General features: G+C 70.9%; 43 protein-coding genes, 1 tRNA gene and 1 riboswitch. Of the genes, 27 read left to right on the forward strand and 17 right to left on the reverse strand.

From position 1 onward, the window contains the following. Nucleotides 1–267: 267 nt before the first annotated feature. On the reverse strand, nucleotides 268–1,800 hold the full coding sequence (locus ACWCPF_RS08440; RefSeq protein WP_451044185.1) for an MFS transporter: 1,533 nt from the start codon (nucleotides 1,798–1,800) through the stop codon (nucleotides 268–270). A gap of 496 nt (nucleotides 1,801–2,296) precedes the next feature. Here ACWCPF_RS08440 and ACWCPF_RS08445 point away from each other — a divergent pair, with 496 nt between their 5' ends. From ACWCPF_RS08445 to mfd, 3 genes are all read left to right on the forward strand, one after another. After that, complete coding sequence (locus ACWCPF_RS08445) at nucleotides 2,297–3,085, forward strand: ABC transporter ATP-binding protein (RefSeq protein ID WP_451044186.1); 789 nt, start codon at nucleotides 2,297–2,299, stop codon at nucleotides 3,083–3,085. Then, nucleotides 3,082–5,661, forward strand: a complete 2,580-nt coding sequence (locus ACWCPF_RS08450; RefSeq protein ID WP_451044187.1) for an ABC transporter permease — start codon at nucleotides 3,082–3,084, stop codon at nucleotides 5,659–5,661. The genes ACWCPF_RS08445 and ACWCPF_RS08450 overlap by 4 nt, the downstream gene beginning before the upstream one ends. A gap of 242 nt (nucleotides 5,662–5,903) precedes the next feature. Then, the gene (gene mfd, locus ACWCPF_RS08455) at nucleotides 5,904–9,437 is read left to right on the forward strand and encodes a transcription-repair coupling factor (protein ID WP_451044188.1); all 3,534 of its coding nucleotides are present in this window, start codon (nucleotides 5,904–5,906) and stop codon (nucleotides 9,435–9,437) included. Between the two features lie 325 nt (nucleotides 9,438–9,762). Here mfd and ACWCPF_RS08460 read toward each other — a convergent pair whose 3' ends face one another. Next, nucleotides 9,763–10,326: a TetR/AcrR family transcriptional regulator gene (locus ACWCPF_RS08460; RefSeq protein WP_451044189.1), complete on the reverse strand. Its 564-nt coding sequence runs from the start codon at nucleotides 10,324–10,326 to the stop codon at nucleotides 9,763–9,765. Between the two features lie 106 nt (nucleotides 10,327–10,432). On the opposite strand from ACWCPF_RS08460, the gene ACWCPF_RS08465 reads away from it, so the two are divergent. Next, on the forward strand, nucleotides 10,433–11,368 hold the full coding sequence (locus tag ACWCPF_RS08465; protein WP_451044190.1) for an SCO6745 family protein: 936 nt from the start codon (nucleotides 10,433–10,435) through the stop codon (nucleotides 11,366–11,368). Nucleotides 11,369–11,497: 129 nt separating this feature from the next. Here the strand turns inward: ACWCPF_RS08465 and ACWCPF_RS08470 are convergent, their stop codons facing one another. Further along, the gene (locus tag ACWCPF_RS08470; RefSeq protein WP_451044191.1) at nucleotides 11,498–11,683 is read right to left on the reverse strand and encodes an antitoxin; all 186 of its coding nucleotides are present in this window, start codon (nucleotides 11,681–11,683) and stop codon (nucleotides 11,498–11,500) included. Between the two features lie 234 nt (nucleotides 11,684–11,917). Between ACWCPF_RS08470 and ACWCPF_RS08475 the strand changes: the two genes are divergently transcribed. After that, nucleotides 11,918–12,676, forward strand: coding sequence for an HNH endonuclease family protein (locus ACWCPF_RS08475; protein WP_451044244.1), 759 nt, complete (start codon nucleotides 11,918–11,920; stop codon nucleotides 12,674–12,676). Here ACWCPF_RS08475 and ACWCPF_RS08480 read toward each other — a convergent pair. Next, nucleotides 12,627–13,874 carry an MFS transporter gene (locus ACWCPF_RS08480; protein ID WP_451044245.1) on the reverse strand — a complete coding sequence of 416 codons (1,248 nt, stop codon included), beginning with the start codon at nucleotides 13,872–13,874 and terminating at the stop codon, nucleotides 12,627–12,629. The two genes, ACWCPF_RS08475 and ACWCPF_RS08480, sit on opposite strands and share 50 nt — an antisense overlap. A gap of 123 nt (nucleotides 13,875–13,997) precedes the next feature. Between ACWCPF_RS08480 and ACWCPF_RS08485 the strand changes: the two genes are divergently transcribed. Beyond that, complete coding sequence (locus ACWCPF_RS08485; protein ID WP_451044192.1) at nucleotides 13,998–15,002, forward strand: ArsR family transcriptional regulator; 1,005 nt, start codon at nucleotides 13,998–14,000, stop codon at nucleotides 15,000–15,002. Between the two features lie 70 nt (nucleotides 15,003–15,072). Here ACWCPF_RS08485 and ACWCPF_RS08490 read toward each other — a convergent pair whose 3' ends face one another. After that, nucleotides 15,073–15,495, reverse strand: coding sequence for a hypothetical protein (locus tag ACWCPF_RS08490; protein ID WP_451044193.1), 423 nt, complete (start codon nucleotides 15,493–15,495; stop codon nucleotides 15,073–15,075). Between the two features lie 305 nt (nucleotides 15,496–15,800). Between ACWCPF_RS08490 and ACWCPF_RS08495 the strand changes: the two genes are divergently transcribed. From ACWCPF_RS08495 to ACWCPF_RS08540, 10 genes are all read left to right on the forward strand, one after another. After that, nucleotides 15,801–16,631: a glycoside hydrolase domain-containing protein gene (locus ACWCPF_RS08495; RefSeq protein WP_451044194.1), complete on the forward strand. Its 831-nt coding sequence runs from the start codon at nucleotides 15,801–15,803 to the stop codon at nucleotides 16,629–16,631. A 142-nt stretch (nucleotides 16,632–16,773) separates the two neighbouring features. Further along, nucleotides 16,774–17,421, forward strand: a complete 648-nt coding sequence (locus ACWCPF_RS08500) for a SurA N-terminal domain-containing protein (protein WP_451044195.1) — start codon at nucleotides 16,774–16,776, stop codon at nucleotides 17,419–17,421. A gap of 113 nt (nucleotides 17,422–17,534) precedes the next feature. Continuing rightward, nucleotides 17,535–18,518 carry a nucleoside triphosphate pyrophosphohydrolase gene (locus ACWCPF_RS08505; protein WP_451044196.1) on the forward strand — a complete coding sequence of 328 codons (984 nt, stop codon included), beginning with the start codon at nucleotides 17,535–17,537 and terminating at the stop codon, nucleotides 18,516–18,518. A gap of 155 nt (nucleotides 18,519–18,673) precedes the next feature. Beyond that, on the forward strand, nucleotides 18,674–19,999 hold the full coding sequence (locus tag ACWCPF_RS08510; protein WP_451044197.1) for a cytochrome P450 family protein: 1,326 nt from the start codon (nucleotides 18,674–18,676) through the stop codon (nucleotides 19,997–19,999). Nucleotides 20,000–20,188: 189 nt separating this feature from the next. After that, nucleotides 20,189–21,256 carry a LysM peptidoglycan-binding domain-containing protein gene (locus tag ACWCPF_RS08515; RefSeq protein ID WP_451044198.1) on the forward strand — a complete coding sequence of 356 codons (1,068 nt, stop codon included), beginning with the start codon at nucleotides 20,189–20,191 and terminating at the stop codon, nucleotides 21,254–21,256. Between the two features lie 206 nt (nucleotides 21,257–21,462). Then, nucleotides 21,463–21,632, forward strand: a riboswitch (cyclic di-AMP (ydaO/yuaA leader). 3 nt (nucleotides 21,633–21,635) lie between these two features. Then, nucleotides 21,636–22,334, forward strand: coding sequence for a transglycosylase family protein (locus ACWCPF_RS08520; RefSeq protein WP_451044199.1), 699 nt, complete (start codon nucleotides 21,636–21,638; stop codon nucleotides 22,332–22,334). A gap of 404 nt (nucleotides 22,335–22,738) precedes the next feature. Beyond that, nucleotides 22,739–24,025, forward strand: coding sequence for a phosphopyruvate hydratase (gene eno / locus ACWCPF_RS08525; protein ID WP_451044200.1), 1,287 nt, complete (start codon nucleotides 22,739–22,741; stop codon nucleotides 24,023–24,025). A gap of 116 nt (nucleotides 24,026–24,141) precedes the next feature. Next, nucleotides 24,142–24,618, forward strand: a complete 477-nt coding sequence (locus ACWCPF_RS08530; protein ID WP_451044201.1) for an FtsB family cell division protein — start codon at nucleotides 24,142–24,144, stop codon at nucleotides 24,616–24,618. 89 nt (nucleotides 24,619–24,707) lie between these two features. Next, on the forward strand, nucleotides 24,708–25,232 hold the full coding sequence (locus ACWCPF_RS08535; protein WP_451044202.1) for a DUF501 domain-containing protein: 525 nt from the start codon (nucleotides 24,708–24,710) through the stop codon (nucleotides 25,230–25,232). Nucleotides 25,233–25,359: 127 nt separating this feature from the next. Continuing rightward, the gene (locus ACWCPF_RS08540) at nucleotides 25,360–26,310 is read left to right on the forward strand and encodes a Ppx/GppA phosphatase family protein (RefSeq protein WP_451044203.1); all 951 of its coding nucleotides are present in this window, start codon (nucleotides 25,360–25,362) and stop codon (nucleotides 26,308–26,310) included. A 157-nt stretch (nucleotides 26,311–26,467) separates the two neighbouring features. Here the strand turns inward: ACWCPF_RS08540 and ACWCPF_RS08545 are convergent, their stop codons facing one another. Further along, nucleotides 26,468–27,130 (reverse strand): hypothetical protein, encoded by a 663-nt coding sequence (locus ACWCPF_RS08545; RefSeq protein ID WP_451044204.1) that lies wholly within the window; start codon nucleotides 27,128–27,130, stop codon nucleotides 26,468–26,470. A gap of 563 nt (nucleotides 27,131–27,693) precedes the next feature. Here ACWCPF_RS08545 and ACWCPF_RS08550 point away from each other — a divergent pair. Next, complete coding sequence (locus tag ACWCPF_RS08550) at nucleotides 27,694–29,094, forward strand: NAD(P)/FAD-dependent oxidoreductase (RefSeq protein WP_451044205.1); 1,401 nt, start codon at nucleotides 27,694–27,696, stop codon at nucleotides 29,092–29,094. A 217-nt stretch (nucleotides 29,095–29,311) separates the two neighbouring features. Next, nucleotides 29,312–30,601, forward strand: a complete 1,290-nt coding sequence (locus ACWCPF_RS08555; protein WP_451044206.1) for a class I SAM-dependent methyltransferase — start codon at nucleotides 29,312–29,314, stop codon at nucleotides 30,599–30,601. Nucleotides 30,602–30,695: 94 nt separating this feature from the next. On the opposite strand, the gene ACWCPF_RS08560 is transcribed toward ACWCPF_RS08555, so the two are convergent. Together ACWCPF_RS08560 and ACWCPF_RS08565 are read right to left on the reverse strand one after the other, a co-directional pair. Continuing rightward, nucleotides 30,696–33,224, reverse strand: coding sequence for an ABC transporter permease (locus ACWCPF_RS08560; RefSeq protein ID WP_451044207.1), 2,529 nt, complete (start codon nucleotides 33,222–33,224; stop codon nucleotides 30,696–30,698). Nucleotides 33,225–33,309: 85 nt separating this feature from the next. Continuing rightward, nucleotides 33,310–34,080 (reverse strand): ABC transporter ATP-binding protein, encoded by a 771-nt coding sequence (locus tag ACWCPF_RS08565; RefSeq protein WP_451044208.1) that lies wholly within the window; start codon nucleotides 34,078–34,080, stop codon nucleotides 33,310–33,312. Between the two features lie 448 nt (nucleotides 34,081–34,528). Here ACWCPF_RS08565 and ACWCPF_RS08570 point away from each other — a divergent pair. The 3 genes from ACWCPF_RS08570 (at nucleotide 34,529) to ACWCPF_RS08580 (ending at nucleotide 37,052) form a co-directional block, all read left to right on the forward strand. Further along, a tRNA-Leu gene (locus ACWCPF_RS08570) sits at nucleotides 34,529–34,612 on the forward strand. Nucleotides 34,613–34,771: 159 nt separating this feature from the next. Then, nucleotides 34,772–35,947 carry a 4-hydroxybenzoate 3-monooxygenase gene (locus ACWCPF_RS08575; RefSeq protein WP_451044209.1) on the forward strand — a complete coding sequence of 392 codons (1,176 nt, stop codon included), beginning with the start codon at nucleotides 34,772–34,774 and terminating at the stop codon, nucleotides 35,945–35,947. A 211-nt stretch (nucleotides 35,948–36,158) separates the two neighbouring features. Beyond that, nucleotides 36,159–37,052 carry a Bax inhibitor-1/YccA family protein gene (locus tag ACWCPF_RS08580; protein ID WP_451044210.1) on the forward strand — a complete coding sequence of 298 codons (894 nt, stop codon included), beginning with the start codon at nucleotides 36,159–36,161 and terminating at the stop codon, nucleotides 37,050–37,052. A 102-nt stretch (nucleotides 37,053–37,154) separates the two neighbouring features. On the opposite strand, the gene ACWCPF_RS08585 is transcribed toward ACWCPF_RS08580, so the two are convergent. Beyond that, complete coding sequence (locus tag ACWCPF_RS08585; RefSeq protein ID WP_020128488.1) at nucleotides 37,155–37,382, reverse strand: DUF4287 domain-containing protein; 228 nt, start codon at nucleotides 37,380–37,382, stop codon at nucleotides 37,155–37,157. Nucleotides 37,383–37,486: 104 nt separating this feature from the next. Here ACWCPF_RS08585 and ACWCPF_RS08590 point away from each other — a divergent pair, with 104 nt between their 5' ends. After that, the gene (locus tag ACWCPF_RS08590; protein WP_451044211.1) at nucleotides 37,487–37,798 is read left to right on the forward strand and encodes a hypothetical protein; all 312 of its coding nucleotides are present in this window, start codon (nucleotides 37,487–37,489) and stop codon (nucleotides 37,796–37,798) included. Between the two features lie 26 nt (nucleotides 37,799–37,824). Here the strand turns inward: ACWCPF_RS08590 and ACWCPF_RS08595 are convergent, their stop codons facing one another. The 3 genes from ACWCPF_RS08595 to ACWCPF_RS08605 form a co-directional block, all read right to left on the reverse strand. Continuing rightward, on the reverse strand, nucleotides 37,825–38,625 hold the full coding sequence (locus ACWCPF_RS08595; RefSeq protein WP_451044212.1) for a hypothetical protein: 801 nt from the start codon (nucleotides 38,623–38,625) through the stop codon (nucleotides 37,825–37,827). A gap of 296 nt (nucleotides 38,626–38,921) precedes the next feature. Then, on the reverse strand, nucleotides 38,922–40,142 hold the full coding sequence (locus ACWCPF_RS08600) for an acetyl-CoA C-acetyltransferase (protein WP_451044213.1): 1,221 nt from the start codon (nucleotides 40,140–40,142) through the stop codon (nucleotides 38,922–38,924). A gap of 324 nt (nucleotides 40,143–40,466) precedes the next feature. After that, the gene (locus ACWCPF_RS08605; protein WP_451044214.1) at nucleotides 40,467–41,519 is read right to left on the reverse strand and encodes an SGNH/GDSL hydrolase family protein; all 1,053 of its coding nucleotides are present in this window, start codon (nucleotides 41,517–41,519) and stop codon (nucleotides 40,467–40,469) included. Nucleotides 41,520–41,681: 162 nt separating this feature from the next. Here ACWCPF_RS08605 and ACWCPF_RS08610 point away from each other — a divergent pair, with 162 nt between their 5' ends. Both ACWCPF_RS08610 and ACWCPF_RS08615 read left to right on the forward strand, forming a co-directional pair. Beyond that, complete coding sequence (locus tag ACWCPF_RS08610; protein ID WP_451044215.1) at nucleotides 41,682–43,070, forward strand: cystathionine beta-synthase; 1,389 nt, start codon at nucleotides 41,682–41,684, stop codon at nucleotides 43,068–43,070. A gap of 420 nt (nucleotides 43,071–43,490) precedes the next feature. After that, on the forward strand, nucleotides 43,491–44,006 hold the full coding sequence (locus ACWCPF_RS08615) for a DUF6924 domain-containing protein (protein WP_451044216.1): 516 nt from the start codon (nucleotides 43,491–43,493) through the stop codon (nucleotides 44,004–44,006). A 17-nt stretch (nucleotides 44,007–44,023) separates the two neighbouring features. Here the strand turns inward: ACWCPF_RS08615 and ACWCPF_RS08620 are convergent, their stop codons facing one another. The 5 genes from ACWCPF_RS08620 to ACWCPF_RS08640 all read right to left on the reverse strand — a co-directional run bounded on the left by ACWCPF_RS08620 (nucleotide 44,024) and on the right by ACWCPF_RS08640 (nucleotide 47,870). Next, nucleotides 44,024–44,449: a hypothetical protein gene (locus tag ACWCPF_RS08620; protein WP_451044246.1), complete on the reverse strand. Its 426-nt coding sequence runs from the start codon at nucleotides 44,447–44,449 to the stop codon at nucleotides 44,024–44,026. Between the two features lie 126 nt (nucleotides 44,450–44,575). Then, on the reverse strand, nucleotides 44,576–45,511 hold the full coding sequence (locus ACWCPF_RS08625) for an ABC transporter substrate-binding protein (RefSeq protein WP_451044217.1): 936 nt from the start codon (nucleotides 45,509–45,511) through the stop codon (nucleotides 44,576–44,578). A gap of 12 nt (nucleotides 45,512–45,523) precedes the next feature. Beyond that, nucleotides 45,524–46,195 (reverse strand): ABC transporter permease, encoded by a 672-nt coding sequence (locus tag ACWCPF_RS08630; RefSeq protein WP_451044247.1) that lies wholly within the window; start codon nucleotides 46,193–46,195, stop codon nucleotides 45,524–45,526. Then, entirely contained in the window at nucleotides 46,195–46,836 is a 642-nt protein-coding gene (locus ACWCPF_RS08635; protein ID WP_451044218.1) for an ABC transporter permease, read from the reverse strand. Before ACWCPF_RS08635 ends, ACWCPF_RS08630 begins: the two co-directional genes overlap by 1 nt. Continuing rightward, complete coding sequence (locus ACWCPF_RS08640) at nucleotides 46,833–47,870, reverse strand: ABC transporter ATP-binding protein (RefSeq protein WP_451044219.1); 1,038 nt, start codon at nucleotides 47,868–47,870, stop codon at nucleotides 46,833–46,835. Before ACWCPF_RS08640 ends, ACWCPF_RS08635 begins: the two co-directional genes overlap by 4 nt. Nucleotides 47,871–48,012: 142 nt before the next feature. On the opposite strand from ACWCPF_RS08640, the gene ACWCPF_RS08645 reads away from it, so the two are divergent. The 3 genes from ACWCPF_RS08645 to ACWCPF_RS08655 all read left to right on the forward strand — a co-directional run bounded on the left by ACWCPF_RS08645 (nucleotide 48,013) and on the right by ACWCPF_RS08655 (nucleotide 51,193). Further along, entirely contained in the window at nucleotides 48,013–49,521 is a 1,509-nt protein-coding gene (locus tag ACWCPF_RS08645; protein WP_451044220.1) for an aromatic amino acid ammonia-lyase, read from the forward strand. Then, nucleotides 49,518–50,480: a MurR/RpiR family transcriptional regulator gene (locus ACWCPF_RS08650; protein ID WP_451044221.1), complete on the forward strand. Its 963-nt coding sequence runs from the start codon at nucleotides 49,518–49,520 to the stop codon at nucleotides 50,478–50,480. Before ACWCPF_RS08645 ends, ACWCPF_RS08650 begins: the two co-directional genes overlap by 4 nt. Before the next feature lie 128 nt (nucleotides 50,481–50,608). Then, nucleotides 50,609–51,193, forward strand: coding sequence for a hypothetical protein (locus ACWCPF_RS08655; RefSeq protein ID WP_451044222.1), 585 nt, complete (start codon nucleotides 50,609–50,611; stop codon nucleotides 51,191–51,193). Nucleotides 51,194–51,354: the final 161 nt, after the last annotated feature.

Below are 51,354 nucleotides of genomic sequence, written 5' to 3' on the forward strand. Positions count from 1 at the left end.
GGCGGGCCCGGTGGCTCGGTATCCCGGCAGGCTCGGTGCTCGCGGCGGTCCCCGGCCGTTCCGGCCGTTCTGGTATCCCGGCGGTCCTGCTTCAGCCCGGCGATCCGGTGCTCCCGGCGGTCTCAGCCGTTCTGGCGGTCCCGGTGCTCTTGGCGGTCCTGGTGGGCCCAGTTGTCCTGGCGCTGCCCACGTCCCGGTCCCCGCCCTCTCTGCCGGCCCGGCGGTCCCGGTGCCCGGTGTCTCTGCCGTTCCCGTCGGCCCGTCGGGTTACTCCGTTTGTACCGGGAAGCGGCGGGGGGCCAGGGTCAGGAGTAGGGCGAAGGCCGCCGCTGCCGCGCAGGACGCGCCCAGGTACACCGCGTGGACGGCGTCGGCGACCGCGTGGCGGGTCGCCTCGGTGGCGGCGCCGGTGTTCAGGTCGCGGGCGAGCGAGTCCAGGTCGCCCGCGCCGCCCAGGCGGGCGGCCAGCACGCCGTTGGCGACCGCGCCGAACACCGACGCGCCGATCGTCTGGCCGGTCTGCCGGCAGAACAGCACGGACGCGGTCGTCGTCCCGCGTTCCGACCAGCCGACCGTCGACTGCACGCCGATGAGCAGCGGGAGTTGGAAGAGGCCCAGCGCGGCGCCGAGCAGCAGCATCAGCAGGGTCGGCTGCCAGGCCTGGCCGGGGTAGGGAAGGAACGGGAACGCGAGCAGGATCAGCGTCGCCGTGCCGATGCCGAGCAGCGCGGTGTCGCGGAAGCCGATGCGCCGGTAGACGTGCTGGCTGAGGGCGGCGGAGAGCGGCCAGCTCAGCGTCCACACGGACAGGACGAAGCCGGCGGCCACCGGCCCCAGACCCAGCACCGCCTGGGCGTAGGTCGGCAGGAACACCGTCGGGGCCACCATCAGCAGGCCCAGCGCGCCGAGCGCGAGGTTGACCGCGGCGATCGTCCGGCGCCGCCACACCCAGCCGGGGATGATCGGCTCCGCGGCCCGGCGTTCGATGACGACGACGAGGCCGACCAGCGCCAGGCCCGCGGCGAACAGCGCGAGCGAGGGTCCCGACAGCCACGGCCAGGCCACCCCGCCCTGCACCAGCGCGGTCAACAGCACCCCGCCGCACGCGAACACCGCCAGCGCGCCCGCCCAGTCGACACGCGCGCGTGGAGACGATTTCTGCCGCGTCTCCCGTGGCTCCCGCGTCTGCCGTGTCTCCCTTTGCGGCTCGTGCAGATGACGGACGATCAGCCACAACGCGACCGCCCCGATGGGCAGGTTGACGAGGAAGATCCAGCGCCAGTCCGCGTAGGCGGCCATCACCCCGCCCAGCCCGGGCCCGGCGACCGCGGACAGCGCCCACACCGTGGACAGCTTCGCCTGGATCTTCGGGCGCTCCTTGAGCGGGTACAGGTCGGCGGCGAGCGTCTGCACGGTGCCCTGCAGCGCCCCGCCGCCCAGGCCCTGCACGATGCGGAACGCGATGAGCGCCCCCATGTTCCAGGCGAGCGCGCACAGCAGCGAGCCGAGCAGGAACAGGACGGCGCCGGCGACCAGCACCGGCTTGCGGCCGAAGGTGTCGGAGAGCTTGCCGTACACCGGCAGGGTGACGGTGACGGCGAGCAGGTAGCCGGAGAACAGCCAGGAGAAGACGGAGAACCCGCCCAGGTCGCCGACGATCTGCGGGACGGCCGTGGAGACGATGGTGGAGTCGAGCGCGGCCAGCGCCATGGCCAGCATGAGCGCGGCGACGACCGCTCCCCGCCGATGCGTCCGCGTCGGCTGCGCGGTCTCGCGTATCGCCGGTCTGGTGTCCCCCACGGATGTCCCTCCCCGTATTTTCCATGCCCCTTGCATCCAACTGCCGGAACACAGCTTCCCACTTGGCCCTCCCGTCGCCCGACCGCCACCCCTCAACGACGCGCTTCGCGCGACACCTGCTGAATTGTCGCGGGAGGGTGCAGCCTGACCGGGTCGAAGGGTGGACGGAACCCCGAGAGCGCGTCCACCCGACGGTGGACGGCCCCTAGGGGTCTCTCCGCACTACGGCTGGGGGAGGGTTCGTACCGTCGGAGGAGGAGAACGGCCCAGGTCGGTCCTTAACCTGGCTTTATGCCGCTGGGGGGCGGCACGCACACCGGCGGGGGGTGGGGTTAACCCCCCTGGAAGACGGGCCCGAGCACCAGCGCGCGGGACCCCCTCCCGCCGACAGACTCTTCGGCGTAGCGCTTCTCGCAACGCAGCTTCTCGCAACGCGGTTTCTCGCTACGCAGCATCTCGCACTGCAGCTTCTGACCTTCTACTGAGGAGACTTACCGTGACTTCGGCTGTGACCATTCCCAGGCACGAGGGCTCTGGAGGGCGTACGGCCGTCGCCGCGCGGGCGCGGCAGGTCGTCAAGGCGTACGGGTCCGGCGAGACCCGCGTCGTCGCCCTCGACCACGTCGACGTGGACATCGCCCGTGGCCAATTCACCGCGATCATGGGCCCCTCGGGGTCCGGCAAGTCCACCCTGATGCACTGCCTCGCCGGCCTCGACACCGTCACGTCGGGAGCGATTTACCTCGACGAGACCGAGATCACCGGGCTGAAGGACAAGAAGCTCACGAAGCTGCGCCGGGACCGGATCGGCTTCATCTTCCAGGCGTTCAACCTGCTGCCCACGCTGAACGCGATAGAGAACATCACGCTGCCCATGGACATCGCCGGCCGCAAGCCGGACAAGGGCTGGCTGGACCAGGTCGTGGAGACCGTCGGGCTCAGCGACCGGCTCAAGCACCGGCCCACCCAGCTCTCGGGCGGTCAGCAGCAGCGCGTCGCCGTGGCCAGGGCCCTCGCCGCCCGCCCGGAGATCATCTTCGGGGACGAGCCGACCGGAAACCTCGACTCGCGCGCGGGCGCCGAGGTACTGGGCTTCCTGCGCCGCTCGGTGGACGACCTGGGCCAGACCATCGTCATGGTCACGCACGACCCGGTGGCGGCCTCCTACGCGGACCGCGTGCTGTATCTCGCGGACGGCCGGATCGTCGACGAGATGTTCAAGCCGACCGCCGAGACCGTCCTCGACCGGATGAAGGACTTCGACGCGCGGGGGCGTACGTCATGACTGTCATGAAGACCTCGATGCGCAACTTCTTCGCGCACAAGGGACGGATGGCCCTGTCGGCCGTGGCGGTCCTGCTGTCGGTGGCGTTCGTGTGCGGGACGCTGGTGTTCACCGACACGATGAACACGACGTTCGACAAGCTCTTCGCCGCCACCTCCTCCGATGTGACGGTGAGCGCGAAGGGCGCCTCGGACACCGGTGAGACGACCTCGGAGAACGGCAAGCCGCCGGTCATGCAGGCCTCGGTGCTCGACGAGGTGCGCAAGGCGCAAGGGGTGAAGTCGGCGGAGGGGACCGTCTTCTCGACCTCCGTGACGGTCGTCGACGCCGACAAGGACAGCCTGTCGCCGTCCAGCGGCGCGCCCACCATCGTCGGCAGCTGGAACGGCAACGACGCCCGCACCATGAAGATCACCGAGGGCGCGGCCCCCAAGGGCGCCGACCAGATCATGGTGGACGAGGACACCGCCGACAAGCATCACCTCAAGCTCGGCGACGAGATCGGCGTGATCAGCGCGATCGGCACGCACACCGCGAAGATCTCCGGCATCGCCGCCTTCCAGGTCACCAACCCCGGTGCCGCGATCTTCTACCTGGACACCAGGACCGCCCAGGAGGCACTGGTCGGCCGGCCGGACGTCTTCACGAACGTGAACGTCACGGCGGCGGCCGGGCTGAGCGACGCGCAGCTGAAGAACAACGTCGTGGCCGCGATCGGCGCCGACTACAAGGTGCAGACCGCCAAGGAGACCGCCGACGCCAACGCCGCGGACGTGGGCGGCTTCCTGGACGTGATGAAGTACGCGATGCTCGGCTTCGCCGGGATCGCCTTCCTCGTCGGCATCTTCCTGATCATCAACACCTTCTCGATGCTGGTCGCCCAGCGCACCCGTGAGATCGGTCTGATGCGGGCCATCGGCTCCAGCCGCAAACAGGTCAACCGGTCGGTTCTCGCGGAGGCCCTGCTCCTCGGCGTGGTCGGCTCGCTCCTCGGCGTCGGCGCCGGCGTCGGCATCGCGATCGGCCTGATGAAGCTCATGAGCCTGACCGGCATGAACCTCTCCACGGACGATCTGACGGTCGCCTGGACCACCCCGGTGATCGGCATCGTCCTCGGCGTCGTCGTCACCGTACTCGCGGCCTACCTCCCGGCCCGCCGCGCCGGCAAGGTCTCCCCGATGGCCGCGCTGCGCGACGCGGGCGCCCCGGCCGACGCCAAGGCGGGCGCCGTACGGGCCGCCATCGGCCTGCTGCTGACCGGCGGCGGCGTCCTCGGCCTCTACCTCGCCAGCGCCGCCGACAAGGCCGCACAGGGCTCGCTCTGGCTCGGCCTGGGCGTGGTGCTCACCCTGCTCGGCTTCGTCGTGATCGGCCCGCTGCTGGCGGGTGTGGTGGTCCGGGTGCTGGGCGCGGTCGTCCTGCGGGCCTTCGGACCCGTCGGACGGATGGCGGAGCGCAACGCGCTGCGCAACCCGCGCCGCACCGGCGCCACGGGCGCGGCCCTGATGATCGGCCTCGCGCTGGTGGCCTGTCTGTCGGTGGTCGGCTCCTCCCTGGTCGCCTCGGCCACGGAAGAGCTGGACAGCAGCGTCGGCACGGACTTCATCATCCAGAGCGACAGCGGCCAGCTCATGACCCCGCAGGCGGTGCAGGCCATCAAGGCGACGCCGGAGCTGGCGCGGGTCACCGAGTACAAGCCGACCGAGGCCGACTTCACCACCCCCGACGGCAAGACGACCGACAAGACGGCGATCACCGCCGCCGACCCGACCTACGCGACCGACCTGCGCACCGAGACGGTCGCCGGCAACCTCGCCGACGCCTACCGTCCCGACTCGATGTCCGTCCACGAGAAGTTCGCCGAGGACCACAAGATCAGCCTCGGCTCCGAGATCTCCGTGGCCTTCCGGGACGGTTCCACCGCACGGCTGACGGTCCGCGCGATCACCAGTAGTGACGTCGTCATCGACCAGGGCGCGATGTACACCTCCATCGCCACTCTGAAGAAGTACGTCCCGGCCGACAAGCTGCCGCTGGACGCGCTGGTCTTCGCGACCGCGAAGGAGGGGCAGCAGGACGCCGCCTACACCTCGGTCAAGGCCGCTCTGCACGACTACCCGCAGTACACGGTCCGCGATCAGACCGACTACAAGCAGCAGCTCAAGGACCAGATCGGCCAGCTGCTGAACCTGATCTACGGCCTGCTCGCCCTCGCGATCATCGTCGCGATCCTGGGTGTGGTGAACACCCTGGCGCTGTCGGTGGTGGAGCGCACCAGGGAGATCGGCCTGATGCGGGCGATCGGCCTCTCCCGCCGTCAGCTGCGCCGCATGATCCGCATGGAGTCGGTCGTCATCGCCCTCTTCGGCGCCCTCCTGGGCCTCGGTCTGGGCATGGGCTGGGGCGCCACCGCCCAGCAGCTCCTCGCCCTGCAGGGCCTGGACGTCCTCGACATCCCGTGGCCGACGATCATCGGCGTGTTCATCGGCTCCGCGTTCGTGGGCCTGTTCGCGGCACTGATCCCGGCGTTCCGCGCGGGCCGCATGAACGTGCTGAACGCGATCGCCACGGACTGACCGGAGCCCACAGGGGCAACGACCCGGCATCGAGACGGACGGGGGTCTTCTCGATGCCGGGTTTCGTTGCCCCCCTTCGTCGCCCGCCGCGCCCCTCACCGTCCCCAGGGGTTGTCCACAGCCCCCGGCGAACCGCAGCGCCCCGTCGTACCCTGGACACCCCCGGCCCGTGACACGCGTCGGGCCCTTCGCGTTGCCAGCAACAAGCCCCGCCCCCGACCCCTCGGACGGAACAGCCCTCCATGAGCCTGCACGGTCTGCTCGACGCCGTCGTCAAGGACACCGCCCTCGCGGAAGCGATCCCCGCGGCCGCAGACGGCAACCGCATGCACATCGACCTGGTCGGCCCCCCGGCGGCCCGCCCCTTCGCGATCGCCGCCCTCGCCCGCGGAAGCGCCCGCACGGTGCTCGCCGTCACCGCCACCGGCCGCGAGGCCGAGGACCTGGCCGCCGCCCTGCGCTCGCTGCTCCCCCCGGACGGCGTCGTGGAGTACCCCTCCTGGGAGACGCTCCCGCACGAGCGCCTCAGCCCCCGCAGCGACACCGTCGGCCGCCGTCTCGCCATCCTGCGCCGCCTCGCCCACCCGCGTCCCGACGACCCGGAGACCGGCCCGGTCTCGGTCGTCGTCGCCCCGGTCCGCTCGGTGCTCCAGCCGCAGGTCAAGGGCCTCGGCGACCTGGAACCGGTGGCCCTGCGCACCGGTCAGAGCGCCGATCTGAACGCGATCGTCGAAGCCCTCGCCGCGGCCGCCTACGCGCGCGTGGAGCTCGTCGAGAAGCGCGGCGAGTTCGCCGTGCGCGGCGGCATCCTGGACGTGTTCCCGCCCACCGAGGAACACCCCCTGCGCATCGAGTTCTGGGGCGACGACGTCGAGGAGATCCGCTACTTCAAGGTCGCCGACCAGCGCTCCCTGGAAGTCGCCGACCACGGCCTGTGGGCCCCGCCCTGCCGTGAACTTCTGTTGACGGAAGAGGTGCGCACGCGTGCGCGTGCCCTCGCCGAGCAGCATCCCGAGCTGGGCGAGCTGCTCGGCAAGATCGGCGAGGGCATCGCCGTCGAGGGCATGGAGTCGCTGGCCCCGGTGCTCGTCGACGACATGGAGCTGCTGATCGACGTCCTGCCCGAGGGCGCGATGGCCGTCGTCTGCGATCCCGAGCGGGTACGCACGCGTGCCGCCGACCTCGTCGCGACCTCGCAGGAGTTCCTCCAGGCGTCGTGGGCGGCCACCGCCGGCGGCGGCGAGGCCCCCATCGACGTCGGCGCGGCCTCCCTGTGGTCCATCGCGGACGTCCGCGACCACGCGCGCGAGCTGAACATGATGTGGTGGTCGGTGTCGCCGTTCGCGGCGGACGAAGAGCTCGACGCGGACACCCTCAAGCTCGGCATGCACGCCCCCGAGACCTACCGCGGCGACACCGCGAAGGCCCTCGCGGACACCAAGGGCTGGCTCGCCGAAGGCTGGCGCGTCGTCTTCGTCACCGAGGCGCACGGCCCGGCGGCCCGCACGGTCGAGGTGCTCGGCGGTGAAGGCGTCGCGGCCCGGCTGGACGCCGACCTGACCGACCTCGGCCCCTCCCTCGTGCACGTGTCCTGCGGCTCGATCGACTACGGCTTCGTCGACCACGCGCTGCGCCTCGCCGTCCTCACCGAGACCGACCTGTCCGGCCAGAAGGCGGCCGGCAAGGACGGCGCGCGCATGCCCGCGCGCCGCAGGAAGACCATCGACCCGCTCACCCTGGAGGCGGGCGACTACATCGTCCACGAGCAGCACGGCGTGGGCCGCTACATCGAGATGGTGCAGCGCACGGTCCAGGGCGCCACGCGCGAGTACCTGGTCGTGGAGTACGCCCCCGCCAAGCGCGGCCAGCCCGGCGACCGGCTCTACATCCCCACCGACCAGCTGGAGCAGATCACCAAGTACGTCGGCGGCGAGGCCCCCACCCTGCACCGGCTCGGCGGCGCGGACTGGACGAAGACCAAGGCGCGCGCCAAGAAGGCCGTCAAGGAGATCGCCGCCGACCTCATCAAGCTGTACTCGGCCCGGATGGCCGCCCCCGGGCACGCCTTCGGCACGGACACCCCCTGGCAGCGCGAGCTGGAGGACGCCTTCCCCTACGCGGAGACGCCTGACCAGCTCACCACCATCGCCGAGGTCAAGGACGACATGGAGAAGACGGTCCCGATGGACCGGCTGATCTGCGGCGACGTCGGCTACGGCAAGACGGAGATCGCCGTCCGCGCCGCCTTCAAGGCCGTCCAGGACGGCAAGCAGGTCGCCGTCCTCGTGCCGACGACCCTTCTCGTGCAGCAGCACTTCGGCACGTTCGGCGAGCGGTACGCGCAGTTCCCGGTGAGCGTGAAGGCCCTCTCCCGCTTCCAGACCGACACCGAGGCGAAGGCGACCCTGGAGGGCCTGCGCGAGGGCTCCGTGGACGTCGTCATCGGCACCCACCGGCTGTTCTCCTCCGAGACGAAGTTCAAGGACCTCGGCCTGGTCATCGTCGACGAGGAGCAGCGCTTCGGCGTCGAGCACAAGGAGCAGCTGAAGAAGCTCCGCGCGAACGTCGACGTCCTGACGATGTCCGCCACGCCCATCCCGCGCACCCTGGAGATGGCGGTCACCGGCATCCGCGAGATGTCGACGATCACCACGCCCCCGGAGGAGCGCCACCCGGTGCTCACCTTCGTCGGCCCCTACGAGCAGAAGCAGATCGGCGCCGCCATCCGCCGTGAACTGCTGCGCGAGGGCCAGGTCTTCTACATCCACAACCGCGTCGAGTCCATCGACCGCGCGGCGGCGCGACTGCGCGAGATCGTGCCCGAGGCGCGCATCGCCACCGCCCACGGCCAGATGTCGGAGACCGCGCTGGAACAGGTCGTCGTCGACTTCTGGGAGAAGAAGTTCGACGTGCTCGTCTCGACGACGATCGTCGAGTCCGGCATCGACATCTCCAACGCCAACACGCTGATCGTGGAGCGCGGGGACACCTTCGGCCTGTCCCAGCTGCACCAGCTGCGCGGGCGGGTGGGTCGCGGCCGGGAACGCGGTTACGCCTACTTCCTCTACCCGCCGGAGAAGCCCCTCACGGAGACCGCGCACGAGCGGCTCGCGACCATCGCCCAGCACACCGAGATGGGCGCGGGCATGTACGTGGCGATGAAGGACCTGGAGATCCGCGGCGCGGGCAACCTCCTGGGCGGCGAGCAGTCCGGTCATATCGCGGGCGTCGGCTTCGACCTGTACGTGCGGATGGTCGGCGAGGCCGTCGCGGACTACCGGCGCCAGCTGGAGACCGGCGAGATCGAGGAGGAGCCGCCGCTCGAGGTCAAGATCGAGCTGCCCGTCGACGCGCACGTCCCGCACGACTACGCGCCCGGCGAACGGCTCAGGCTGCAGGCCTACCGCTCCATCGCCTCCGCCAACTCGGAGGACGACGTCAAGGCCGTCCGCGAGGAACTCGTCGACCGCTACGGCAAGTTGCCCGAACCGGTGGAGAACCTGCTGCTGGTGGCCGGCCTGCGGATGCTGGCACGCGCGTGTGGCGTCGGCGAGATCGTGCTCCAGGGCGCCAACATCCGCTTCGCGCCGGTGGAGTTGCGCGAGTCGCAGGAGCTGCGGCTGAAGCGGGTGTACCCCGGCTCGGTCATCAAGCCGGCCGTGCACCAGATCCTCGTACCGCGCCCCAAGCCCACGAGGGTCGGCGGCAAACCACTGGTCGGAAGGGAACTGCTGGGCTGGGTGGGCGAGTTCCTGGCGACGGTACTGGGGTCGTAGACGCCGCGGCCGGGGCGGCTACGGCGGCTTCGGCTCGGGTGAGCAGAACGGAAGCGCTCAGGTTCGTCGCGAGCTGGGGCTGCACGGGGGCGCGTGCGTAGGCGCCCAGGCACTCGGTGGACGGTGGCCGGGCCGTCCTCGGCCGTGATGTTCAACGGCGAGCGGGACGATGCGGTCAGCGGCGTGGGCGGCGGTCTCGGCGAGGTGCGCCGCCCGCCGGCCCGCGGCGATCACGCACGCTCGCAGCGCGGCGAAGGCATGGGCCGTGGCACGACCGATGCCGGTACCGGCGCCCGTGGCGACGGCGGTACGAGATTTTCGCGGGCTACGGGGACCGGAACAGCATGCCTGCCAGGGTTCGGAACACCTCTTCGGGGTCCCGCCCGGCCATCGCGTCGTCGAGGTTGTGGCCGAGGAGGAGCGTGGCGAAGCCGTGGGCCATCGACCAGGCGGCGATTCCGGCGAGGCGGTCGTCGGCCGCGCCGCCCTCGGGGCGGATGTGGGAGACGGCGGTGCGCAGGGCGTCGGCGGCCAGGGCGCGGGCCGTGGTGAGTTCGAGGTCGTCGGCCCGCAGGAGTCCGGGCGTGAACATCACCTGGAAGTGGGCGGGGTGTTCGCGGGCGAAGCGGACATAGCGCACGCCCGCGTCCTTCAGGTCGGCCGCCTCCTTGATCGTGGCCGCGAGCAGGCCGAAGCCCTCCGCCGCGATCGCCGTCAGCAGACCGGTGCGGTCGCGGAAGTGGTGAGCGGGCGCCGCGTGTGAGACGCCGGCCCGGCGGGCGAGATCGCGCAGGCTCAGCCCGGCGGGGCCGTCGGTGGCGATGGCGTCGAGGGCGGCGGTGAGGATGGCACGCCGCAGGTCGCCGTGGTGGTAGGGGCGGTCGGTCATGGACAGCAGCGTACGCCGCATCTAGGCATTGACAAGTTCGCGGGGGTCGGGCAATCTTGTCAGTGTCAAGTTGTGGGCGGATGCCGAACGAGACGGGGGAGACGCCATGTCCGAGAACGAGGTAGTCAGGCAGGAAGAGCGGCGCGAGCAGTACGGGCATCGCGAGCAGCGCGGGCTGGTCGAGCCGGCCCAGGCGCGCAGGCTCTGGCATCTGCTGGAGCCGCTGCACGCGGTGCTGTACTTCGCGCCGGAGGTCTTCGAGGAGGCCGGCGCGCTCGGCTACTCGGCCGAGGACCGCTGGGTGAACTACTTCCCGCTCCGCGCGGCCCCGTTGGGTCCGGTGAGCGCCGAGGCGGTGACCTCCGCGTTCTACAGCTTCCGGCCCGGCACGGTCGCCCGGTACATGGACGACGCCTGGAAGGTCGCCGACCCCGAAGCCGTCCTGGCGGCGCGACTGCGCGGCGTCGACCGGGTGTATCGCAGGCTGTTCGGCGACCTGATGGACCGTCCCGGACTGGCCGAGGCCGCCGTCCTCGCCCGCCGCGCCGCTGAGGCCGCGGTCACTGCAGGCCGCCCGCTCGCCGCGGCCAACGCCGCTCTGGAGTGGCCGAGCGAACCGCATCTCCAGCTCTGGCGGGCGGCCACCGTCCTGCGCGAGCACCGTGGCGACGGCCACCTGTCCGCCCTGCTCGTCGCCGGTCTCGACCCGACCGAGGCGCTGGTGTCCTTCGCGGCGATAGGCGCCGCCTCCGTCGAGCGCTTCGAGAGCCGCGGCTGGACCCGCGAGGAGTGGGCGGCGGCGCATGAGCGTCTGGCGGCCAGAGGCCTGATCGAGCCGGACGGCGATGCGGCCACGGAGCAGGGCCAAGAGCTGCGCCGCCGCATCGAAGAGGACACCGACCGGCTGGCGCTCGGCCCTTGGCAGGTCCTGGGGCCGGAGTCCACCGAGCGCCTCGCCGCCCTCCTGGGCGACTACTGGGTCGCGGTCATCGGCTCGGGCCTGCTGCCCTCGGAGTCGACGCTGGGCATCGGCAAGGTCTGAACGCCTGGGTCCCGTCGGACGGAGTGAAGCCGCCCGCAGGGTGTGGCTCTCTGCGGACGGCGTGGAACGCGCTGGGTGACGCCGGCAGGCGTCCACGGGTGGAGTCGAGGTTTCGGGCAGGCGGGCAGGCTAGGGCTTGTCGGGCCGGTCCTCGTCCATGCCGAGCCGCTCGTGCATCTTCTGCTGTCCGGAGTCGACCTGGGACTCGTACTTGTTGCCCGTTTTCTCGTTGACCTGCTTCTCCGCGGCGTCGGACATGTCCCTTGCCTTGCCGTGTGCCGCCTTGTTGCTCTTGAACCTGTCGAAGATGCCCATCCAGAGCTCCTTCCGGGGGTGACTCACCATTGACGATATTCCCGAGATGAGAGAGATGCCCACTTGAGGGGGCTGTGGTCTGGACCTCCCGGCTGCCTCCGAGCGCCCCCTCGCTACCGTGTGTGCGAGACGTCGTCGGGGGAATCCGCCCTGTGCGGGGTGGCAGTGGGCGAGCAAGGGGGAGGGCGCGTGAAGCGGCTGAGGGGTGGGGCGGGCGGGTGCGGCCGCCGGGCTGTGCCGTCGGTGGCTGTGCCGTCGGCGGTCGGGGCGGTGGTGGCCTTGCTGCTTGTGACCGGGTGCGAGGCCCCTGACGTGGGAGGCCCTGCCGCGGGCTCGACGCCGACCGCGTCCGACGGGCGGGCGGTCGGTCCGCTGGCGAATCCCGAGGGAACGAAGCCCGGGCTTGCTCCGCTGACTTCGGCGGAGGACAAGAGCAAGGCTCGGGCGCTGATCGAAAAGGTGGCCACGAAGGGCCGCGGCCCGAAGACCGGCTACGACCGTGACAAGTTCGGCTATGCGTGGATGGACTCCGTCGACGGCGTCCCGCTGGCGCACAACGGCTGCGACACTCGAAACGATCTTATAAAGCGCGATGGTCAGGACCTGCGTTTCAAGGCGGGCTCCGACTGCGTGGTCATCTCCATGACCCTCGACGACCCGTATACCGGCACGACGATCGAGTGGCGCAAGACGCAGGCGACCAAGGTCCAGATCGACCATGTGATGCCGTTGTCCTACGACTGGCAGATGGGCGCCTCGCGGTGGTCCAAGGCCAAGCGCGAGCAGATAGCGAACGATCCCTTGAATCTTCTGCCGGTATCGGGGTCGACCAACGGTTCCAAGAGCGACTCGGGCCCGGCGGCGTGGCTTCCGCCGAACAAGCAGATCCGCTGCTCGTACGCGGTGCGGTTCGCCCAGGTGTCCCTCAAGTACGAACTGCCGGTCACGACGGCGGACAAGCAGATGATGCTGCGCCAGTGCGGCGGCGCTTGACCGGCGCTGTGAGCAACGCGAGGAGCGGAGTCCGGCTGCTTCTCGCCAGAGCGAGGAGGTGCCGGCCGAGGGCGAGTGCGGCGAGCAGCGCCAGGAGCGCACACACACCGTGCCACCCGGCCTGGCCGTAGGCGTGCACCCCGAGCCAGGAACCTCCGCTGCCGCCCAGGTAGGCGCAGGTCATATAGGCGGTGTTGAGCCTGCTGCGGGCGTCGGGACGCAGCGCGTAGACCCGGGCCTGATTGGCGACCATGCCTGACTGCATGGCGATGTCGAGCAGCAGCGTGCCGGTGACCAGGGCGGCCAGTCCCACTGCGCTGCCCCGGGCGCCCGCGGCCAGGACCGCGGCGGCGGCGAGGACCGCGAGCAGGCAGACGAGGTTCATCCGGTCGGGTCCGTGGCGGTCCACCAGGCGTCCGGCGAGCGGTGTGCAGAGCATGGTCGCTGCGCCGACCAGGGCGAGCAGCCCCACGGCCTGGGCGCCGAGGCCGTAGGCCGGGCCGGTGAGGAGGAGCGCCAGGCAGGTCCACACGGCAGAGAAGCCGGCGAAGACCGTCGCCTGGTAGAAGCAGGAGCGGCGCAGTTCGGGCTCGGTGCGCAGCAGGCGCAGCGGCTCGGCCAGGAGGGCCGGGTACGGCTGACGGGAGGGTGGCGTCGTGTCGGGCACCGTGCGGGCCAGAACGCCTGCGAGCAGCAGGGTGACGGCCGCGGCGACCAGGTAGGGGACCCGCCATCCCAGCCATTCGCCGAGTGCCCCGCTGAAGGTGCGAGCGAGCAGCATGCCGCCGATCGACCCGCTCAGCAGGGTGCCGATCACGGCTCCGCGGCAGTCGTCGGCGACCAGTCCGGCGGCCAGCGGGCCGATGAGCGGAGCGGCCACGGTGGTGAGGCCGATGAGGGCGCCGGCGGCGATGAGCAGTGTCAGCGTGGGGGCGCAGCCCGCGGCGAGCAGGGCCAGGCCGGTCAGAGCGAGCAGGGCGACGAGGAACGAGCGGTGCGGGAGCCGGTCACCGAGGGGTACCAGCAGGAATATTCCGGTCGTGTAGCCGGCCTGAGTGGCGGTCACGACCAGGGAGGCCGCATCGGGAGACGTGTGCAGTCCTGCGGCGATCAAGGGGATGAGCGCTTGGGGGAAGTAGATGTTGCCGACGGCCACCGCGCAGGTCAGGGCCAGGATCAGGGTCGTCCGACGGCTCATCATCTTTGGCCCACCGGCCCGCCGGCGACGTAGAGGTGACGACGTGAAGGAGGAGGTGTGTGTGTCATGCCGGAAGTCCACGGCATCGACGTTGCGTCGCCAATCGATGTAGCTTCTCGCTTAATGATCAGCTTTGTGCTGGGTGTCGAGGACCTCGCGGACACGCGCTTCGCCCTGTCGCCCGTGCACGAGACTCTGCTCAGCCTACGGGTCCTCCAGGATCCGGGGCTGTCCGCGCTGCACCTCCCGTGGCGCAGGGCAGTGCTCGGCAGGATCGGCGCCCTCGACACCGGGCTGCTGATGTCCCTGGTTGCCCGCAGGCGCACGATCCCCGACTTCCTGACCCCGCAGCCCACGGGCTTCGCGCCGACCTTCGCGGAGCAGCTGGCCGTAGTCCGCCAGGCGTCCCCCGCGCGGGTGCGCCATGACCTGGTGACCGCACATGCCCCCGACCGGCTTCCCGCACCTCTGCACGACGCCACTGCGGCCGACGACGCATCCGTCCTCGGACTACGTGATGCCGTGTGCGAGCTGCTGCGGCAGTTCTGGGAGGCGGCCATCGAGCCGGAGTGGCGGCGGATGCGGCTGCTTCTCGAAGCCGACATGACCTACCGGGCGCGGCAACTGGCGGTGGGCGGGGCCCGCTTGCTGTTCGCGGACATGCACCCGAACGTGCGCTGGCACGACGGCGTCCTGCACATCGACAAGATGATCGGCAGGCATCGCGTCGCCGCGTCCGGCCGTGGTCTGCTGCTCCTGCCGTCCGTGTTCGCGCACAAACCGGCGCCTCCGGTCGGTCCGGAAGAGCCGCCCCGGCTCGTCTATCCGAGCCGGGGTGTGGCCACCCTGTGGGCCACACCGCCGGCCGCCGACGCGACGGCCCTCACGGCACTGCTGGGCGCACCCAGGGCAAGACTGCTCACCTTGCTCGAAGAGCCGCTCGCCACGGTCGAGATCGCCCGCCGCCTCCGGGTGACGCCGAGCGCCGTGTCCCAGCAGCTGCGCGTGCTCCACGCGACGGGGCTCGTCACCCGGGCACGCGACGGACGCCGGGTCCTGTACAGACGCAGCCACCTCGGCGACCGACTGACCGAATCGAGCCGGCCCGACGAGGCCGCGACGTTCTGAACACCGTTCCGGAACACCGCTCCGGAACACCGCAACGAAACCCCGCTCCTGAACTTCGCTCCGGCACGGGTCACTGCCCGTACGGGTACCCCTGCTGGTAGGGGTTCGGCTGGCCCGTTCCGTATGCCGGGCCGGTCGCCAGGCCGGTCGACGGGCCCGTGGCCCACGCCCGCTTGTCGAACATCGCGAACAGCAGCAGCATCGTCGCCGTCAGCAGGGTCACCAGCACGGTGATGCCCAGGACGAGGTCCGCGTCGTCGTTCTTCGAGACCGCCGCCCAGACCAGGACCACGCACTCGTACAGCGTGAACGAGGCGAAGGCCGCCCAGTCGGAGGCGAGCCGGCGGCGGATCGCCACGTACAGGAAGGGCAGCCAGACCAGGAAGCCCAGCGAGCCCCACACCAGGACCACCCAGGCGAGCCGCTGGAACCAGCCGGCTTCGAGCCGTCTCTCCGAGCCCGTAGCCGTCGTCGCAGTCGTCGGCATCGTCATGTGTCGCCCCCCAAGTCACCAGGGGGCAAGAGTAGGACACCGTCAGGCCGTGCCAGGGCCTCGCTTCTTTACTGTGACATGAGCGAATCTTGTCGCTCTGTGGGACCTGTGTTTCCCGGGCGCAGGGGCGCCGCGGGTTACGGTGCGATCCGTTTCCGGTCCGGTCCGGTACGTCGAGTCGAGACCGTATCGTCGCTCCGGAACAGGGGACTTCAGCGCGGCACACACCAGGACACGCACGAAGACGTGCACGAAGACACGCACGAAGACACAGACGAAGACGTAAACGAACGATGGGGTGGGGGATGGCCGAGCACCGGCAGTCCAGAAAGCGCAGATACATCACGTGGGGCGTGGCCGGCGCGGCCGTCCTCGCGGGGGCCGGGATAGCGGCGCAGACGTCGATGGCGGCCACCGTCTGGCCCGCGCAGAAGACGTACACCGGCACCGCGTTCGACACCTGCACCGCGCCCTCGCTGGCCGCGATGAAGGCCTGGAAGAGCAACGGCTTCTACGGGGCCGCGGCCGTCTACGTCGGCGGCAAGAACCGGGGCTGCAACCAGCCCAACCTGACCGCTTCCTGGGTGAAGTCGGTCAACGCGACCGGGATGAAGCTCATCCCGATCTACGTCGGCGCCCAGCCGTTCTGCCAGACCGGCTCCAGCCCCGAGAAGCTCACCGCCGCCACGGCCGCCTCCCTCGGCGCGACCGACGGCGCGGACGCGGTCGCCAAGTCCGCCGCGCTCGGCATGAAGGCCGGCAGCCCGATCTACCTCGACATGGAGCCCTACGACATCACGGACAAGGCGTGCAACGACGCCGTGCTGACGTATGTCCGCTCCTTCACCAAGACGCTGCGCGCCAAGACGTACCGCGCCGGCTACTACGGCTTCAGCAGCTCCAGCGCCAAGGCGATCGCCACCGCCACGAACAAGACGGACCTGCCGGGCAACCTGTGGTACGCGCTGTGGGACAACAAGAACACCACGACCACGGACTGGCCGTGGGGCGCCACCCAGTACACGAACCACAGCCGAGGCCACCAGTACATGGTCAACAGCAAGGAGACCCGCGGCGGCTACACGATCACCGTGGACCGCGACGCGTGGGACGCCCCGGTCGCCATCATCGGCTGAACCACACCACCCGCGGGGCGCGGCGGTGCCGGAAGTCCTGGTGAATCGTTGGTCGAATGGGTTGGCCCCAGCCGCCCCACTGCCTACCATCGATCACCGCAAGACCTTGTGCCCCGTCGCACAATCTCCTCGGGAGGCTTCCTTGCACCGCCGTCGTCGTCGCACCGCGCTCCTGCTGTCCGCCGCGATCGCGGCCGCCCCCCTCCTGACCGCCTGCGGGAACGACGCGCATCCCGGCGCGGCGGCCGTCGTGGGCGGCCAGCGGATCACCGTCGCCCAGCTGGAGAGCCGGGTGAACGAGGTGCGCACGGCCCAGCGCGCCGCGGTCACCGACGACGCGCAGTACGCGCAGGCCGTCGCCCAGACCGGCACCCTCACCCGGGACACCCTGCACGGCATGGTCCTGGACCGGGTGCTGCACCGCGCGGCCGAGGACGCGGGCGTCACCGTCACCCCCCGCGAGGTGCAGGCGCTGCGGGCCGGCCTGGAACAGCAGGCGGGCGGCGCGCAGGGCCTGGAGACGGCCTGGCTTCAGCAGTACGGCATCCCGCCGCAGCGTCTCGACGAGAACCTGCGCCTCCAGCTGGAGGCGCAGAAACTCGCCACCGGCCTCGGCACGGACACCAGCCAGCCGGCCTTCTGGAGCGCGCTGTCCAAGGCGTCCAAGGCCCTCGGCGTCGACCTCAACCCGCGCTACGGCGACTGGGACGCGCAGAAAGTGGCCCGCGTCGACGCGAAGACGCCGTGGGTACGAGAGGTCACCGCGTCGGGGACCCAGACGACGACGTGACGGCACGGTGATACGGCGATGCGACGACGTGACGGAGCGTCCGATGGAACGTCCGATGGAACGTCCGTGCGAATGATCGCGGGGCTGTCGGTGGCGTGCGTTACGTTCGAGGGGTGAACGCAACCAGCTCCGCCGCCGTCGACGACCCCGGCCGCGTCGTCCTGCTCACCACCAGCCATCGCGTCGCCCCCGGCCTGCTGTCCTGGCCCGCCTGGCAGACGCTGCGCGCGGCGGACCGGGTGCTGTGCGCGGACGGCGCGCATCCGCAGCTGCCCTATCTGCGCGACGCGGGCCTTGCGGTCGAGGAGATCTCCCCGACCGCCGAGGAACTGATCGCCGCCTGTGCCGACGGCGGCACGGTGGTGGTCGTGGCGACCGGCGAGGGCGAACCGGCCCTCACCGACGGCCTGGCCCGGCTGGCCGGCTCCGGCCGCGTGGCGATGCCCGAGCTGGAGCTGCTCCCCGCCTCCTACGACCTCCCCGGCGCCCGGCTCCTCGACCTCGTCCAGGTCATGGACCGCATCCGCGCCGAGTGCCCGTGGTCGTCGCAGCAGACCCACAAGGGTCTCGCCAAGTACGGCATCGAGGAGTCCTACGAACTCGTCGAGGCGATCGAGGACGGCGACCGCGACGAACTCCGCGAGGAACTGGGCGACGTCCTGCTCCAGGTCGTCTTCCACGCCCGGATCGCGGAGGAGGACCCGGACTCCCCGTTCTCCATCGACGACGTCGCGGGCACGATCGTCGCCAAGCTCATCCACCGCCATCCCCATGTCTTCGGCGACGAGACGGCCACGACCCCGGAGGAGGTCAAGGCGCACTGGCTGCGCACGAAGGCGATAGAGAAGCAGCGGGAGTCGGTGACGGACGGCGTCCCCCTCGGTCAGCCGGGCCTCGCGCTCGCGGCGAAGCTGTCGTCGCGCGTGCGGACGGCCGGACTGGAGGTGCCCCTCCCCGCCTCCGACGGCATCGGCTACGAACTGCTCGCCCTGGCGGCCCGGGCGGAGGCCGAGGGCGTGGATCCGGAGGCGGCGCTGAGAGCGGCGGCCCGCGCCTACCGGGACGCGATCAGGGGCGCCGAAGGCGTGCAGGAGTAGTCACGTGAGCAGGTGCGCAGGTGCGCAGGTGCGCAGGTGCGCAGGCGAACAGGTGAGTTCCTGAGCCGGCCGCTGCGCCCCGGTGCGCGCGGCGCTCACCGCGAACACCGATGCGAGGCGCAGGCGCTCGTCGTGAACACCGCTACCGTCAAGGAGTGACCGACCAGCCCCACCCCACGGCGGACGCCCGGCCCGACGACCGGCCCGATGCCCTGCCCGACGCCCCGCCCGCCCCGGAACTCTTCACCTGGGAGTTCGCCACCGACCCCTACCCCGCCTACGCCTGGCTCCGGGAGCACGCGCCCGTGCATCGGACCGAACTGCCCAGCGGCGTCGAGGCCTGGTTGGTCACGCGCTACGGCGACGCGAAGCAGGCGCTCGCCGACCAGCGGCTCTCCAAGAACCCCGCGCATCACGACGAACCCGCGCACGCCAAGGGCAAGACCGGCATCCCCGGTGAGCGCAAGGCCGAGCTGATGACGCATCTGCTGAACATCGACCCGCCGGACCACACCCGGCTGCGCCGGCTCGTCAGCAAGGCGTTCACCCCCCGCCGGGTCGCCGAGTTCGCGCCACGGGTACAGGAGTTGACGGATCAGCTCATCGACCGGTTCGCGGCCGACGGCGAGGCCGACCTCATCCACGACTTCGCCTTCCCGCTCCCCATCTACGCCATCTGCGACCTCCTGGGCGTCCCCCGCGAGGACCAGGACGACTTCCGCGACTGGGCCGGGATGATGATCCGGCACGGCGGAGGGCCGCGGGGCGGGGTCGCGCGGTCGGTGAAGAAGATGCGCGGCTATCTGCTGGAGCTCATCCACCGCAAGCGCGCGGAGCTGCCGGCCGAGCCCGCGCCCGGCGAGGACCTCATCTCCGGCCTCATCCGCGCCTCCGACCACGGCGAGCACCTCACCGAGAACGAGGCCGCGGCCATGGCCTTCATCCTCCTGTTCGCGGGCTTCGAGACGACCGTCAACCTCATCGGGAACGGCACCTACGCCCTCCTCACCCACCCCGAGCAGCGCGAACGTCTCCAGCGGTCGCTGACCGAGGACGACGGCGACCGCACCCTCCTGGAGACCGGCGTCGAGGAACTGCTGCGCTACGACGGCCCCGTGGAGCTCGCCACCTGGCGGTTCGCGACCGAGCCGCTCAGCCTCGGCGGGCAGGACATCGCGCCGGGCGACCCCGTCCTCGTCGTCCTGGCGGCCGCCGACCGCGATCCGGCCCGCTTCGCCGACCCCGACCGCCTCGACCTGTCCCGCCGTGACAATCAACACCTCGGCTACGGCCACGGCCTCCACTACTGCCTGGGCGCTCCGCTGGCCCGGCTGGAGGGCCAGACCGCGCTGGCCGCGCTGCTCACCCGGCTGCCCGACCTCCGACTGGCCGTGGACCCGGCCCAGTTGAGATGGCGTGGCGGGCTCATCATGCGCGGGCTGCGGACGCTTCCGGTCGAGTTCAGTTCCGTGCGTATCTGATCGGATGTCAGCCGTAGTGTGACCGTGCGGCGAAGCAAAGGTGACCGACCCTCAACTCTGTGATCTTCACGTGATCTGCGCGGCATGAACTTGTGACAAGTGATCGTATGCCGATACGTTCACTCGTCAGCGCGATATGTCAGTCGCACGCGTCGCGCCGGTTACTGCTGTCCAGAGAAAGGCCCTCGCATGCTCTCCGGGAACGGTCGTCATCGTCGCCCCCGTCAGGCTCCGGCCCTCCTCGTCGCGGCCGGAGTGACCGGGTCCGCCATCGCCATCCCGCTGCTGGCCGCCTCCGGCGCGAGCGCCGCCGAGGGCACGGTGTGGGACAAGGTGGCGCAGTGCGAGACCGGCGGCTCGTGGAGCGCCGACAAGGGCGGCGAGCACGGCGGCCTGAGCCTCACCCAGAAGGAATGGGAGACGTACGGCGGGCTCGACTACGCGGCGAGCGCCGATCTGGCCAGCCGCAACCAGCAGATCGCCGTGGCGCAGAAGCTGCTCGCCGCCGAGAACATCGGCGCGTGGGGCACCTGCGGGCTGACCTCCGGACTCACCCAGGAGAACGGCGCGCTGGCCGTGGACACCGGCGTGGCGGACGACTCGTCCGACTCGTCTTCGTCGTCCGGATTGTCCGACCTGTCCAAGGGGCTGGGCGGCGACTCCTCGGATTCCTCCGGCTCTTCGGGCTCCTCGGACGCTTCGGGCTCGTCGAGCGCCGACAGCGGTTCGGCGGGATCGCCGGAGTCGCCCGACTCGTCCGCTGATTCCTCCGGTTCGCCCACGACGTCCCCTTCGTCTCCTTCATCTCCTTCGTCCCCCTCGTCCTCCGTCACGGGCGACCCCGCCGGGACCGACGGCTCCCCCTCGTCGGCCTCGGGTGCGGGCGATTCGGGCGACTCGGGCAATTCGGTCCAGGAGGCGGGCTCTTGGAGCCTCGTCGACACCGGCTCGCTCGGCTCCGGCAAGCACCGCGGCGCGACCGCCGACGAGAGCGCGGCCCCCACGACGAAGAGCGCCACCGACACGGCCGACACCGCTGCGGCCGACACCGCCGTGAGCGCTCTCTCCGCCGCTTCCGCCGGCCGGCACGCCGCGGTCACCTATGTGGTGCAGGAAGGCGACTCCCTTGCCTCCATCGCCGACTCCCTTGACATCGACGGCGGATGGCGGGCCCTCTACGCCGAGAACCGGGACCTCATCGGCGCCGACCCGAACGGCATCGCCCCCGGTCAGACCCTCGACACGGCGGTCCAATAGGGCAGGAACGCACCGAAAAACGCCGGGAGTTCACGTCATACTTCGCTCCAGAATGTCCGGTTTGGTGAAAGTGTGGGATGAGTCTCAGAAGCCCTGATCGTCTTTGAAATTCCGCGGATCGCGTGGCTACGGTCAAGGCCGCTCGGCAATCCGAGCCCCGGTCGTCGCAACGCCGAGTCCTGCCAGTGGCCGCCCGGGAACAGTCGTCGCGTCAAGCGCCGTAGGCAGGAGCGGGGGACCCAAGGTAAGCGCCGGAACCAGCGGTTGACGCCGGATCCGGCTTGGGGTGAAGCCACGCCTCCCACGGAGGAGTGGCCGGGCAACTCACACGGCCCGAACCCGACAGCTCACCTCGCAGGCGTCGGTGAGGGGATCCACCATGCTGTTTTCCGTCAAGGGCAAGCACCGCCGTCCGTCCAGGGCCACCCGCGTCGCCGCGCTGGCCGGCGTCACCGGTGTCGCCATCGCCGCCCCGCTGATGGCGGCCGGCAACGCCTCCGCCGCCACCGCCGCCGAGTGGGACGCGGTCGCCCAGTGCGAGTCCGGCGGCAACTGGTCCATCAACACCGGCAACGGCTACTACGGCGGCCTGCAGTTCTCCGCCTCCACCTGGGCCGCGTACGGCGGTACGCAGTACGCCGCGCAGGCCGACCAGGCCTCCAAGGCGCAGCAGATAACCGTCGCCGAGAAGGTCCTCGCGGGCCAGGGCAAGGGCGCCTGGCCGGTCTGCGGCACGGGCCTGTCCAACGCCGCCTACAACGGCGGCAGCGCCGACTCCGCCGCCTCCGGCTCCAGCTCCTCCAGCTCGTCGAGCAGCGCCGACACCCGTTCGACCGAGGAGCAGAGCGCCTCCCGCTCGGCCGAGCGTCCGGCCGCATCCAAGACGGTCACCACCCCGACCGGCAAGAAGGTCGAGAAGGGCGACGGCGAGTACAAGGTCGTCAAGGGCGACACCCTCAGCTCCATCGCCGAGCAGCACAAGGTCGCCGGCGGCTGGCAGAAGCTGTTCGAGCTGAACAAGGACATCGTCGACGACGCCGACCTCATCTTCCCGGGCCAGCAGCTGCACCTGAAGTGAGCTCCGGCTCCTGGACCGAGCTCCGGCTCCTGAAGTGACACCCGGCTCCCGGGGAAGTCACAGCGCCCTCACAGGCGAGGTCGGCACACTGAAGACCTCGTGAGGGTCCCCCCGTCCCCACGGGCTCCCCGCTCCGGTGCGTGTTCCCCCGTACGCACCGGAGCGGGGTTTCTCTTTGCCTGCCTCCCCTGCCCGCTTCGTTCGCCAGTTGGCAACTTCCTGTTGGTCTTTGGCGACCGCTCCCTTTGTTCCGTGTGTGAACAATGGGTACGGTCAGTTTGTCCACGGGACGGTCGGTCGGCTGCCGACGCCCCGAAGGCGGTTAGGCTCTAGTCGCAAGGCTCGGCGCGGGCCCATCGCGGCCCACCCGCCCCGCACAACCAGCGTCACATCCCAAGAAGGAGATGCTCGTGCCGTCCATCGACGTCGTCGTAGCCCGGGAAATCCTGGACTCCCGAGGCAACCCCACGGTCGAGGTCGAGGTCGGCCTCGACGACGGCAGCACGGGTCGTGCCGCCGTTCCGTCCGGCGCCTCCACCGGTGCCTTCGAGGCCATCGAGCTTCGCGACGGTGACCCCAACCGCTACCACGGCAAGGGTGTCGAGAAGGCCGTCCTCGCCGTCATCGAGCAGATCGGCCCGGAGCTCGTCGGCTACGACGCCACCGAGCAGCGCCTGATCGACCAGGCCATGTTCGACCTGGACGCCACCGACAACAAGGGCTCCCTGGGCGCCAACGCCATCCTCGGCGTCTCGCTCGCCGTGGCCCACGCCGCCTCCGAGGCCAGCGACCTGCCGCTGTTCCGCTACCTGGGCGGCCCCAACGCGCACCTGCTGCCGGTGCCGATGATGAACATCCTGAACGGCGGCTCGCACGCCGATTCCAACGTGGACATCCAGGAGTTCATGATCGCCCCGATCGGCGCGGAGTCCTTCTCCGAGGCCCTGCGCTGGGGCGCCGAGGTCTACCACACCCTCAAGAAGGTGCTGAAGACCAAGGGCCTGTCCACCGGCCTCGGCGACGAGGGCGGTTTCGCCCCGAACCTGGAGTCCAACCGCGCCGCCCTCGACCTCATCGTCGAGGCCATCAAGCAGGCCGGTTACGTCCCCGGCGAGCAGATCGCGCTTGCGCTCGACGTCGCCGCGTCCGAGTTCTACAAGGACGGCAAGTACGAGTTCGAGGGCAAGTCCCGCTCGGCCGCCGAGATGACCGAGTACTACGAGGAGCTCGTCTCCGCGTACCCGCTGGTCTCCATCGAGGACCCGCTGTACGAGGACGACTGGGCCGGCTGGAACGTCATCACCGAGCGGCTGGGCGACAAGGTCCAGATCGTCGGCGACGACCTCTTCGTCACCAACCCCGAGCGCCTGGCCCGCGGCATCGAGGAGGGCTCCGCGAACGCCCTGCTCGTCAAGGTGAACCAGATCGGCTCGCTGACCGAGACCCTGGACGCCGTCGAGCTCGCCCAGCGCAACGGCTTCAAGTGCATGATGTCCCACCGCTCCGGCGAGACCGAGGACGTCACCATCGCCGACCTCGCCGTCGCCGTGAACTGCGGTCAGATCAAGACCGGCGCCCCGGCCCGCTCGGACCGCGTCGCCAAGTACAACCAGCTGCTGCGCATCGAGGAGATCCTCGACGACGCCGCCGTGTACGCCGGCCGCAGCGCGTTCCCGCGCTTCAAGGGCTGAGCTTCAAGGGCTGACCCATCGCTTCGTAAGAGGCGTCGTACGTACGTCCCCGTATCCGGTCCCGTACCGTGTGCGGGGACGTACGCACGTGTGAGAGCGGGAGGCGGGGAAGACCGATGGCCGTGAAGGACCGGGACCGTTTCTCCACCGCGACCAGGATCAAGCTGCTCGGCGAGCAGACCGCGGCCCGGGTCTACCGCTCCCAGACCAAGCGCCAGGCCCGCCGCTCCCGCCTCACCGGCCGTGCGGCCCTGCTGGCGCTGGTCCTGTGCACGCTGATCGTGGCCCTGGCCTACCCGATGCGCCAGTACGTCTCCCAGCGCGCCGACATCGCCGCCCTGGAACGCGAGAAGCAGCAGGCCAGCGAGCGCGTCGAGCAACTGCGCGACCTCAAGGCACGCTGGCAGGACGACGCCTACGCCGAGCAGCAGATCCGGCTGCGGCTGCACTACGTCCTGCCCGGCGAGACCGGTTACGTCGTGATCGACCCGGACGCGGCCAAGCAGTCGCGCGCCGACCTCGGGGCGGCCGACCGCCCCTGGTACGCGAATGTCTGGGACGGCGTCGACAAGTCGGACGCCGCCTCCCCGTGACAGCAGCGGCACCAGTGACAGCAGCGACACCAGCGATATCAGCGACACCAGTGACAGCATTGAACTGACAGAGGGATTTTCGTACCGGCATGGAAACTGCCCCGCCGACCACCCCGCGCACCGAGCCCACCGACGCGGACGTCGAGGCCTTCAAGCAGCAGCTCGGACGCCCGCCGCGCGGCCTGCGCGCGATCGCGCACCGCTGCCCGTGCGGACAGCCGGACGTCGTCGAGACCGCGCCGCGCCTGCCCGACGGCACGCCCTTCCCGACGCTGTACTACCTGACGTGCCCGAAGGCCAACTCGGCGATCGGCACGCTGGAGGCCAACGGCGTGATGAAGGAGATGACGGATCGGCTGACGACCGACCCGGAGCTCGCCGCCGCCTACCGCGCGGCGCACGAGGACTACATCCGGCGCCGCGACGAGATCGAGGAGCTGAAGAACTTCCCCAGCGCGGGCGGCATGCCGGACCGGGTGAAGTGCCTGCATGTGCTGGTCGCGCACTCGCTGGCCGCCGGGCCGGGCGTGAATCCGCTCGGGGACGAGGCGCTGGCGATGCTGCCGGAGTGGTGGCGCAAGGGGGCTTGCGTGACGCTCGCCTCCGACGCGTGAGCGTCCCGTCTCCGGGGGCTGCCGCCCCCAGGCCCCCGCTTCGGCCTGAACGGCCTCGTCCTCAAACGCCGGACGGGCTGGAGATGCCGGCCGGCGCTGACAAGTTCCGCAAGTTCGGAGGACCCACATGACCCGCGTCGCCGCCATCGACTGCGGTACGAACTCCATTCGTCTTCTCGTCGCCGATGTCGACCCGGAGACCGGGGAGCTCGTCGACCTGGACCGGCGCATGATCATCGTCCGCCTCGGGCAGGGGGTGGACCGCACCGGGCGGCTCGCTCCCGAGGCGCTGGAGCGGACCTTCGCGGCCTGCCGGGAGTACGCGGCCGTCATCAAGGAGCACGGCGTGGAGCGGTTGCGCTTCGTCGCCACCTCCGCCTCCCGGGACGCGGAGAACCGCGACGACTTCGTGCGCGGGGTGCTCGACATCCTGGGCGTCGAACCCGAGGTCGTCACCGGCGATCAGGAGGCCGAGTTCTCCTTCACCGGGGCCACCAGGGAGCTCACGGGCCGCGAGGACCTCGTCAAGCCCTACCTGGTGGTGGACATCGGCGGCGGCTCGACGGAGTTCGTCGTGGGCGACGAGCACGTGCGCGCCGCGCGCTCGGTCGACGTCGGCTGTGTGCGGATGACCGAACGGCACCTGGTCGTGGACGGGGAGATCAGCGACCCGCCCGCGCAGGAGCAGATCGCGGCGATGCGCGCCGACATCGAGGCCGCGCTCGACCTCGCCGAGGAGACGGTCCCGCTGCGCGAGGCGCGCACCCTGGTCGGTCTGGCCGGCTCGGTCACCACGATCTCGGCGATCGCTCAGCACCTCCCCGCGTACGACTCGGCGGCCATCCACCACTCCCGGGTCTCCCACGACAAGGTCCGCGAGATCACCGAGTGGCTGCTGCGCTCCACCCACGCCGAGCGCGCGGCGGTCCCCTCGATGCACCCGGGCCGGGTGGACGTGATCGCGGCGGGCGCGCTGGTCCTGCTGTCGATCATGGAGCGGATCGGCGCGGAGGAGGTTGTGGTGAGCGAGCACGACATCCTCGACGGCATCGCCTTCAAGGTGGCGGAGGGCGTCTAGGCGGGTCGGGCGAAGTCGGCTGCGCTTTGAAGGGGCGCGGGGAACTGCGCGACCGGCCACGACGGCGCCGCAGCGGAACGACGGCACATCGCGGCACATCGCGGCACTTCCGGCGGAGCGCTCAGGCCGGCGGCTGAGCCTCTGTCAGGCCCAGGGATCACTCCGCGGTCCAGACGACCGCGTCGAACGTGGCCCTGGAGCCCTCGCCGGGGAGCGAGACGAGGCTGAGACGGGCGACGTTGCCCTCGCTGGTGCGTACGCACACCACCATGCCCTTGGCGAGCGGATGGTCGTCTACTCCCTCCGCGTCGACGGTGTCCGCGCAGTCCTGGTAGCCGGGCAGGGCGGCCGCGTCGGCCGGCCAGAGCGAGATCACGGTCGCCCCCAGGCCCCTGATCGAGTAGTGATCGCGCCAGCCGCTGATCTCCAGGTCGCCCGCCTGGTACTTGCGGGTGACGGGCTGTTCGCCGTCCAGTTCCTTGCTCTGCGAGTCGAACACCAGCGTGCCGCGCCAGCGCTCGCTTCCCGCCGAGGTCGGGGAGGGAGTCGGCGGGGGCGGAGAGGAGGACGGGAGCGGCGTCGATGCGGGGGGCGCGGTGGAGGGCGTCGTCGGTGCGGTGGGGGCTGCGGCCCCGTCTGAGTCGTCGTCCCCGGAGGAGAGCAGGACGGGCACTCCGACGCCGACCAGGGCGGCGAGCAGGACGCCCACGGCGCCGATCCACGCCGCCTGGTTGCCTCTCGCGAACCAGCCCCCGTCGCGTCTGCTCGCGTCGCGTGTGCCCCCGTCGCGTGTGCTCGCGTCGGCTCGATCCTCGGCCACGGTACTCAGCCCCCCACTGTGGTACCTGCGCGCTCGTTTCGTACTGCTGTTCTCGCCGCACCGGGTGTCGGCGAAACCCTCGCCGGGGCTGGCTCGCGCCTTCGCTCGGGCCTCGTTTTCGCTGGGGTGGGGCTACTCTGCTGAGCAGGTCGAAGGACGTATGAGCGTGCCGGGGGGCCGTCCTGACGGCCCGAAACGGTTCTCCACGGCACCCCGTCCGGAAAGTTCGTGAAGTTCTTCACAAGGAATTCGGCCCTGTCGGAGGACGCGGGCGTCCCCGTTGACCCTTCCGGGGCCCGAGTACCCGTGTGAACGTGTTCAAAAGAGGCGGGCGCGGACGTATCGCGGGGGTCTCGGGGAGCCGTTTCGCGGGGTCCTCACGGGGGCCTTCCGGACCCGGAGAGGCAGCTCACGCGGCATTGACAACGCGATTCCCTACACGCGGGTTGCCTTCCCGCGCCATGACCTGGATCACGCGAGCGGCGGAGGATAGCACACACCCTCCACAAGCTTGTGAAGGGGCGCACGAGCGACCCCCCTGGAGCGGGTGGATACTCGATGGCATGAGCACCACGGAGCGTCCCAGGATCCTCGTAGTAGGCGGTGGGTACGTAGGCCTGTACGCAGCTCGGCGCATTCTCAAGAAGATGCGCTACGGCGAGGCGACCGTCACGGTCGTCGACCCCCGGTCGTACATGACCTACCAGCCCTTCCTCCCCGAAACCGCCGCCGGCAGCATCTCCCCGCGCCACGTCGTCGTCCCGCTGCGACGCGTGCTGCCCAAGGCGGAGGTGCTCACCGGTCGGGTCACCACCATCGACCAGGACCGCAAGGTCGCCACGATCGCCCCGCTGGTCGGCGAGGCGTACGAGCTGCCCTTCGACTACCTGGTGATCGCGCTCGGCGCGGTCTCCCGCACCTTCCCGATCCCCGGCCTCGCCGAACAGGGCATCGGCATGAAGGGCGTCGAGGAGGCCATCGGCCTGCGCAACCACGTCCTCGAGCAGCTCGACAAGGCCGACTCCACGACCGACGAGGAGATCCGCCGCAAGGCGCTCACCTTCGTCTTCGTCGGCGGCGGCTTCGCCGGTGCGGAGACCATCGGCGAGGTCGAGGACCTGGCCCGCGACGCGGCCAAGTACTACACGACGGTGTCCCGCGAGGACATGCGCTTCATCCTCGTCGACGCCGCCGACAAGATCCTTCCCGAGGTCGGCCCCAAGCTCGGCCAGTACGGCAAGGAGCACCTGGAGAGCCGCGGCGTGGAGATCTACCTCTCCACCTCGATGGACTCCTGCGTCGACGGCCACGTCGTGCTGAAGAACGGCCTGGAGGTCGACTCCAACACGATCGTGTGGACGGCCGGCGTCAAGCCGAACCCGGTGCTGAGCCGCTACGGCCTCCCGCTGGGCCCGCGTGGTCACGTCGACACCGCCCCGACCCTCCAGGTCCAGGGCACCGACTACATCTGGGCCGCCGGCGACAACGCCCAGGTCCCCGACGTCGCCGCCCGCAAGGCCGGCGTCGAGAACGCCTGGTGCCCGCCGAACGCGCAGCACGCGCTCCGGCAGGCCAAGGTCCTCGGCGACAACGTGATCTCCGGTATGCGGGGCTTCCCGCAGAAGGAGTACGCGCACGCCAACAAGGGCGCGGTGGCAGGCCTCGGCCTCCACAAGGGCGTCGCCATGGTCGTCATGGGCAAGATGAAGATCAAGGTCAAGGGCCGGCTGGCCTGGTACATGCACCGCGGCTACCACGGCATGGCGATGCCGACCTGGAACCGCAAGATCCGCGTCTTCGCCGACTGGACGCTCGGCATGTTCCTCAAGCGCGAGGTCGTGTCGCTCGGCGCGATGGAGAACCCGCGCGACGAGTTCTACGAGGCCGCGAAGCCGGCGCCGGCGCCCGTCGCCGCGAAGCCGGCCGCCGAGAAGACCGAGACCGAGAAGGCCAAGGCCTCTTGACCTGCGGTCGCTGAAACACCCCTGAAGGGGCCTCCCGCCATCCGTGGTGCGGGCGGCCCCTTCGGCGTTCCCGGGGGCGTGCCCGTCCCCGGCAACCCGTGTCGTGTGCATGTATTTTGCCGTGTCGTGACGGGCGCGCGGGACTGGACTCCGCAGCCTTCCGTGTTTACGTGTGGTGACAGGACATTCCGGGATCACCATCACGGAGGTGTGCATCATGGCTGACGCCGCGCCGCGGCTCCATGCCCTCGTCGAACAGTTGCTGGGAGTCCCGCTCCCGGTGCGCGTCCGCGCCTGGGACGGTTCGCAGGCCGGTCCGCCCGACGCGCCGACCCTGGTCGTACGCAACCGCAGAGGCCTGCGCCGGTTCCTCTTCAAGCCCGGCGAACTGGGCCTCGCCCGCGCCTGGGTGGCCGGCGACCTGGAGATCGAGGGGGACCTCTACACGGCCCTCGGCCTCGTCTCCGGCCTCGTCTGGGAGCGCGGGGAGGACGCTCGTACGCTCGCCCAGGCGCTGCGCGACCCGGAGGTGCGGGCCGCCGTCCGGGGCCTGCTGAAGCTCGCCGGGCCCCCGCTGCCGCCCGCCCCGCCGCGCGAGGAGGTCCGGCGCCACGGCCATCTGCACACCCGCCGCACCGACCGACGCGCCATCAGCCACCACTACGACGTCGGCAACGACTTCTACGAGATCGTCCTCGGCCCGTCCATGGTCTACTCGTGCGCCTACTGGGAGTCCGCGGACGGCACCCTCGAACTCGCCCAGCGCGACAAGCTCGAACTCGTCTGCCGCAAGCTGGACCTGGCCCCCGGACGCCGGCTGCTGGACGTCGGCTGCGGCTGGGGCTCGCTGGCGATCCACGCGGCCCGCGAGCACGGCGCGGACGTCGTCGGGATCACCCTCTCCCACGAGCAGGCGGCCTACGCCCGCAAGCGCGTCGCCGACGCCGGGCTCACCGACAGGGTCGAGATCCGCGTCCAGGACTACCGGGACGTCGCCGACGGGCCCTACGACGCGATCTCCTCCATCGGCATGGCCGAACACGTCGGCTCCGCGAAGTACCTGGAGTACGCGCAGGTCCTGTTCGCGCTCCTGAAGCCGGGCGGCCGGCTGCTCAACCACCAGATCGCCCGCCGCCCGCACAGCGACGAGTCCGCGTACGACCTGGACTCGTTCATCGACGCCTACGTCTTCCCGGACGGCGAACTCGCCCCCGTGGGCACCACGGTCGGCCACCTGGAACGGGCCGGCTTCGAGGTCCGTGACGTCGAGTCGATCCGCGAGCACTACGCCCTCACCCTGCGCCGCTGGGTCGCCCGGCTGGAGGCCGACTGGCGGCGGGCCGTCCAGCTCGCCGGCCCCGGCCGCGCCCGGGTCTGGCGGCTCTACATGGCCGCCTCCGCCCTGGCCTTCGAACGCAACCGCATCGGCGTCAACCAGGTCCTGGCGGTCCGCACCGCCGACTCGGGCGACTCCGCGATGCCGCTGCGCTCCCGCACCTGGAACTGACCGTGCCTTGAACTGACCGTGCCTTGAACTGACGGAACGGCACATGCGAAGGGGCCCCGCCGCAGCGCGCGACGGGGCCCCGACCGGTCGGTGGCTACTCCGACTTGATCGCCGCCAGCATGTTCAGCCGGGACGCGCGCCGGGCCGGCCACAGGGCCGCCAGGATGCCCACCCCGGCGGCCAGCACCAGGAAGAGCAGCATCCGGCCCCAGGGCAGGACGAGTTCGTACGTGGCCATCTTGGTGCCGATCAGCTCACCGGCCGCCCAGCCGAAGAACACGCCCAGGCCGATGCCGAGCACCCCGCCGAAGAGCGAGATCACCAGGGACTCCAGCCGGACCATCCGCTTGACCGAACGCCGGTCCAGGCCGATGGCCCGCAGCATGCCGATCTCCTGGGAGCGCTCGAAGACGGACATCGCGAGGGTGTTGATGACCCCGAGGACGGCGACGATCACGGCCATCGCGAGCAGCCCGTAGAGCATGTTCAGCAGCAGGGTGAACATCTTGGCGATGTCGTCGGAGAGGTCCTGCTTGCTCTGCACCTTGATGGCCGGGTTGGTGCCCAGGGCCTGCTCCAGCCGGTCCTTCGTGCCGTCCGAGGCGCCGCCGGACGTCTTGACCATGACCCGCATGTCGGTCGGCTCCGCCAGGTGCGGGGTGAGGGCCGCGTTGTCCACGAGGATGCCGTCGATCAGCTCGTTGCCCTGGTAGACCCCGGCGACCGTCAGCTGCTGCTTCTCGCCGTCCTCGTAGTGCGCCGTGAACGTCGAACCGGCCTTCCAGCCATGGGTCTTGGCGAGGGCGTCGTCGACGACGACCTGCGCGCCGGCCACCTTGAAGACGCCGTCGTCGACCTCGAGGTCGGTCAGCTCGCCGATGGTGGAGCCGGTGACGCCGGTGAGGTACTCGGTCGTGCCGTCGATGCGGGCGGGCGCGTTGCGCATCGGGCTGGTGGCGGTCACCCCGTCGGTGGCCTTCAGCTTCTCGTCGATGTCCGCGGAGAGCTCGTTGCCGTTCGCCATCGACACGACGTAGTCGGCCTTGATCGCGGAGGACGCCATCTTGTCGATGGCCTGCTGGAGGCTGCCCGCCATCACCGTCATGCCGGTGATCAGGGTCAGGCCGATCATCAGAGCGGAGGCCGTGGCCGCCGTGCGGCGGGGGTTGCGCACCGAGTTCTGCCGGGCCAGCTTGCCGGACACCCCGAAGACCCGCAGGACGGGCGCGGAGGCCGCGATCAGCGGGCGGGACAGCAGCGGGGTCAGGATGAACACGCCGATGATGAGCAGCCCCGCGCCGATGCCCATGGGGGCCTGGCCGTCGGAGCCGTCCATCGTCGTCGCGGCCAGGACCACGGCGACGCCCGCCCCGGAGAACAGCGCGCCCAGCGTGTTGCGCAGCACCAGCGACCTGGTCGTCGCGGCGGCGTGCACGCTGCTCATCGCGGCGACCGGCGGGATCTTCGCGGCCCGGCGCCCGGGCAGCCAGGCCGCCAGCATGGTGATGACGACGCCGACGACCAGGGCGGCGGCGACCGTGCCGGACGAGACGACGAGCGGGCCGTCGGGGACGGTCGCCCCCAGCGTGCCCAGCAGCGCGCGCAGTCCCGCGCCGATCCCGATGCCGGCGAGCAGCCCGGTCACCCCGGCGACCGTGCCGACGACGAACGCCTCGATCAGCACCGACCGCGTGACCTGCCGCCGCGAGGCGCCGACGGCCCGCATCAGCGCGAGCTCCTTGGTGCGCTGGGCGACCAGCATGGTGAAGGTGTTGGCGATGATGAAGGTGCCGACGAACAGGGCGATGCCGGCGAACACCAGCAGTCCCGACTTCAGCCCGCTCATCGACGCGGCGATCGTCACCGCCTGGTCGTCGGCGAGCTCCTTGCCGGTGACGGTCTCGACCTGGTCCTTGGGGAGCGCGGCGGCCAGCGCGGACCGCAGCGCGCTCTGCGAGGTGCCGGCCGCGGCCTGCACGTCGATCTCGTCGTACGTGCCGACCTTGCCGAACAGGGTCTGCGCGGTCGGCGTGTCGAACAGGGCGAGGCTGCCGCCCGCGGCGACGTTGCCGTCGTCCGTGGTGAAGAGGCCGGTGATCTTCGGGGTGAGGACGGGGCCGTCGACGGAGAGCCGCACGGTGTCGCCGACCTCGTACCCGCCCCGCTCGGCCGTCTTCGCGTCGATGACGACCTCGCCCGTGCCGCGCGGCGCGCGCCCGGAGACGAGCGGGTACCGGGCGTCCTTCGTGCCCCAGTAGTTGCCGCCCTGCGACTGGAAGCCGCCGCCGATGAGCTTGCCGTCCTTGTCGGCGATGGCGGTGAAGCCGGTGACGACGCCGATCGCGGACGCGGCGCCCGGGACCTTCGCGCTCTGCTCCACCATGGCCTGGGTCAGCTCGGGGGTCTTGACGATGCGATCGCCGACGTCCGGCGCGTACCCGGCGGTGACGGCGACGTCGACATGGTCGAAGCCCTTGGCGGAGCTGTTCTGGAGGGCGTGGGAGAGCGTGTTGGTGAAGACCAGGGTTCCCGAGACGAAGGCCACGCCGAGCATCACGGCGAGCACGGTCATCAGGAGCCGGGCCTTGTGCGCGAGCACATTGCGCAAGGCGGTACGGAACATGTGTGTCTACTCAGTCCTGGGTCGAAGTCCTGAAGCGAGGTGCTGAAGCGAAGTCCTGAAGGGACTCGTGTCGGGGATCCGGGGGTCAGCTGGTGCGGCCCTTGGCGTCGAACTGCTTCATCCGGTCCAGGACCGAGTCGGCCGTCGGCCGGTACACCTCGTCGACGATCCGGCCGTCCGCGAGGAACACCACCCGGTCCGCGTAGGCCGCCGCCACCGGGTCGTGGGTCACCATGACCACCGTCTGGCCCAGCTCCCGCACGGAGTTGCGCAGGAAGCCCAGCACCTCCGCGCCCGAGCGGGAGTCGAGGTTTCCGGTCGGCTCGTCGCCGAAGATGATGTCCGGCCGGGAGGCCAGCGCGCGGGCCACGGCCACGCGCTGCTGCTGGCCTCCGGACAGCTGCGAGGGCCGGTGGCCGAGCCGGTCGGCGAGCCCCACCATCCGGATGACGTTCTCCAGCCACTCCTTGTCCGGCTTCCGGCCGGCGATGTCCATCGGGAGGGTGATGTTCTCGATCGCCGTGAGGGTCGGCAGCAGGTTGAACGCCTGGAAGATGAACCCGATCTTGTCCCGGCGCAGCTTGGTGAGCTGACGGTCCTTCAGCGAGCCGAGCTCGGTGTCGCCGATGCGCACGGAGCCGGAGGAGAAGCTGTCGAGGCCGGCCACACAGTGCATCAGCGTGGACTTGCCGGAGCCGGAGGGCCCCATGATCGCGGTGAACTCGGCCTGCTTGAAGTCGACCGAGACCCGGTCGAGGGCGACCACCTGGGTCTCGCCCTGTCCGTAGATCTTCGACAGGTCCGTGGCACGTGCGGCCACGGCGGTGGTCCGGTCGGCGAGCGGGGTGGTCGTCACGGAAACGTGCTCCTGTCGGGACGGCGGAATGGGTACGGCGCTGTGTGCACGGCGATTCGTGCACGGCGAGGTGTCTCGAGGAGACGTGATCCATCGTTCCGGCCGTCGGCCGCCGTGTAGTCAGTCGCTGTCCCGGTTCTGAAGGCAGACTCGAGGCGGACCGAGTGCCGCCGTGTCATACCTGGGGATGACCCCGGTCCCTGAGGGACGGTTCGAGAGGCGATTCGTCAAGAACCGGTGGAGCACCCTCGTTCGTACGGTGAAATTCCGTCATTCCGCATACGCAAGCGGTTGCCGCGCGCCAGGCTACTGGCAAGTGCAGATGGCCAGTTCCAAGTGCTGATGCACCCTCAGACGTCAATAAAATAAGACAACATCGGTCCACCGTTCCGCTGTTCGAGGGACGGATCCCGATAGGGTCGGAAGCTCAAGCGGAGCCCATCGGCCTGCCCAGATGGTGGAATGCAGACACGGCGAGCTTAAACCTCGCTGCCCCTTCGCGGGCGTGCCGGTTCAAGTCCGGCTCTGGGCACTTCCGACTTTCTCGGCGATCGCCGCATCCTTCATCGAGGCGTTGACACCGGCTGGGTGCGGGCGCAGACTCACGTCCAGAAGGAGTGAAGGAAACTTCACTGTGCGAACAGCGGCTGCGTGGCGACGTCCGCGCGGCACCGTCTGAAGGGAACGCCCGATGCGCACCACCGTCGGTATCGTCGGCGCCGGCCCCGCCGGTCTTCTTCTCGCGCGGCTGCTGCACGGCGCCGGCATCGACTCCGTCGTGCTGGAGAGCCGTGACCGGGCCTATGTCGAGCAGCGGCAGCGGGCCGGGATCCTGGAGCAGGGCACGGTCGACGTGCTGCGCGCGGCCGGGGCCGGGGCGCGCATGGAGCGGGAGGGGCTGCGGCACGACGGGATCGAGCTGCGGTACGAGCGCAAGCGGCACCGGGTCGACTTCCCCGCGCTGACCGGCGGCCGGTCGGTGATGGTGTACGCCCAGACGGAGGTGTGCAAGGACCTCATCGCGCTCCAGCTGAAGGAGGGCGGCCCGCTGCTGTTCGAGGCGGAGGCCCTGGCCGTCGAGGACGCCGCCACCGACCGCCCGCGCGTCCGCTTCCGCCACGGAGGCGTCGAGGACGTCCTGGAGTGCGACTACGTCGTCGGGTGCGACGGCTTCTGGGGGGTCGCACGGAAGGCGGTCCCGGCCGAGTCGATCCGGGTGTTCGAGCGGACGTACCCCTTCGGCTGGCTCGGCATCCTCGCCGACGTGCCGCCCTCGCACGACGAGCTCGTCTACGCCCGTCACGACCGCGGCTTCGCCCTGCTGTCGATGCGCTCCCCGTCCGTCTCCCGGCTCTACCTCCAGGTGCCCGACGGCACCGACGCCGAGAGCTGGGCCGACGACGAGATCTGGGACGAGCTGGAGCGCCGCTTCGCGACCGACGACGACTGGACGCTCCGGCGGGGGCCCATCACCCAGAAGTCCGTCACCCCCATGCGGTCCTACGTCCACGAGCCCATGCGGCACGGCCGGCTCTTCCTCGCCGGTGACGCGGCCCACATCGTGCCGCCGACCGGCGCCAAGGGGCTCAACCTCGCCGTCGGGGACGTCGTCACCTTCGCCCGGGCGCTGACGCACCGGCGGGAGACGGGCTCGTCCGAGCTCCTCGACGCCTACTCCGAGACCTGTCTGCGGCGCGTGTGGCAGGCCGAGCGGTTCTCCTACGACATGACGACCATGCTGCACCCCGCCCCCGACGCGACCCCCTTCGAGAGCCGTCTGCAGCTCGCCCGCCTGGAGCGGATCGCCTCCTCGCGCGCCGCCGAGACCGATCTGGCCGAGGGGTACACCGGGTTCCCGTTCGGGTGATCGAACGGAACGGCTGTTCGATCACTGTGCGGTTCCGGACGTGTCCCGACTCGGTCATGAATGAACCCCTCCGATGTGGGGAATCAGGTCGCCGCGTAGCGTGTTGGGCAGCGACAAGGGGGAAAGATCCTCCTCAAGCACTAGGGTCAATCCTTTGCCTACCTATTACCCTTGAGCCCAAGGCCGCGCAGTGTGGCCACGGAGGAGCGAAATGGAGAGCAGAAACCCGGTCTTCTCGCGACGGGGGTTCAGCCGCGACAACGGCTACGCGGGCTTCAACGCCGCGCCGCAGGCCGGGGGACCCGCAGTCGGCACGCAGCAGGGCAACCCGTACGCCCAGCCGGCCGGCAACCCGTACGCGCAGAACCCTTACGCCCAGCAGGGCCTGCAGCAGGGCGCCCCGCCGCAGGCCCCGGCCTCCACCGGCCGCATGACCATGGACGACGTCGTCGCGCGGACCGCGACCACGCTCGGCACCGTGGTCGTCACGGCGGTGCTGTCCTGGCTGCTGCTGCCGGTCGACGCGGACAACATCAACACGTCGTACGGCATCGCCTTCGGCGCCGCTCTGATCGCGTTCGTGCTGGCCATGGTCCAGTCGTTCAAGCGCCGCCCGGCCCCCGCGCTGATCCTGTCGTACGCCGCCTTCGAGGGCGTCTTCCTCGGCGTGATCTCCAGCGCGGTGTCCACCTACATCGGGGACGGCGTCGTCGCACAGGCCGTACTGGGCACCATGGCGGTCTTCGCCGGTGTCCTGGTGGCCTACAAGGCGGGCTGGATCCGCGTCAACCGCCGCTTCTACGGCTTCGTCATGGCGGCGGCGCTCGGCTTCGTCCTGCTGATGGTCGTGAACCTGCTGTTCACGGTCATCGGCGGCGGTGACGGCCTCGGCTTCCGCAGCGGTCCGCTCGGCATCGTGTTCGGTGTCATCGGCATCCTGCTCGGCGCGTGCTTCCTCGCCCTGGACTTCAAGCAGGTCGAGGACGGCGTGGCCTACGGCGCCCCGCGCGAGGAGGCCTGGCTCGCCGCTTTCGGCCTCACGATGACGCTGGTGTGGATCTACATGGAGTTCCTGCGACTCCTGTCGATCCTGAACAGCGACTGACGCACCACAGCCGGACATCGGCGCCGAAGGGCCCCGGGATCTCGATCCCGGGGCCCTTCGCCGTTCTCCGTGTCCGTAGCGGCGGTGTGTGTCGTGTGCGCGCTAGAGGAGTTTGCGCGCGGCCCTCCTCAGGTCGTACTCATGGATGATCGCCTTGGCGTGGCCGTACGCGAGGTTGTGCTCGGCGCGCAGCCAGCTGACCTTCTCCTCGAAGCGGAGAGCGGGGCCTTCGTCGACGGTGCGCAGCCAGTCGGCGACTTCACGACCGGTGCAGTGTGGGATACGGGCCAGTATGTTGCGGTGGGTCTCCTCGGAGAGGACATGGGACATCGGCGCCTCCGGTAGCAAAGGGGATATAAGCCGGTCCTTCAGGTCACGGTGCCTGAGTGTTCGCCTGTTGGCAACAGTCCCGGTGCGACGCGTAGTCTCGCGGCGTGGTTGATACGACGCCTCTCACCCAAGCCGTGGATCACTTCGCCGACCGGTTGCGGGCCGCTTCGCAGAGCCGGCTCCAGCGCGGCGGCGCGGCGGAGGCCCTGGAACTGGCCCGGGAGTTGGTCCGCCGGGCGCAGCGGATCGAGGACCCTGCGGCGGAGCCCCGGGAGATGCCGGACGCGGGCATGTTCGCCGCCGCGGACCAGATCACGGTCGCCGTGCACGACTTGGCCCTCGTGCTCACGGACGAGGGCCAGCTGAAGGAAGCTCTGGAGTTGGTGGCGCAGGCGCAGAAGCGTGCGGCGGTGTGACGCCCTGACCGCGGGCCGGGTGACCGCTACAGGCTCGCTATGACCCGGTCCGCCAGGATGTAGACGTTGTCCGTGCCGCACTGGAACGTCAGGGTGTAGGCGCCCGAGATGCCGGAGCCGCCCAGCAGGAACGGGGTCTCGCCGGCGGTGAGGGCGGCGGCCAGGCGGTCCGCCGTCTCGCGGTGGCCCGGGGTCATGCAGAGCGTGGTGCCGTCGGCGAAGACGTAGACGTCGAGGGTGCCGAGCGGGCCCGGGCGGACGTCGGTCAGTTCGATCTGCGCCGCGGCCAGTTCCTCGAGGGTGGCCACCGTGCGCTCGTGGTCGTTCACGACCGGTGACTGTACGGGGACGAAGTCCGGGTGCGACGGGTGGCGGCGGCGGGCCGCGGCGAGTTCCGGGGACTCCCCGGCGAACTCGTCTGCGTCCGCGCCCGGCTCGGCCACCGGCTCCAGGGGCTCCAGGCCCACGAAATCGGTCTGTCGGGGCAGGAACAGCTCGCTGTCCGGCAGGCCCAGCAGGGAGGGGGCGTCGGAGGCGTCACGGGCCTCCTGGGCGGCCCAGAAGGCGCGTGCCTCGGCGAGCTCCCGCTCCCGCTCCTCCGCGAGCGCCTCGGCGACCGCGGCGCGTATCTCAGCCGCGTCGGCCGTGGTGCGGGCGGCCGGGACGAAGCCGCGCAGTTCCGCGGCGGCGTCCTCGGCGCTCCTGGCGAGCTGGATGTGCAGGGCGGCGACCTGCCGGCGCAACTGCAAGAGGGTGCGCAGGACGGCGACGCCCACGGCGCCTGTGGCGGCCGTGGTGACCAGCAAGGCGATCGGCATGGCGCTCACTGACGTACTCCCGGTTCAAAGTCGACCCCCGACTTCCTACATCAGCTTGAAGGGTGGACTATCCAACTGTCAGTGCGTGACGTCACGAAACGGACAGGAACTTGGTCCTGTGGTCCGGTGCCGAAAGGCGCTGAGCTGTGTGAATCCCTCCGGGGAGGGAGATAGGTCACATCCTGGGGGAGATTGGATCACAGAACGGCCCGGAGTCCAGGGGCTTCTCGGACTCCGGGCCTGATCGTCACGACAGGTGCGGAAACGATTACGCAGAGGCCTCCTCCGGGGGTCTCTGCGCGGTCTCAGCTGAGGCGCTCGATGACCATCGCCATGCCCTGGCCGCCGCCGACGCACATCGTCTCCAGACCGAACTGCTTGTCGTGGAACTGGAGGGAATTGATCAGCGTGCCGGTGATCCGGGCGCCCGTCATGCCGAAGGGGTGGCCGACGGCGATGGCGCCGCCGTTCACGTTCAGCTTGTCCAGGTCGACGCCGAGGTCGCGGTAGGAGGGGATCACCTGCGCGGCGAACGCCTCGTTGATCTCGACCAGGTCGATGTCGTCGATGGTGAGGCCGGCCCGGCGCAGCGCCTGGTTGCTCGCGTCGACCGGGCCGAGGCCCATGATCTCGGGGGAGAGGCCGGAGACGCCGGTCGACACGATCCGGGCGAGCGGGGTCAGGCCGAGCTCGCGGGCCTTGGTGTCGCTCATGATGACGACCGCGGCGGCGCCGTCGTTCAGCGGGCAGCAGTTGCCGGCGGTGACGAGCCCGTCCGGGCGGAAGACCGGCTTCAGGCCCGCGACGCCCTCCATGGTGACGCCGGCGCGCGGGCCGTCGTCCTTGGAGACGACCGTGCCGTCGGGGGTCGTGACCGGGGTGATCTCGCGCTCCCAGAAGCCGTTCTTGATGGCTTCCTCGGCGAGGTTCTGGGAGCGGACGCCGAACTCGTCCATGTCCTGGCGGGTGATGCCCTTGGCGCGGGCCAGGTTCTCCGCGGTCTGGCCCATCGCGATGTACGGGTCGGGGACGAGCCCGTCCTCGCGCGGGTCGTGCCAGCTGGAGCCCTCCTGCGCGGCCGTGGCGGCGGTGCGGGCCTCGGCCTCGGCGAAGAGGGGGTTCCTGGTGTCCGGGAGGCCGTCCGAGCTGCCCTTGCCGAACCGGGAGACCATCTCGACGCCGGCCGAGATGAAGACGTCGCCCTCGCCGGCCTTGATGGCGTGCAGGGCCATGCGGGAGGTCTGCAGCGAGGAGGAACAGTAGCGGGTGATCGTGCAGCCCGGCAGGTGGTCCATGCCCATCTGCACGGCGACGATCCGGCCCAGGTTGTAGCCCTGCTCGCCGCCGGGCAGACCGCAGCCGAGCATCAGGTCGTCGATGTCCCTCGGGTCCAGCTCGGGGACCTTGGCGAGCGCGGCCTGGACGATGGTCGCGGTCAGGTCGTCCGGGCGGAGGTCCTTGAGGGAGCCCTTGCCGGCGCGGCCGATGGGCGAACGGGCGGTCGAAACGATGACTGCTTCGGGCATGACGGCTCCATTGGCGTGGGGTGCGGACGGACGAACGGACGAACGGACGGGCAGGGCTGTGTGGGAAGTTACCTGCACGTATGGGCTCGGTCACCGGTGTGGGGGTGTGATGCTGGCCGCACTTTCTAAGCGCTTGCTTTTGCCTTCGGCGGTTCGGCGGATGATGTGTGCGGGTGGGGGCGCCGACCCCTGGGGGCTGTGCCCCCAGACCCCCCTTCGGCCCTGAACGGGCCTCGTCCTCAAACGCCGGACGGGCTGGTGGGGGCTGGACGGGGCTTGTTGTCAAGCGCCGGACGGGCTGGTGGGGCTGGGCAGGGGGTGTTGTCACACGCCGGACGGGCTGGTGGGGCTGGAGGGGGTGGAAGGTGTCGGTTCTGCTTCTGGGACCCGCCGCCTGCGCCTGCGCTTCAGGAGGGCCCAGGGGCCCCTGGGGCCCGTCGGCATGGCTGCCGTGACCTCCGTGCCCGGTTCCGAGGCCGCCTCTGCCGCTGCTCGGGCCACCGGCAGGAAACCCTCGCGGCGGGAGACGTCCGGGCGCTCCTCCTCCGCCGGCCACAGGCCGAGGGCTGCGCAGACCGTGGGCAGGACGGCCATCGCCGCCGTCGCGTAGCCCTCCGCCGAGGGGTGGTAGTGGTCGGGGCCGAAGAGTTCGCGTGGGTTGGCCTCGAACTCGGGGCCCAGCAGGTCGCCCAGGGAGACCGTGCGGCCGCCCTGCTCGACCGTGCCGATGGTCTGGGCGGCCGCCAGCTGACGCGACGCCCGGCGGGCCAGCCAGCGCAGCGGCTGCTGGACCGGCTCGATCGTGCCCAGGTCGGGGCACGTGCCCACGACCACCTCCGCGCCGGCCGTGCGCAGCCGCCGTACCGCGCCCGACAGATGCCGGACCGAACGGGTGGCCGGCATCCGGTGCGTCACGTCGTTCGCGCCGATCATGATCACACAGACGTCGGGCACCTGTTCGGAGTCCCCGAGGACCAGCGCGACCTGCCGGTCGAGGTCGTCGGACTGCGCGCCGGGCAGCGCCACGTTGCGCAACTCCACCGGGCGTTCCGCGACCGCCGCCAGACCGGAGGCCAGCAGGGCCCCCGGCGTCTGCCCGGAGCGGTGCACGCCCTGGCCGGCCGCCGTGGAGTCGCCCAGCATCGTCAGCCGCAGGGGCTCCTTCCCGGGCCCGGGGGCGTCGTAGGCCAGGCCGTAGCGGCCGTCGGCCTGCGGGACGTGCGGATGCGCCCCGTTGTTGACCTGGCGGCGGGCCAGATGCACCTCCGCCACCACCAGCCCCACCACCGCCGCTCCGGCCAGCCCGATGCCGCCGCCGCCATAGGCCGCGCCGGCCGCGATGCGCCGGGCCACTCTCGCCCTCGACATGCTCGTCATGCCTCGACGCCACCTCCTCGTGTCCGTACACCCACTCCTTGCCCCGTACGGACCGTCGCCCAATCTCGACGAGGAGTGAACATGCGGCCCGCCGGTGACCTGCGCCGTACCCTGGCGTCACCAACTACGACCACTGTTTTTTGCAAGCAACCGGAGACCACGGTGCAATTCCACGACTCGATGATCAGCCTCGTCGGCAACACCCCGCTGGTGAAGCTCAACAGCGTGACCAAGGGCATCCAGGCCACCGTCCTGGCCAAGGTGGAGTACTTCAACCCGGGCGGTTCCGTGAAGGACCGCATCGCCCTGCGCATGATCGAGGCCGCGGAGAAGAGCGGGGAGCTCCGGCCCGGCGGCACGATCGTCGAGCCGACCAGCGGGAACACCGGGGTCGGGCTGGCCATCGTCGCGCAGCAGAAGGGGTACAAGTGCATCTTCGTGTGCCCCGACAAGGTGAGCACCGACAAGATCAACGTCCTGCGGGCCTACGGGGCCGAGGTCGTCGTCTGCCCGACCGCCGTGGATCCCGAGCACCCGGACTCCTACTACAACGTCTCCGACCGGCTGGTGCGCGAGACGCCCGACGCGTGGAAGCCCGACCAGTACTCCAACGCGAACAACCCGCTCTCCCACTACCACTCCACCGGCCCTGAGCTGTGGGAGCAGACGGACGGCCGGATCACCCACTTCGTGGCGGGCGTCGGCACCGGCGGCACCATCTCCGGGACCGGCCGGTATCTGAAGGACGCCAGCGAGGGCCGCGTCCAGGTCGTCGGCGCCGACCCCGAGGGGTCCGTCTACTCCGGCGGCTCCGGGCGGCCGTACCTCGTCGAGGGCGTCGGTGAGGACTTCTGGCCGACCGCCTACGACCGGACCGTCGCCGACGAGATCGTCGCCGTGTCCGACAAGGACTCCTTCCAGATGACCCGCCGGCTGGCCAAGGAGGAGGGCCTGCTCGTCGGCGGTTCGTGCGGCATGGCCGTCGTCGCCGCCCTGCGCGTCGCCGAGCGGCTCGGCCCGGACGACGTCGTGGTCGTCCTGCTGCCGGACAGCGGCCGCGGCTACCTGAGCAAGATCTTCAACGACGAGTGGATGGCCGACTACGGCTTCCTCGAGGACGAGGGGCCGAGCGCGCGCGTCGCCGACGTGCTGAACGACAAGGCGCACGGCGCCATGCCGTCCCTCGTCCATATGCACCCGGACGAGACCGTCGGCGAGGCCATCGAGGTGCTGCGCGAGTACGGCGTCTCGCAGATGCCGATCGTGAAGCCGGGCGCCGGGCACCCGGACGTCATGGCCGCCGAAGTCGTCGGGTCGGTCGTGGAGCGGGAGTTGCTGGACGCGCTGTTCACCCAGCGGGCCTCGCTCTCCGACCCGCTGGAGAAGCACATGTCCGCCCCGCTGCCGCAGGTCGGCTCCGGTGAGCCGGTCGGCGACCTGATGTCGGTGCTCGGCGCCGCGGACGCGGCGATCGTCCTCGTCGAGGGCAAGCCCACCGGGGTCGTCAGCCGGCAGGATCTGCTGGCCTTCCTGGCCAAGGGCGGGAAGTGACCTGTCCGGACCGCAGGTCGTAACTCCCGGGAAACTCCCGGTGAATGGGCTCCGCGGGCGCTGAACTTCCGTTTGCCCACCGAATGGACGGACTTCGCGGAAGTGGTACGAGGGCGTCACGTCCGCGCAGCACTCGCTTAACAAGCGTCCGGCATATTTGTGGGTGTCGGAAGGGGCGGGAGCGGCTCCCCGCCCCACCCGGCAACCGAACGGCGTCACGGACCTCCGGAGCGGCTCCCGGACCTTCCACAGACGCCTCGGACGCGAAGGCCCGGCCTGACCCGGCTCGCGTCCCTCGCGGGGACCGCCGTCGTCCCGCCCCCCGGTAACGGGGGTGCGGCGGTCCCCGCGCATAGCTCTGTTCGGCCCCGGACCAGGGCACGGGCCCGAAATGTCAGTGGTGGGTGCGACCATGACGGTATGGCTCTGCCCCGACCCGATGATCTGACCTCGCTCGTGCTGCGCACCGAATTCGGCGACGACGCGGCCTGGTTCGCGCTGCGCGACGCGGTCGAGGCCCTCGACGGGGGGCCGCACGCCACCTGGGCCGACGATCCCCGGTTCGACGGTGTGCCCTTCCAGTGGCTCGTCCCGGCGCTCATGCAGGAGGACGGCCTCGCCGACGAGGACGAACAGCTCACCCACCTGTTCATCGCCGACGCCCTCGCCCTGACCGGCTCCGAGCACCTGCTGCTGGCCCTCGACCTCTCCAGCGAGCCCGGACGGACGTTCCGGATACCGATGGCCGCGTTCCCGGAGATCTCCGCGAACCTGTGCCGTGCCGCGGTGGACTTCGAGGACTACGCCGACTACGTCGACGCGTCGGGCACGTTCCGTGGGCCCGGGGGCGGGTTGGGCCCGACCGCCCGGCCGGGCAAGCCGTTCCGCCGTCTGCGAAGCCGGCTCGGGGGCCGGTTCCGGGGCGTGGGCCGGTAGGTTCGGGTCGCCGGGGGTCAGTCCTCCCAGGTGTCGTCCTTCGCGGACCGGGTTCGGCGGCCGAACAGGCCGGGGTGGCTGCGGGCGGCCTGTACGGCGTTGACGCCTACGATGCCCGCCCACGAGACCAGCAGCCCAGGCAGATGCGCGGTGCCCGCGCCGATCGCGGACAGCGGGACCGCCAGCACCAGCGAGACGATGCCGAAGCCGAAGCGCTCGCCCCAGGAGTCGGTGGGCCGCGGCGAGCGCGCGCCCCGGGCCGCGACCATCTGCTGCTCCGCGAACTGCCGCCGCACACGGCGCTCCACCGCGGCGTCGATGCGCTGGTCGACCTTCTCCAGGAACGAGTCCACCAGCGCGGACTCGTACTCCTCGCCCAGTTCCCTGCGGGTCTGCAGGGTGGCGTCGAGTTCCTTCTTCAGGTCTGCGTCCTGCGCGTCCATGGTGGTCTCCCATCCCGTCATGGACACCACGGTAGGCAGCGGCCGCGCTCCCCGCACTGGGGATAGCCCCCGTCTGCGGCCTCGGGTTCGCCGGGGAGGCGGCCGCGGCGGACGCTCAGCCGGCGGTCACTTCTTCGCCAGGCCGTGCTGCTTGGCGTAGGCGTTGGCGACGTCCTCCGGGTCCTTCTTGTCCTTGTCGACCTGCCGGTTCAGCTCGGTGAGCTGGGCGGTGGTGAGCAGGTTGCCGAGCCTGGCGAGGGCCTTGCGGACGGTGGAGTCGGCCCGGCGGTCGGCGATGAGCGGAACGATGTGCTGACCCGGGATCAGGTTCTTGGGGTCGGCGAGCACCACCCAGTCGTTGGCCACGATGTCGGTGTCCGTGGTGAAGAGGTTCGCCACGTCGACGTCGCCCTTCTTCAGGGCGCCCTTGACCAGCGGACCGGAGGAGTCGAGGGACTTGAACTCCTTGAACTCCACGCCGTAGACGTCCTTGAGGCCCACCGCGCCGACCTGGCGGGTCTTCACCTCGGGCGCCGCGCCGATCACCAGCTTGCCGTTCTGTTTCCGGAGGTCGGCGAGCGAGGTCAGGCCGTACTTCTTCGCGGTCTCCTTGGTGACGACGAAGGCGTCCGAGTCCTCGGCCATGCCGTACGGCAGCACCTGGAGGCCGGCCGGGAGGGCGACGGCGAGGGCGTTCTGCATCTCGCCCTCCTCCGTGGCCGTCGCCTTCGGGGCGAGGTAGTGCAGCAGGGCGCCCTGGTACTCGGGCAGCAGGTCGATGTCGCCGCCCTTGAGCGCGGGGATGAGGATCTCGCGGGTGCCGAGGTTGGGGCGGACCTTCACCTTCACACCGGCCGCCTCCAGGACGGCGGCGTAGAGGTAGCCCAGCACCTGGTTCTCGGTGAAGTTGGCGGTGCCGATGGTGACCCCGTCCTTGCTGGAGCCGCCGCCGCCGGAGGCAGTGCCCTCGCTGTCGAGGGAGGTGATGCCGCCCGAGCAGGCGGTCAGGGCGGGGACGGTCGCGGCCGCGAACAGGCCGCCGAGGATCGTGCGTCGGTTCATGTCGGGGGTTCCCTAGGCGGTCTGGGCGGGGCGGTGCCGGAACAGGAGGCGCTGGAACGCGCTCAGCAGGAGGTCCAGGGCGATGGCGACGACCGCGACGAGCACCGCGCCGCCGAGCACCTGGACGAGGTCGCGCTGGGCGAGACCGTCGAAGACGTAGCGGCCGAGGCCGCCGAAGGAGACGTACGCGGCGATCGTGGCGGTGGCGACGACCTGGATGAGGGCCAGCCGCAGGCCGGTCATGATCAGCGGGAGGGCCAGCGGCAGTTCCACGTGGAACAGGACCTGGTGGGCGCGCATGCCCTGGCCGCGCGCCGCGTCCTTGACGTCCGGGTCGACGGCCGTCATGCCGGCGTAGGTGTTGGTCACGATCGACGGGACCGCGAGGGCGACGAGTGCGACGTAGACCGGCAGCATGGACAGTCCGCCGGCCAGGAAGACCAGGACGACGAGGCCGACGGTCGGCAGCGCGCGGCCGAAGGAGGCCAGGTTGATCGCGAGGAACGCGCCGCGGCCGGTGTGTCCGATCAGCAGGCCGAGCGGGAGGCCGATCGCGGCCGCGATGAGGGTGGCCAGCAGCGAGTACTGGAGGTGCTCGGCGAGCCGGTGCGCGATGCCGTCCGAGCCGGACCAGGAGGAGCCGGTGGTGAGCCAGCTGCCGAGGTTCTTGAACAGTTCGTACATCAGGCTCGCCGCCTCTTCCACGGGGTGAGGAGGTACTGGACGCCGACCAGGGCCGCGTCCGCGACGACCGCGAGGAGGATCGTCAGGACCACGCCCGCGATCACCGGCGTCGGGAAGTTGCGCTGGAAGCCGTCGGTGAAGAGCTGGCCGAGGCCGCCGTCGCCGATGTAGGTGGCGACGGAGACCAGGGAGATCGACATGACCGTCGCGATGCGCACGCCCGCCATGATCACGGGGAGCGCGAGCGGGAACTCGACGGTGAGGAGCGTGCGCAGGGGGCGCGTGCCCATCGCCTTGGCCGCCTCCTTGGTCTTCGCGGGCACCGAGTCGAGGCCCTCGACCGTGTTCCGCAGCAGCACGACCAGCGTGTAGACGGTCAGGCCGATCACGGTGGTGGTGCGGGTCAGACCGCTGACCGGCAGCAGGAGCACGAAGATCGCGATCGACGGGATCGTGAACAGGACGTTCGACAGGCCGAGCAGGAAGCCGCGCAGCGGGCGGACCCGGTGGGCGAGAACCGCGAGCGGCAGGCTGATCAGCAGACCGAGGAGGACGGCGGTCAGCGCGGCCTGGAGGTGGGAGATCGTGAGGGTGGTCAGATCGTCGGTATGGCTGGATATCCAGGACCAGTCGATGGTCATGCGGCCACCACCCGTGCCTCGGCGTGGGCCTGACCCGCGTGGGTGTGGATGTCGTCGCGGGAGGTGACGCCGGTCAGGACGCCGTCGGCGTCGACGCGGGCCACCAGGCCGGTGGGGGAGGCCACCGACTCGTTGAGCGCCGCGAGCAGGGAGTCGCCGTCGCGCAGCGGCCGGACGGGGATGTCGCCGTCCTTCGAGGTCCAGCGCAGCGGCTTGCGGGCCTCGTCGAGCGCGAGGGTCCAGGGGCCGCCCTCGGGAGCCTGGCCCTGGGGGACGTCGGCGAGGGTGGTCAGCGAGAGCAGCTTGAGGCCGCGCTCGGCGCCGAGGAAGTCGGCGACGAAGTCGTCGGCGGGGCGGGCGAGCAGCTCGGCGGGCGAGGCGCACTGGACCAGGTGGCCGCCGGTGCGGAACACGGCGATCTGGTCGCCGAGCCGGACGGCCTCGTCGATGTCGTGCGTGACGAAGACGATGGTCTTGCTCAACTCCTTCTGGAGCCTGAGCAGTTCGTCCTGGAGCTGGGTGCGCACCACGGGGTCGACGGCGCCGAACGGCTCGTCCATGAGCAGCACCGGCGGGTCGGCGGCGAGCGCGCGGGCCACCCCGACGCGCTGCTGCTGGCCGCCGGAGAGCTGGTGCGGGTAGCGGCTGCCGGACTCGGCGGACAGGCCGACCGTCTCCAGCAGCTCGGCCGCGCGGGCGCGCGCCTTGCGCCGGCCGTGGCCCAGCAGCAGCGGCACGGTGGCGATGTTGTCGAGCACCGTGCGGTGCGGGAAGAGTCCCGCCTGCTGGATGACGTAGCCGATGGAGCGGCGCAGCTCGGCCGCGTCCTGCTGGAGGACGTCCTTGCCGCCGACCTTGATGGTTCCGGAGGTCGGGTCGACCATCCGGTTGATCATTCGCAGGGTGGTGGTCTTGCCGCAACCGGAGGAACCGACCAGGACGGTCACGCCGCCCTCCGGCATCCGGAGGGAGAGATCATGGACTGCTGTCGTGCCGTTGGGGAAGCGCTTGTGGACCGCGTCGAACTGGATCATGAGTTGTCCCTTGCCCGGCTGTATAACGTCATGCAGAGTTCTCCGTAGATGAATAACTTGTCAACGGTTCGTTGTTAATCCGACGTAACGGATGACCGTCAGGCAAGATCAAGTGTCCGGATTGAGGGGAGTTTGCGGGCTTATGTCGTCTCGGATGGTGGACACTCCTTCTGGGGTAGGCCTCGGTCTTGTCGTCCTCGACGGGATCGCTCTCGGCGTCGCGGACGTCGCGCGCCTCGCCGACGGGACCGCCCGACCGGTCCCCGGCACCGACGCGACCAAGCGGATGACCGAGACCTGGGACGCCGCCCGCCAGATCGCCGCCACCGGCCGCGTCTACGGCCGCTCCACCGGCGTCGGCGCCAACCGGAACGAGGACGTGCCCACCGAGGCCGCCGCCGAACACGGGCTGCGCCTGCTGCGCAGCCACGCCGGCGCCATCGGCGAGGAACTGCCCGCCCGGCAGGTCCGCGCGATGCTCGCCATCCGCGCCAACCAGCTGCTGGCCGGCGGCGCGGGACTGCGGCCCAGCGTGGTCACGGCGCTGTGCGAGGCGCTGGAGAACGGGGCCCATCCGGTCGTCAACGAGTTCGGCTCGGTCGGCACCGGCGACCTCGCGGCCCTCGCACAGGTCGGACTCGCCCTCGTCGGCGAGCACCCCTGGCGCGGCGCCGGCGCCCCGGAGCCCCAGCCCCTCGACAACAACGACGCCCTCGCGCTCATCAGCAGCAACGCCCTCACCCTCGGCCAGGCCGCCCTCGCCCTGCACGAACTGCGCGGACTCATCGAGGCCACCCAGGTCGTCGGCGCGCTGTCGCTCCTCGCCGTGGACGGCTCGCACGAGGCGTACGCCGCCCCCGTGCACGCCGCCCGCCCGCACCGCGGCTCCAGCGAGGTCGCCCGCCGCATGCGGGAGCTGATCGGCGCCGAGGACCGGCCCACCCCGCCGCTCGGCCGGATCCAGGACCCCTACGGCTTCCGCTGCCTGCCCCAGATCCACGGCCCCGCGCACGACGCCGCCGACGCCCTGGAGGAGGTGATCGCCATCGAGATCAACGCGGCCGCCGAGAACCCGCTCATCTGCCCCGAGGACATGGCCGCCTACCACCACGGCGGCTTCTACCAGGCCCAACTCGCCCTCGCCCTGGACCACTTCAGGCTCGCCCTGACCCAGGTGGCGCGGCTGTCCACCTCGCGCCTGTCCACCCTCAACGAACCTGCCTACACCCGGCTGCGCCCCTTCCTCGCCGACCCCGAGCCCGCCTCCTCCGGCGTGATGATCCTGGAGTACGCCGCCGCGGCCGCCCTCGGTGACCTGCGCGCCTTCTCCGCGCCCGCCTCCCTCGGCCACGCTGTACTCTCCCGGGGCGTCGAGGAACAGGCCAGCTTCGCCTCGCTCGCCGCCCGGCAGACACTGCGCGCCTGCGCCGCGTACCGTCTCGTCGTCGGCTGCGAACTCGTCGCCGCCGTACGGGCGCTGCGCCAGCGCGAGCTGCGACCCGAGCCGGGACTCCCGGCCGGGCAGGCGTGGGAACTGGCCGAAGCGGTGCTCGACGCGGAACAGGCCGACCGGCCGCTCACCGCCGACGTGAGCGCGGCGGCCGCACTGCTGGACCGGTTCACGGAGATCTGGAGGGGGAGCGGGGCATGAGCGCGGAGACGGGGACGGAGACGGGGACGGGGACGGAGACGGCCGCCGACCGGGGCGAGGGCGCGCCGGGTTCGGCAGCGGAGGGTTCCGCCTTGGAGGATTCCGCCGTGGAGGGTTCGGTCGTCGCGGACAGTCCCGCCGCCCGGCTGCAGGCGCTCTTCGAAGGGCACCGGCTGACGCCCACCCAGCGGCGCATCGCGCACAGCATGGTGCGGAGCGCCGCCGACGTGCCGTTCCTGTCCAGCGTGGAGCTCGCCGAGCTCGCCGGGGTCAGCCAGCCCTCGGTGACCCGCTTCGCGGTCGCCCTCGGCTTCGACGGCTACCCCGCCCTGCGCAGGCATCTGCGGGAGGTCGCCCCCGCCGAACACGCCGCCGACTCGGCCTCCTACAACGAGTACCAGCAGGCCGTCGAGGCCGAGATCGAGAACCTCAGGCACCTCGCCGAGCTGCTCGCCGACCCCCGGCCGCTGCACCGCGCGGGCCGGATGCTGGCGGCCTCGCGTCCGCTGCCCGTCCTCGGACTGCGCGCCGCCGCCTCCCAGGCCTACGGCTTCGCCTACTTCGCCGCCAAGGTCCATCCGGACGTCCGGCTGCTGAACGAGGGCGGCACGATGATCCAGGACCGGATCGACGCCGCCGTCCGCGCCGGCGCCACCGCCCTGCTCTGCTTCGCGCTGCCCCGGCACCCGCGCGAGGTCGTCGACACCCTCACCTACGCCCGACAGGCCGGGCTCGCCGTGGTGACGGTCGCCGACTCGGCGTTCGCGCCGGTCGCCAAGGTCTCCGACCTGCTGCTGCCGGCCGCCGTCGGCACCGGACTCGCCTTCGACACGGCCTGCGCGCCGATGCTCCTCGGACGGGTGCTGCTGGAGGCGATGTGCGACGACCTGCCCGACGCCCAGGCCCGGCTGGAGGAGTTCGACGCACGGGCGGCGGCACGGGGACTGTTCGTGGAGTAGGCCCGTGGCGCGAAGGGCTCGGCGGGCGGCGGGCCGGACTTTTTGCCGCGCACTCTCAGACTCGTCTCACGTTCGCTCACTAGTCTGAACGGTCAGGAAACTTGTGCCGGACTGATCAGGAGGCGGACGTGGCACGCGGAGGGCAGGGGCTGGCTCGGGTGGCCGTCGTCGTACGGGCCGGGGCCGCGCCGTGGTGGTGGTGCGGGGTGTTCGCGGCGGGGGTCGGTGTCCTGGTGCCCGGCCTCACGGGACGACGGATCGGAGTGCTGGCCGGGGCCGCGCTGTTCATCGTGGCCGGCGCGGTGGCGGCGGTACGCGGTCGCCGTCGGCTCAGGGAACTCGGCCGGGGCGCCGCCCGGGCGGGCAAGCACGATGTGCTCCAGGACCGGGCGGTGACCGTCCGCGCCTGGCGGCGCGGCCATCGCTGGTGGCTGCTGCTTGCCTTCGTGGTCGCGCTGGGCAGCTCCTTCGCGGTGCCCGCGGCCGTCGGCCTGCTGCTCGCCGGCTGGGGGACCGGGCTGCGGCTCAAGGCCGCCTGGCTCGGCCGGCGCGAGCGGGAGGACGAGGCGCTGCTGTGGGTGCGCGTCGACTGGCTCGACCGGCGCGGCGGACGTCCGGCCGGGAAGGCCGTCAAGGCCTACCGCAGCACCGGCATCGCGGCGGGCGACGCGGCCCCGGGCGGGGCCCGCCGCCGCACCGCGGCGCTGGTCTGAGCGGGTCGAGGGAAGTCGGCTGCGGTTCCGCGGCGCCCTGAAGGGGCGCGCGGAACTGTGCGGCCGGCCGCGATGGGCCGCAGCGACACGGCGGCCCCGCGCGGCGCATACACCCGGGGGCGCCGTCACAGATAGGGGGTTAGGAAGAGGGGCGGGGTTGG

Source organism: Streptomyces sp. NPDC001858, assembly GCF_053594615.1.

Coding starts and splice junctions, on each gene's coding strand:
- ACWCPF_RS08450 (WP_451044187.1), top strand. CDS start 3,082: ATGACTGTCATGAAGACCTCGATGCGCAACTTCTTCGCGCACAAGGGA.
- mfd (WP_451044188.1), top strand. CDS start 5,904: ATGAGCCTGCACGGTCTGCTCGACGCCGTCGTCAAGGACACCGCCCTC.
- ACWCPF_RS08460 (WP_451044189.1), bottom strand. CDS start 10,326: ATGACCGACCGCCCCTACCACCACGGCGACCTGCGGCGTGCCATCCTC.
- ACWCPF_RS08465 (WP_451044190.1), top strand. CDS start 10,433: ATGTCCGAGAACGAGGTAGTCAGGCAGGAAGAGCGGCGCGAGCAGTAC.
- ACWCPF_RS08470 (WP_451044191.1), bottom strand. CDS start 11,683: ATGGGCATCTTCGACAGGTTCAAGAGCAACAAGGCGGCACACGGCAAG.
- ACWCPF_RS08480 (WP_451044245.1), bottom strand. CDS start 13,874: ATGAGCCGTCGGACGACCCTGATCCTGGCCCTGACCTGCGCGGTGGCC.
- ACWCPF_RS08485 (WP_451044192.1), top strand. CDS start 13,998: ATGATCAGCTTTGTGCTGGGTGTCGAGGACCTCGCGGACACGCGCTTC.
- ACWCPF_RS08490 (WP_451044193.1), bottom strand. CDS start 15,495: ATGACGATGCCGACGACTGCGACGACGGCTACGGGCTCGGAGAGACGG.
- ACWCPF_RS08495 (WP_451044194.1), top strand. CDS start 15,801: ATGGCCGAGCACCGGCAGTCCAGAAAGCGCAGATACATCACGTGGGGC.
- ACWCPF_RS08515 (WP_451044198.1), top strand. CDS start 20,189: ATGCTCTCCGGGAACGGTCGTCATCGTCGCCCCCGTCAGGCTCCGGCC.
- ACWCPF_RS08520 (WP_451044199.1), top strand. CDS start 21,636: ATGCTGTTTTCCGTCAAGGGCAAGCACCGCCGTCCGTCCAGGGCCACC.
- eno (WP_451044200.1), top strand. CDS start 22,739: ATGCTCGTGCCGTCCATCGACGTCGTCGTAGCCCGGGAAATCCTGGAC.
- ACWCPF_RS08530 (WP_451044201.1), top strand. CDS start 24,142: ATGGCCGTGAAGGACCGGGACCGTTTCTCCACCGCGACCAGGATCAAG.
- ACWCPF_RS08535 (WP_451044202.1), top strand. CDS start 24,708: ATGGAAACTGCCCCGCCGACCACCCCGCGCACCGAGCCCACCGACGCG.
- ACWCPF_RS08540 (WP_451044203.1), top strand. CDS start 25,360: ATGACCCGCGTCGCCGCCATCGACTGCGGTACGAACTCCATTCGTCTT.
- ACWCPF_RS08550 (WP_451044205.1), top strand. CDS start 27,694: ATGAGCACCACGGAGCGTCCCAGGATCCTCGTAGTAGGCGGTGGGTAC.
- ACWCPF_RS08555 (WP_451044206.1), top strand. CDS start 29,312: ATGGCTGACGCCGCGCCGCGGCTCCATGCCCTCGTCGAACAGTTGCTG.
- ACWCPF_RS08560 (WP_451044207.1), bottom strand. CDS start 33,224: ATGTTCCGTACCGCCTTGCGCAATGTGCTCGCGCACAAGGCCCGGCTC.
- ACWCPF_RS08575 (WP_451044209.1), top strand. CDS start 34,772: ATGCGCACCACCGTCGGTATCGTCGGCGCCGGCCCCGCCGGTCTTCTT.
- ACWCPF_RS08580 (WP_451044210.1), top strand. CDS start 36,159: ATGGAGAGCAGAAACCCGGTCTTCTCGCGACGGGGGTTCAGCCGCGAC.
- ACWCPF_RS08585 (WP_020128488.1), bottom strand. CDS start 37,382: ATGTCCCATGTCCTCTCCGAGGAGACCCACCGCAACATACTGGCCCGT.
- ACWCPF_RS08600 (WP_451044213.1), bottom strand. CDS start 40,142: ATGCCCGAAGCAGTCATCGTTTCGACCGCCCGTTCGCCCATCGGCCGC.
- ACWCPF_RS08605 (WP_451044214.1), bottom strand. CDS start 41,519: ATGACGAGCATGTCGAGGGCGAGAGTGGCCCGGCGCATCGCGGCCGGC.
- ACWCPF_RS08615 (WP_451044216.1), top strand. CDS start 43,491: ATGGCTCTGCCCCGACCCGATGATCTGACCTCGCTCGTGCTGCGCACC.
- ACWCPF_RS08620 (WP_451044246.1), bottom strand. CDS start 44,449: ATGGACGCGCAGGACGCAGACCTGAAGAAGGAACTCGACGCCACCCTG.
- ACWCPF_RS08625 (WP_451044217.1), bottom strand. CDS start 45,511: ATGAACCGACGCACGATCCTCGGCGGCCTGTTCGCGGCCGCGACCGTC.
- ACWCPF_RS08630 (WP_451044247.1), bottom strand. CDS start 46,195: ATGTACGAACTGTTCAAGAACCTCGGCAGCTGGCTCACCACCGGCTCC.
- ACWCPF_RS08635 (WP_451044218.1), bottom strand. CDS start 46,836: ATGACCATCGACTGGTCCTGGATATCCAGCCATACCGACGATCTGACC.
- ACWCPF_RS08640 (WP_451044219.1), bottom strand. CDS start 47,870: ATGATCCAGTTCGACGCGGTCCACAAGCGCTTCCCCAACGGCACGACA.
- ACWCPF_RS08645 (WP_451044220.1), top strand. CDS start 48,013: ATGTCGTCTCGGATGGTGGACACTCCTTCTGGGGTAGGCCTCGGTCTT.
- ACWCPF_RS08650 (WP_451044221.1), top strand. CDS start 49,518: ATGAGCGCGGAGACGGGGACGGAGACGGGGACGGGGACGGAGACGGCC.